The 56,914-nt window shown below is 62.6% G+C and carries 50 protein-coding genes, 2 tRNA genes and 1 pseudogene (2 of these 53 only partly in view); 21 read left to right on the top strand and 32 right to left on the bottom strand.

The features are described from left to right. The 3 genes in view from ntrC to dusB are tightly spaced (at most 9 nt apart) and all read right to left on the bottom strand, a layout consistent with a single transcriptional unit that may run on beyond the window. Positions 1-397, bottom strand: the 5' portion of a protein-coding gene (gene ntrC / locus V1286_RS15425; protein WP_212422545.1) for a nitrogen regulation protein NR(I). It extends 1,046 nt beyond the left edge of the window; 397 of the gene's 1,443 nt are visible here — the first part of the coding sequence; the start codon lies at positions 395-397; its stop codon lies off the left edge, out of view. 9 nt (positions 398-406) lie between these two features. Then, the gene (locus V1286_RS15420; protein WP_108519394.1) at positions 407-1,582 is read right to left on the bottom strand and encodes a two-component system sensor histidine kinase NtrB; all 1,176 of its coding nucleotides are present in this window, start codon (positions 1,580-1,582) and stop codon (positions 407-409) included. Continuing rightward, positions 1,579-2,580: a tRNA dihydrouridine synthase DusB gene (gene dusB, locus V1286_RS15415; protein WP_334489686.1), complete on the bottom strand. Its 1,002-nt coding sequence runs from the start codon at positions 2,578-2,580 to the stop codon at positions 1,579-1,581. The genes V1286_RS15420 and dusB overlap by 4 nt, the downstream gene beginning before the upstream one ends. A gap of 286 nt (positions 2,581-2,866) precedes the next feature. Here dusB and V1286_RS15410 point away from each other — a divergent pair, with 286 nt between their 5' ends. Together V1286_RS15410 and V1286_RS15405 are read left to right on the top strand one after the other, a co-directional pair. Next, the gene (locus V1286_RS15410) at positions 2,867-4,048 is read left to right on the top strand and encodes a bifunctional 2-C-methyl-D-erythritol 4-phosphate cytidylyltransferase/2-C-methyl-D-erythritol 2,4-cyclodiphosphate synthase (protein WP_334480735.1); all 1,182 of its coding nucleotides are present in this window, start codon (positions 2,867-2,869) and stop codon (positions 4,046-4,048) included. Between the two features lies 1 nt (position 4,049). Further along, positions 4,050-4,652, top strand: coding sequence for a CinA family protein (locus V1286_RS15405; protein ID WP_334480733.1), 603 nt, complete (start codon positions 4,050-4,052; stop codon positions 4,650-4,652). Positions 4,653-4,660: 8 nt separating this feature from the next. On the opposite strand, the gene V1286_RS15400 is transcribed toward V1286_RS15405, so the two are convergent. From V1286_RS15400 to lipA, 5 genes are all read right to left on the bottom strand, one after another. Beyond that, positions 4,661-6,334: a thiamine pyrophosphate-binding protein gene (locus tag V1286_RS15400; protein WP_334480732.1), complete on the bottom strand. Its 1,674-nt coding sequence runs from the start codon at positions 6,332-6,334 to the stop codon at positions 4,661-4,663. 102 nt (positions 6,335-6,436) lie between these two features. After that, entirely contained in the window at positions 6,437-7,360 is a 924-nt protein-coding gene (locus V1286_RS15395) for an NAD(P)-dependent oxidoreductase (RefSeq protein WP_334480731.1), read from the bottom strand. 64 nt (positions 7,361-7,424) lie between these two features. Beyond that, positions 7,425-7,907 (bottom strand): type II toxin-antitoxin system RatA family toxin, encoded by a 483-nt coding sequence (locus V1286_RS15390; RefSeq protein ID WP_334480730.1) that lies wholly within the window; start codon positions 7,905-7,907, stop codon positions 7,425-7,427. Next, a complete protein-coding gene (locus V1286_RS15385; protein ID WP_334480729.1) occupies positions 7,907-8,443 on the bottom strand; it encodes a P-loop NTPase family protein in 537 nt (178 codons plus the stop codon). The genes V1286_RS15390 and V1286_RS15385 overlap by 1 nt, the downstream gene beginning before the upstream one ends. A gap of 15 nt (positions 8,444-8,458) precedes the next feature. Continuing rightward, a complete protein-coding gene (gene lipA, locus V1286_RS15380; protein ID WP_334480726.1) occupies positions 8,459-9,418 on the bottom strand; it encodes a lipoyl synthase in 960 nt (319 codons plus the stop codon). 135 nt (positions 9,419-9,553) lie between these two features. On the opposite strand from lipA, the gene V1286_RS15375 reads away from it, so the two are divergent. The 3 genes from V1286_RS15375 to V1286_RS15365 all read left to right on the top strand — a co-directional run bounded on the left by V1286_RS15375 (position 9,554) and on the right by V1286_RS15365 (position 12,813). Further along, positions 9,554-10,159 (top strand): DNA-3-methyladenine glycosylase, encoded by a 606-nt coding sequence (locus V1286_RS15375; RefSeq protein ID WP_334480724.1) that lies wholly within the window; start codon positions 9,554-9,556, stop codon positions 10,157-10,159. Positions 10,160-11,290: 1,131 nt separating this feature from the next. Beyond that, positions 11,291-11,740, top strand: a complete 450-nt coding sequence (locus V1286_RS15370) for an ester cyclase (protein WP_334480723.1) — start codon at positions 11,291-11,293, stop codon at positions 11,738-11,740. 128 nt (positions 11,741-11,868) lie between these two features. After that, a complete protein-coding gene (locus V1286_RS15365) occupies positions 11,869-12,813 on the top strand; it encodes an alpha/beta hydrolase (protein ID WP_334480721.1) in 945 nt (314 codons plus the stop codon). Between the two features lie 452 nt (positions 12,814-13,265). On the opposite strand, the pseudogene V1286_RS15360 reads toward V1286_RS15365, so the two are convergent. Next, positions 13,266-13,433: pseudogene (locus tag V1286_RS15360) on the bottom strand (VOC family protein); the annotation flags it as partial. Positions 13,434-13,994: 561 nt separating this feature from the next. Here V1286_RS15360 and V1286_RS15355 point away from each other — a divergent pair. Next, positions 13,995-16,301 (top strand): glycoside hydrolase family 113, encoded by a 2,307-nt coding sequence (locus tag V1286_RS15355; RefSeq protein WP_334480720.1) that lies wholly within the window; start codon positions 13,995-13,997, stop codon positions 16,299-16,301. Positions 16,302-16,345: 44 nt separating this feature from the next. On the opposite strand, the gene V1286_RS15350 is transcribed toward V1286_RS15355, so the two are convergent. The 6 genes from V1286_RS15350 to V1286_RS15325 all read right to left on the bottom strand — a co-directional run bounded on the left by V1286_RS15350 (position 16,346) and on the right by V1286_RS15325 (position 23,730). Continuing rightward, positions 16,346-16,732 carry a VOC family protein gene (locus V1286_RS15350; RefSeq protein WP_334480719.1) on the bottom strand — a complete coding sequence of 129 codons (387 nt, stop codon included), beginning with the start codon at positions 16,730-16,732 and terminating at the stop codon, positions 16,346-16,348. 169 nt (positions 16,733-16,901) lie between these two features. Next, on the bottom strand, positions 16,902-19,766 hold the full coding sequence (locus V1286_RS15345) for a valine--tRNA ligase (protein WP_334480717.1): 2,865 nt from the start codon (positions 19,764-19,766) through the stop codon (positions 16,902-16,904). Positions 19,767-20,036: 270 nt separating this feature from the next. Continuing rightward, a complete protein-coding gene (locus tag V1286_RS15340; RefSeq protein ID WP_334480716.1) occupies positions 20,037-20,750 on the bottom strand; it encodes a PopZ family protein in 714 nt (237 codons plus the stop codon). A gap of 316 nt (positions 20,751-21,066) precedes the next feature. Further along, a complete protein-coding gene (locus V1286_RS15335) occupies positions 21,067-22,470 on the bottom strand; it encodes a TolC family outer membrane protein (protein ID WP_334480714.1) in 1,404 nt (467 codons plus the stop codon). A gap of 248 nt (positions 22,471-22,718) precedes the next feature. After that, positions 22,719-23,384: a protein-L-isoaspartate O-methyltransferase family protein gene (locus V1286_RS15330; protein WP_334480713.1), complete on the bottom strand. Its 666-nt coding sequence runs from the start codon at positions 23,382-23,384 to the stop codon at positions 22,719-22,721. A gap of 145 nt (positions 23,385-23,529) precedes the next feature. Next, positions 23,530-23,730 carry a hypothetical protein gene (locus V1286_RS15325; protein ID WP_334480712.1) on the bottom strand — a complete coding sequence of 67 codons (201 nt, stop codon included), beginning with the start codon at positions 23,728-23,730 and terminating at the stop codon, positions 23,530-23,532. 268 nt (positions 23,731-23,998) lie between these two features. On the opposite strand from V1286_RS15325, the gene V1286_RS15320 reads away from it, so the two are divergent. The 4 genes from V1286_RS15320 to V1286_RS15305 all read left to right on the top strand — a co-directional run bounded on the left by V1286_RS15320 (position 23,999) and on the right by V1286_RS15305 (position 25,298). Next, positions 23,999-24,073: transfer RNA gene (locus V1286_RS15320), tRNA-Asn, on the top strand. Between the two features lie 322 nt (positions 24,074-24,395). Then, on the top strand, positions 24,396-24,536 hold the full coding sequence (locus tag V1286_RS15315; protein WP_334480711.1) for a hypothetical protein: 141 nt from the start codon (positions 24,396-24,398) through the stop codon (positions 24,534-24,536). 391 nt (positions 24,537-24,927) lie between these two features. Continuing rightward, entirely contained in the window at positions 24,928-25,155 is a 228-nt protein-coding gene (locus tag V1286_RS15310; RefSeq protein WP_334480710.1) for a hypothetical protein, read from the top strand. Further along, complete coding sequence (locus tag V1286_RS15305) at positions 25,152-25,298, top strand: hypothetical protein (protein ID WP_334480709.1); 147 nt, start codon at positions 25,152-25,154, stop codon at positions 25,296-25,298. The genes V1286_RS15310 and V1286_RS15305 overlap by 4 nt, the downstream gene beginning before the upstream one ends. 81 nt (positions 25,299-25,379) lie before the next feature. On the opposite strand, the gene V1286_RS15300 is transcribed toward V1286_RS15305, so the two are convergent. Continuing rightward, entirely contained in the window at positions 25,380-25,595 is a 216-nt protein-coding gene (locus tag V1286_RS15300; protein ID WP_334480708.1) for a hypothetical protein, read from the bottom strand. 148 nt (positions 25,596-25,743) lie between these two features. After that, positions 25,744-26,001 carry a hypothetical protein gene (locus V1286_RS15295; RefSeq protein WP_334480707.1) on the bottom strand — a complete coding sequence of 86 codons (258 nt, stop codon included), beginning with the start codon at positions 25,999-26,001 and terminating at the stop codon, positions 25,744-25,746. A gap of 1,030 nt (positions 26,002-27,031) precedes the next feature. Between V1286_RS15295 and V1286_RS15290 the strand changes: the two genes are divergently transcribed. Next, positions 27,032-27,745 (top strand): choice-of-anchor K domain-containing protein, encoded by a 714-nt coding sequence (locus V1286_RS15290; protein WP_334480705.1) that lies wholly within the window; start codon positions 27,032-27,034, stop codon positions 27,743-27,745. Positions 27,746-27,822: 77 nt separating this feature from the next. Here the strand turns inward: V1286_RS15290 and V1286_RS15285 are convergent, their stop codons facing one another. After that, positions 27,823-28,308 (bottom strand): anthrone oxygenase family protein, encoded by a 486-nt coding sequence (locus tag V1286_RS15285; RefSeq protein ID WP_334480704.1) that lies wholly within the window; start codon positions 28,306-28,308, stop codon positions 27,823-27,825. A gap of 2 nt (positions 28,309-28,310) precedes the next feature. Continuing rightward, on the bottom strand, positions 28,311-29,132 hold the full coding sequence (locus V1286_RS15280) for an NmrA family NAD(P)-binding protein (RefSeq protein ID WP_334480702.1): 822 nt from the start codon (positions 29,130-29,132) through the stop codon (positions 28,311-28,313). A 101-nt stretch (positions 29,133-29,233) separates the two neighbouring features. Between V1286_RS15280 and V1286_RS15275 the strand changes: the two genes are divergently transcribed. Beyond that, complete coding sequence (locus tag V1286_RS15275; protein WP_334480700.1) at positions 29,234-29,887, top strand: TetR/AcrR family transcriptional regulator; 654 nt, start codon at positions 29,234-29,236, stop codon at positions 29,885-29,887. A gap of 15 nt (positions 29,888-29,902) precedes the next feature. On the opposite strand, the gene V1286_RS15270 is transcribed toward V1286_RS15275, so the two are convergent. Further along, positions 29,903-30,160 (bottom strand): hypothetical protein, encoded by a 258-nt coding sequence (locus V1286_RS15270; RefSeq protein ID WP_108519417.1) that lies wholly within the window; start codon positions 30,158-30,160, stop codon positions 29,903-29,905. A gap of 254 nt (positions 30,161-30,414) precedes the next feature. Here V1286_RS15270 and V1286_RS15265 point away from each other — a divergent pair, with 254 nt between their 5' ends. Then, positions 30,415-30,594, top strand: coding sequence for a hypothetical protein (locus V1286_RS15265; RefSeq protein WP_334480697.1), 180 nt, complete (start codon positions 30,415-30,417; stop codon positions 30,592-30,594). Positions 30,595-30,653: 59 nt separating this feature from the next. Here V1286_RS15265 and V1286_RS15260 read toward each other — a convergent pair. The 4 genes from V1286_RS15260 to V1286_RS15245 all read right to left on the bottom strand — a co-directional run bounded on the left by V1286_RS15260 (position 30,654) and on the right by V1286_RS15245 (position 33,197). Further along, a tRNA-Cys gene (locus tag V1286_RS15260) sits at positions 30,654-30,727 on the bottom strand. Positions 30,728-30,842: 115 nt separating this feature from the next. Beyond that, on the bottom strand, positions 30,843-31,523 hold the full coding sequence (locus tag V1286_RS15255) for a hypothetical protein (RefSeq protein ID WP_334480696.1): 681 nt from the start codon (positions 31,521-31,523) through the stop codon (positions 30,843-30,845). Positions 31,524-31,763: 240 nt separating this feature from the next. Next, a complete protein-coding gene (locus V1286_RS15250; RefSeq protein ID WP_334480695.1) occupies positions 31,764-32,243 on the bottom strand; it encodes a hypothetical protein in 480 nt (159 codons plus the stop codon). A 207-nt stretch (positions 32,244-32,450) separates the two neighbouring features. Further along, a complete protein-coding gene (locus V1286_RS15245; protein WP_334480693.1) occupies positions 32,451-33,197 on the bottom strand; it encodes a tRNA-uridine aminocarboxypropyltransferase in 747 nt (248 codons plus the stop codon). Between the two features lie 328 nt (positions 33,198-33,525). Between V1286_RS15245 and V1286_RS15240 the strand changes: the two genes are divergently transcribed. Next, positions 33,526-33,882, top strand: coding sequence for a hypothetical protein (locus V1286_RS15240; RefSeq protein ID WP_334480691.1), 357 nt, complete (start codon positions 33,526-33,528; stop codon positions 33,880-33,882). Positions 33,883-33,908: 26 nt separating this feature from the next. Here the strand turns inward: V1286_RS15240 and V1286_RS15235 are convergent, their stop codons facing one another. From V1286_RS15235 to V1286_RS15220, 4 genes are read right to left on the bottom strand one after another with little or no spacing between them, the layout of a single operon-like run. Next, positions 33,909-37,013: an efflux RND transporter permease subunit gene (locus tag V1286_RS15235; protein ID WP_334480690.1), complete on the bottom strand. Its 3,105-nt coding sequence runs from the start codon at positions 37,011-37,013 to the stop codon at positions 33,909-33,911. Continuing rightward, positions 37,014-40,163, bottom strand: coding sequence for an efflux RND transporter permease subunit (locus tag V1286_RS15230; RefSeq protein WP_334480689.1), 3,150 nt, complete (start codon positions 40,161-40,163; stop codon positions 37,014-37,016). It lies immediately after the preceding gene. Positions 40,164-40,208: 45 nt separating this feature from the next. Next, positions 40,209-41,603 carry an efflux RND transporter periplasmic adaptor subunit gene (locus V1286_RS15225; protein ID WP_334480687.1) on the bottom strand — a complete coding sequence of 465 codons (1,395 nt, stop codon included), beginning with the start codon at positions 41,601-41,603 and terminating at the stop codon, positions 40,209-40,211. Next, entirely contained in the window at positions 41,593-43,053 is a 1,461-nt protein-coding gene (locus tag V1286_RS15220) for an efflux transporter outer membrane subunit (RefSeq protein WP_334489684.1), read from the bottom strand. Before V1286_RS15220 ends, V1286_RS15225 begins: the two co-directional genes overlap by 11 nt. Before the next feature lie 432 nt (positions 43,054-43,485). Between V1286_RS15220 and V1286_RS15215 the strand changes: the two genes are divergently transcribed. From V1286_RS15215 to V1286_RS15200, 4 genes are all read left to right on the top strand, one after another. Continuing rightward, positions 43,486-44,811, top strand: a complete 1,326-nt coding sequence (locus tag V1286_RS15215; RefSeq protein WP_334480686.1) for an NAD(P)/FAD-dependent oxidoreductase — start codon at positions 43,486-43,488, stop codon at positions 44,809-44,811. Positions 44,812-44,813: 2 nt separating this feature from the next. Then, the gene (locus V1286_RS15210; RefSeq protein WP_334480685.1) at positions 44,814-45,671 is read left to right on the top strand and encodes a DUF1365 domain-containing protein; all 858 of its coding nucleotides are present in this window, start codon (positions 44,814-44,816) and stop codon (positions 45,669-45,671) included. 57 nt (positions 45,672-45,728) lie between these two features. After that, positions 45,729-46,958, top strand: coding sequence for a cyclopropane-fatty-acyl-phospholipid synthase family protein (locus V1286_RS15205; RefSeq protein ID WP_334480683.1), 1,230 nt, complete (start codon positions 45,729-45,731; stop codon positions 46,956-46,958). Between the two features lie 90 nt (positions 46,959-47,048). Continuing rightward, the gene (locus V1286_RS15200; protein WP_334480682.1) at positions 47,049-48,089 is read left to right on the top strand and encodes a cysteine synthase A; all 1,041 of its coding nucleotides are present in this window, start codon (positions 47,049-47,051) and stop codon (positions 48,087-48,089) included. Between the two features lie 105 nt (positions 48,090-48,194). On the opposite strand, the gene V1286_RS15195 is transcribed toward V1286_RS15200, so the two are convergent. From V1286_RS15195 to V1286_RS15180, 4 genes are read right to left on the bottom strand one after another with little or no spacing between them, the layout of a single operon-like run. Beyond that, positions 48,195-48,938: an amino acid ABC transporter ATP-binding protein gene (locus V1286_RS15195; RefSeq protein ID WP_334480680.1), complete on the bottom strand. Its 744-nt coding sequence runs from the start codon at positions 48,936-48,938 to the stop codon at positions 48,195-48,197. Positions 48,939-48,948: 10 nt separating this feature from the next. After that, the gene (locus V1286_RS15190) at positions 48,949-50,472 is read right to left on the bottom strand and encodes an amino acid ABC transporter permease (RefSeq protein ID WP_334480679.1); all 1,524 of its coding nucleotides are present in this window, start codon (positions 50,470-50,472) and stop codon (positions 48,949-48,951) included. Then, complete coding sequence (locus V1286_RS15185; RefSeq protein ID WP_334480677.1) at positions 50,472-51,674, bottom strand: amino acid ABC transporter permease; 1,203 nt, start codon at positions 51,672-51,674, stop codon at positions 50,472-50,474. The genes V1286_RS15190 and V1286_RS15185 overlap by 1 nt, the downstream gene beginning before the upstream one ends. Positions 51,675-51,697: 23 nt before the next feature. After that, positions 51,698-52,714, bottom strand: a complete 1,017-nt coding sequence (locus V1286_RS15180) for an amino acid ABC transporter substrate-binding protein (protein WP_334480676.1) — start codon at positions 52,712-52,714, stop codon at positions 51,698-51,700. A gap of 338 nt (positions 52,715-53,052) precedes the next feature. Here V1286_RS15180 and metC point away from each other — a divergent pair, with 338 nt between their 5' ends. From metC to V1286_RS15165, 3 genes are all read left to right on the top strand, one after another. Beyond that, positions 53,053-54,246: a cystathionine beta-lyase gene (metC, locus tag V1286_RS15175; protein ID WP_108519437.1), complete on the top strand. Its 1,194-nt coding sequence runs from the start codon at positions 53,053-53,055 to the stop codon at positions 54,244-54,246. Positions 54,247-54,680: 434 nt separating this feature from the next. Further along, on the top strand, positions 54,681-55,481 hold the full coding sequence (gene cpaB / locus V1286_RS15170) for a Flp pilus assembly protein CpaB (RefSeq protein WP_334480675.1): 801 nt from the start codon (positions 54,681-54,683) through the stop codon (positions 55,479-55,481). Positions 55,482-55,525: 44 nt separating this feature from the next. Further along, positions 55,526-56,914 carry the 5' portion of a type II and III secretion system protein family protein gene (locus V1286_RS15165; RefSeq protein WP_334480673.1) on the top strand. It continues 54 nt past the right edge of the window, so 1,389 of the gene's 1,443 nt are visible here — the first part of the coding sequence; the start codon lies at positions 55,526-55,528; its stop codon lies off the right edge, out of view.

Below are 56,914 nucleotides of genomic sequence, written 5' to 3'. Positions count from 1 at the left end.
AATCGTCCGCCGCGCTCGCCACCCGCTCCTTCGGCTCGGCCAGTGCACGGCCGACGATGGTGATGAGCTCCTTCAGGTCGAACGGTTTCGGCAGATATTCATAGGCGCCGCGTTCCGAGGCCCGGATCGCCGTCATGAAGGTATTTTGCGCGCTCATGACGATGACCGGCAAGTTCGGCCGCATCTTCTTGATACGTGGCAAGAGATCGAACGCGTTCTCGTCGGGCATCACCACATCGGTGATGACGAGATCGCCCTCGCCCTGGCTTACCCAGCGCCACAGCGTCGCGGCGTTCCCGGTCAAACGAACTTCATATCCGGCGCGCGAAAGCGCCTGGTTCAGAACCGTGCGGATGGCGGTGTCGTCATCGGCAACGAGAATGCTACCTGCGGGCATCGTTATTCCTCATCTTGCGTCCTGTGAGGCAGGCGGCAGCGTACCCGGAACGCCGTCGCGGTTGCTTTGGTCGAACTGTTTGGTGGGATTGAACATCGGCATCAGCACGCGGAACGTGGTCTTCCGCGGCTGCGATTCGCATTCGATGATGCCGCCGTGATCGCCGACGATCTTGGCAACCAGCGCCAGGCCGAGCCCGCTGCCGGTTTGCTTTGTCGTCACGAAGGGATCGAACAGGTTCGGCAGCAGGTCTTCCGGCACGCCGGAACCGTTGTCCTTAACGCAGAATTCGAGCGGCAGCGACACCCGCGATTTCTTGCCCGGCACCGACAGGCGGACGCCGGGACGGAACGCGGTGGTGAGCTGGATTTCTGCGTCCGAGCCGAGATCGGCCACCGCTTCAGCGGCGTTCTTCACGAGATTGAGGAACACCTGAATGAGCTGATCCTGATTGGCCAGCACCGGAGGCAGTGACGGATCGTAGTCCTCGATAAAGCGGATGTTGCGGGCGAAGCCGGACTGCGCCAGCCGCTTGACGTGGTCGAGCACCGAGTGGATGTTGACCGGCCCGCGCGCCACCGGACGGTCGTCGCCGAACACTTCCATGCGATCGACCAGGGTGACGATGCGGTCGGCCTCGTCGCAGATCAGCCGCGTCAGCATGCGGTCTTCGGATGAGGCCGCCTGCTCCAGCAATTGCGCCGCGCCGCGGATACCCGACAGCGGGTTCTTGATTTCATGCGCCAGCATCGCGGCCAGCGCGATCACCGAGCGCGCCGCGCTCCGGTGGGTCAACTGCCGGTCCATCTTGTCGGCGATGGTGCGCTCCTGCAGCATCACGACGATGTGGCCGGGCCGTTCGGTGAGCGGGGCGACGTGGAGGTCGACCTGGCGATCGCCGCCGATGCGGGGCGTACCGAGATCGACCTTGTATTCGTTGACGGGCGAGCCGCTCGAGCGCACCTGGTCGATCAACGCCAGCAGCGGACTGCCGAACGGCACCAACTCCTTCAGCGACTGTCGCCGCAAAAATTGCGTCGAAATCTCGAAGAAGGATTCGGCGGCGATATTGGCGTCGACGATGCGGCCGTCGGGCGCCACCAGCAGCACCGGGTTCGGCAGCGCGTTGAGGATGGCCTCACTGTCGGTGGGCACGGCGCGGCGGTGTTCTGCGACTGAACTCATGCAGCAGCACTCCATGCGAAATCGTCGAACGCGTCCTGCAACGATCGGTGCACCCGGTGCGGATCCTCGGACGTCAGAATCTTTTGCCGCCAGCCCTTCAGCGTCTCCGCGGGCGCGCGACTGCACTGCGCCGCGATCTCCAACGCCCAGCCGAGATGCTTGCGCGCGTGCTTGAGCCCGATGCGCAGCCCGTAATGGCTGCAGACCTCGTCGTAGAGCGCGCGCACATGCGCGAGTTGTTCGGCGAGCGATGGTGCGGTCTCCGCCTGTCCGGTTTCGAGCCGGCGGCCGATCTGCCCGGGCAGCCACGGCTGGCCCTGCGCGCCGCGCCCGATCATCACGGCGTCCGCCCCTGACACTTCCAGCGCCTGAACCGCCTTCTCGAATGAAGTGATGTCGCCGTTGACGACGAGCGGCACGGAGACCGCGTCCCTGACCGCGCGCACGGCGGCCCAATCGGCTGTGCCCTTGTAGAACTGACAACGCGTGCGCCCATGCACGGTAATCATCTGCACGCCGGCGCCTTCTGCACGGCGCGCCAGTTCGGACGCGTTGAGCGAGCGATCGTCCCAGCCGAGCCGCATCTTCAGCGTCACCGGAACTTTCACCGCCGCGATCGTGGCTTCGATCAGCGTGAGCGCATGATCGAGATCGCGCATTAGCGCCGAACCGGATTGACCACCGGTGACATGACGTGCCGGACAGCCCATATTGATATCGATGATGTCGGCGCCGGCCGCTTCCGCAATCCGTGCGCCCTCCGCCATCCAATGCGCCTCGCAACCCGCGAGCTGAACGACGTGCGCTCCGACGCCGGCTGTCTCGCAGCGCAGAAGCGACATCGGCCTGCCGTGCACGAGTTCGTCGCTGGCGGTCATCTCTGAGACGACCAGTCCGGCGCCGAGGGTGGCGGCAAGGCGTCGAAAGGGAGCATCAGTGACGCCGGACATCGGCGCCAGGAGAACCCGGTTGGCGATAGCAATCTCGCCTATTTTCAACGGCTTAGTACGTGAACTTTCCGGGCCGGTCACGGCGTTCTCATGGTTGGGGCGGCGGCGTCATTGCAACCGTCGGCGCATATTGTGAGCACAAATCTTGGGCAGTCAAGCTTCTTGCCTACACTTTAGACAGATCTATCATTTGTGCAAGTGCACTGCAACAAAAACCGCTTTTCCCACAGGTGATGCGAATCACTCTGTTTTCCGTATTCGGCATGGTAAGGGCTGTGCGCCAGCGCGGCCTGAAGCCCCTCCTCAACCCTGAATCGTTCGTATTTGAGTCCAGATGCCCAGACCTGAGCGTACCGCAGCCATCCTCGTTGCCGCCGGACGCGGGCTTCGCGCCGGCGCCGGGGGACCGAAGCAATATCGCGAGATCGGCGGACAGACGGTGATCTTCCGCGCGATGGAGGCGTTCTGCCGGCATCCGGACGTCTTTGCCGTACAGCCGGTGGTGAATCCCGATGACGCCGCGATCTTCAACGCGGCCGTCGCGGGACTACGCCACCAGCCGCCCACCAATGGTGGCGCGACACGTCAAGCCTCGGTGCATGCTGGGCTCGAGGCGCTCGCGGCCGAGAGGCCCGATATCATCCTGATCCACGATGCCGCACGGCCCTTCGTAACGCCTGCCGTGATTTCGCGCGCGATCGATGCCGCCGGCCGCACCGGCGCGGCGGTCCCTGCGATCCCGGTCACAGACACGATCAAGCAAGTCAGCGATACCGGCAATGTCGAGGCCACGCCCGAACGTGCACGGCTGCGAATCGCGCAGACACCACAGGCGTTTCGCTTCGATGTGATTCTCGATGCGCATCGCCGCGCGGCGCGCGACGGCCGCAGCGATTTCACCGACGATGCGGCGCTCGCCGAATGGGCGGGATTGACGGTAGCAACCTTTGAAGGCGATCCTGCGAACATGAAACTGACGACGCCTGAAGATTTCATCCGCGAGGAAGCCCGCCTCGCCGCCCAGCTCGGCGACATCAGGACCGGTACCGGCTACGACGTACACGCCTTTGGCGATGGGGATCATCTCATGCTTTGCGGTGTCCGCGTGCCGCACACCCGCGGTTTCCTCGCCCATTCCGACGGCGATGTCGGCCTGCACGCCCTGGTTGACGCCATCCTCGGCGCGCTGGCGGACGGCGATATCGGTTCGCACTTTCCGCCCACCGATCCGCAGTGGAAGGGTGCCGCGTCCGACAAATTCCTCAAATATGCCGTCGACCGCGTCACCGCGCGCGGCGGCCGGATCGCCAATCTCGAAGTCACGATAATTTGTGAACGCCCGAAGATCGGGCCGCTGCGCGATACCATGCGCGCCCGCATCGCCGAGATCACAGGTCTGAACATCTCACGCGTTGCGGTGAAGGCAACGACCAGCGAACGGCTCGGCTTTACCGGCCGCGAGGAAGGCATCGCCGCCACCGCGAGCGCCACCATCCGTCTGCCCTGGGGCGAGTAGCATGAGCGGCAGCGACGCGCGCGCCCTCTCCCGCTCGCTGCTCGATCTGTGCCGGATGCGCAAGCTGACGATTGCGACGGCGGAATCCTGTACCGGTGGCCTGGTCGCCGGCGCGCTCACCGACATTCCCGGCTCGTCAGATGTGATCGACCGCGGTTTCGTCACCTATTCCAACGACGCCAAGCGCGCGATGCTCGGCGTCAAGGCCACGACGCTTGCGACCTTCGGCGCCGTCAGCAAGGAAACCGCAACCGCGATGGCGATCGGCGCCCTGGAAAAAGCCGGCGTCGATCTCGCGGTATCCATTACCGGTATTGCCGGCCCCGGCGGCGCCACGCCGGGCAAGCCGGTCGGCCTGGTCCATTTCGCGGTCGCCTCGCGCGATGGAAAAATACTCCACCGCGAATTCCGTTTTGGAGCCATTGGCCGCAGTACCGTGCGCCAGCGCTCCGTGGTGGAAGCGCTGCGCATGTTGATGGAGCTGGCGCGCGGCCCGCAGCCGCCGGTCAAGCCGCGACGCGAAACGATGAGCCGGCTGCGCCCACGGGTGGCGCGTACGCCGCGGCGCAGCGCCGTCAAGCGACGCCGGCCGGCGCGGACCTAAGGCCAGTATCAGCGCTGCGCAGCCAACGCCTTGGCGCGCGTTTCGCTCAGCGAGCTTGCCGGCGTCAATGCTTCCGGGCTGATCGAAAGCTCGATGATGGCCGGAAGTCCGCTTGCCACGGCTTCGTCGAAAGCCCGTGCGAAGTCTTCGGTGCGCTCGACCTGCGCACCGAAGCCACCGCACGCGCGCGCCAGCGCCGCGAAGTCGGGGTTGGCGAGATCGGTGCCGGAGACACGGCCGGGATAGGTCCGCTCCTGATGCATCCGGATGGTGCCGTACATGCCGTTGTTGCAGACGATCACAATCAGCGGCAGCCGGTTTTCGACCGCCGTCATGAACTCCATCCCCGTCATCTGGAAGCAGCCGTCGCCGGCAAACGCGATCACCGTGCGCTCCGGATGCAACTGCTTGGCGGCGACGGCCGCAGGCAGGCCGTAGCCCATCGAACCCGAGGTCGGCGCGAGCTCGGTACGATATTGCCGATAGCGCCAGAACCGGTGCACCCAGACGGCATAATTGCCGGCGCCGTTGCAGATGATGGTGTCATGGGGCAAGCGATCGCTCAAACCGCGCACGATCCGCGAGAGCTGGACATCGCCCGGCGAGCGCGTCGGCTCGGCAAAGGCGAGATAGTCGGCATGCGCTGTCTTGACATAGTCGGCGCGCGATCGATGCTTCGGCTCCAGCCGCTTGACCGCCGCCGCGAAGGCCGCGCTGCTCGCGACCACGCCGAGCGTCGGCGAATAGACACGGCCGATCTCTTCGGGATCGGGATAGACGTGAACCAGCGGCTGCCTTGGCTTCGGAATATCGAACAGCGTGTAGCCGGATGTGGTGGCCTCCCCCAGCCTCGCGCCAAGCGCAATCACCAGATCGCTGTTGCGGATCCGGTCGGCAATCTTTGCGTCGAGGCCGATGCCGACATGGCCGCCATAGCAGGGATGCAAATTATCGAAATAGTCCTGGCAGCGGAACGAAACGCCGACAGGCACTTCATGCGCCGACGCAAACGCCTCGAGATCGCGGCGCGCCTGTTCGCTCCATCCGCCGCCACCGACGATCACGAACGGCTTCTTCGCCTCCGAAAGCAGCGCATGGAACTGCCGCAGGGTGCCGTCGTCAGGCGCGATCGGAAGCGGCGTATAGGGCGGCGCATCCGGCACTTCGGCGGTATCGGTGAGCATATCCTCAGGCAGCGCCAGCACGACCGGGCCGGGACGGCCCGAGGTCGCGGTGAAGAAGGCGCGCGAGATGAACTCCGGTATCCGCCGCGCATCATCGATCTGGGCCACCCATTTCGACATCGGCCCGAACATCTGGCGATAGTCGATTTCCTGAAACGCCTCGCGCTCCATCATGTCGCGCCCGACCTGACCCAGCAAAAGGATCATGGGCGTTGAATCCTGAAATGCGACATGAACGCCGGCCGACGCATTGGTCGCGCCGGGCCCCCGGGTGGCGAACGCGATACCCGGGCGGCCCGTCAGCTTGCCATAGGCCTCCGCCATCATGGCGGCGCCGCCTTCGTGCCGGGCGTTGATGAAGCGCACGCGCTGGCTCTGGTACATGCCATCGAGGGCGTCCAGGAAGCTCTCGCCGGGCACCCCGAACACGGTGTCGGCGCCGTGCAAGGCCAGTTGCTCGATCAGAATATGGCCACCGGTTCGAAGATTTGCGTCCATTCGCCTTATCCTTCGGTTACGGAATTACGGATTTGGGACCGGCTTAAAGAATGGCGTCGGCACCAGCAACCGGTTTTCCTGCAAGATCAGATATGCCGCCGGTCATTTTCCTTGTTGCTGGTCTTTCGGCCCTACCCGCGCCTCCACGCCGGTCACGGTCTCATAGGCCTTGATGACGGCGGTGCAGGACTCGCCGTCATGCCCGAGCAACGCCGCCTGCCGGTAGGTCTGGTGCACCGCTTCCGCCATGAACCCGGGCAGGCCCGCCTCCTCCAGCCAGCGCGCGTAATATCGGACGTCCTTGCGGGCGTTCGCCAGCGACATCAGCGGGGTGAAGTCGCCATCGAGGGTTGCCTGGCCATAGAGATCGAGCATGCCGCTCCTGGCGCCCGCGGCCGAGATGATGTCGATCACTTGCGAGAGATCGAGCCCGTCCTTGGCGGCAAGCGCAAACCCCTCGCACCATGCCGCCACATTGGCGAAGGCGATATAATTGTGAATGAGTTTTATGCGGATGGCGTGCCCGAGCGGGCCGATATGGAAGATGTTTTCGGCATAGAGCTCGAAATAGGGCGTGAGGTCGTCGAGCAGGTCGCGCTCGCCGCCAAACAGTACGTTGACCTTGCCGATGTCGGCGTGCTTCGGGGTCCGCGTCATCGGCGCCTCGGCGTAGCGTCCGCCGGCCGCGCGCACCATGCGGTCGAGCTTCGCGACCATCTGCGGGCTGCCGGTGGTGTGATCCACGATGATGAACCCTGATGCCGGACCGGCCAGCAATCCGTCGCCGGAGATCAACAACGCCTCGACATCCTCGGCTTCGTTGACGCAAATCATGATGATACGGCAGCTATCGCGAATCTCCTGGAGATTGCCGGCCGCCGTCGCACCAAATGATCTGGCAACCGCTACCGCCGCAGGATTGAGGTCGTAGGCAGTGACCGCCACGCCCTTGGCGACGAGGTTCTTGACCAGGCCGCGCCCCATCCCGCCGAGGCCGATAAAGCCGACGCGTTCGAATGTCGTCATCTCAGGTCTTTCATTGCTCGAGGATTTGTTTAACTGGGGAGGCTCGGCCGGCCTCGCGGGACGTCTAGCCGGCTTTCGTCGGCCCTGCCGCCCCACCTTTCCCGTAAACCGCATCCGCCCGCTTTTCGAACGCGGCGGCAAAGCGCTGGAACGCGGCGTCGAACATCGTGCCCATCAGCATTGCAAGCATCCGGCTTCTGAATTCATAGGACAGGAAGAACCCGACATCGCAGTCGGTTTCGGACTTTGGCTCGAACGTCCAGCGGTTTTCGAGGTTGCTGAACGGGCCCTTCAGATATTCGACCATGATCTTCAGGTTCGGCCGATCCAGCGTCACCCGGCTGGTAAAGGTTTCCCGCACCAGTTTGAACGATACGGTCATGTCGGCGACGATGATTTCGGTGCCGTCCCCCCTCAGCGTGTGCTGACGTATCCTCAGCGACTGGCACAACGGCACGAATTCCGGATAGCGCTCGACATCGGCAACCAGATCGAACATCTGCGACGCGGTGTGATGAACCCGGCGCTTGCTGGAAAAGCGCGGCATCAGTGGATACTCGCCTGGCTCTGCCTGAGCGCGATTTCGTTCAGATAGTCGTTCGCCTGCATCCGGTCGGTGAAGCAGACCAGCGATTGATCGGCGCGCAGACCCCCAAAATAGTCCAGGAGTTTCGGCCGCTGTTGTCGGCGATAGGTCCAGACATAGCGAAGGAATTCGAAGTCGATTTTCTCAGGGCACCCCTCGCCCATCTCCGGCCTGACGCGGCCGTAGCTCCGCGCGATCCGCGTCACGATGCCGAGCATGCAGGTCCTGCGCGGCAGATCGAACCAGATCACGGTGTCGCAAGCGTCGCGGCGCAGTTCGACCAGATGCGAGGGGAAATTCCCGTCCATGATCCAGCGCGGCTGGAGTGCCACCTCGGTCAAGCGCTCGCGAAACTCGGTCTTGTCGGAGGCGACCCAGCCGGGTTTCCAGTACAGCGCATCCAGCGAAACGAAGGGAATGTCTGTCATCTTCGACAGCCGTCGAGCAAATGTCGACTTGCCGGACCCCGACGATCCCATGACAAGAACACGTTGCATTGGTCCGATCCGAGGCTAGCGGGCTCGCGCGAGGCGCGCCGCCTGCAGCTTGGCGAAATCCTCGCCCGCATGGTGCGAGGAACGGGTCAGCGGGCTCGCCGACACCATCAGAAACCCCTTGGTGTAGGCGACCTTCTCATAGCCCGCGAACTCTTCCGGGGTCACGTAGCGCATGACGGCGTGATGCTTGCGGGTCGGCTGCAGATATTGCCCGATGGTCAGGAAATCGACCTCGGCCGAGCGCAGATCGTCCATCACCTGCAGCACTTCGTGTCGCTCCTCGCCGAGGCCGACCATGATGCCTGATTTGGTGAAGATCGTGGGATCGATTTCCTTGACCCGCTGCAGCAGCCGGATCGAATGGAAATAACGCGCGCCGGGGCGCACCGTGAGATAGCGCGCCGGGACGGTTTCCAGATTGTGGTTGAACACGTCGGGCTTGGCCGCCGCGACCACTTCGAGCGCGCCTTCCTTGCGCAGGAAGTCGGGCGTCAGGATCTCGATGGTCGTGGTCGGGCAACGCGCGCGGATCGCGCGGATGGTCTGCGCGAAATGCTCGGCGCCACCGTCGGCCAGATCGTCGCGATCGACCGAGGTGATGACGATATGGGCGAGCCCGAGCTTGAAAGTGGCCTCCGCGACGTGTTCCGGCTCCGCGGCGTCAAGCGCGCCGGGCATCCCGGTCTTGACGTTGCAGAACGCGCAGGCTCGCGTGCAGGTATCCCCCATGATCATGAAGGTGGCGTGCTTCTTGTCCCAGCACTCGCCGATGTTCGGGCAGCCGGCCTCTTCGCACACCGTGACGAGGCCGTTCTCCTTGACGATCTTCCTAGTGTCCGCATAGCCGCGGGTGTTCGGCGCGCGCACCCTGATCCAGTCAGGTTTGGGCGGCGACAGCGCATCCGGCCGGTTCACCTTTTCGGGGTGACGCGGGCGCACCTGATTGACGGAAACGGTATCGACGAGGACGACCATGTTAAGTCCGAAAATTGCGAGAAACCCTAGCTAATCCGTGTCGCCGCCAGCTGCAACCCAGCCCTCGCCGAACCTAGCAGAAACGTGCAAGATATCAGCGCTTTTCACCCGTTCCGCCGTGATTCCCACCTGAAAATGTCTCAAAATCCGAAGCCGGCCGATGCCGCCGCCCCTCGCCTCGGCAAGCTGCTGAAGCGCTCGTTTTTTAACCGCAGCGTGCATGAGGTGGCGCCCGACCTGATCGGGGCGACGCTTCTGGTCGACGGCGTCGGCGGCATGATCACCGAGGTTGAGGCCTATCACCATCTGGACCCGGCCGCGCATTCGTTCCGCGGGCCGACACCACGCAACCGGATCATGTTCGGCCCGCCGGGCTTTGCCTATGTCTACCGCTCCTACGGCATCCACTGGTGCGCGAATTTCGTGTGCGAGGCGGAAGGCTCGGCCAGCGCCGTGCTGATCCGCGCGCTGCAGCCGACCCACGGGGTAGCTGCGATGCGCCGCCGCCGGGGCTTGCAGGAGGAACGCGCGCTGTGTTCGGGGCCTGGCAAACTCTGCGAGGCGCTGGGCATCACGATCAAGCACAGCGAATTGCCGCTCGATCAGCCGCCGTTCGCGCTGCATGCGCGGCTCGGCAAACCCGAGATCGCCGCCGGGGTGCGGATTGGAATTACAAAAGCGGTCGACCTGCCGTGGCGCTACGGACTGAAGGGATCGAGGTTTTTGAGCAAGCCGTTCTGACAATTGGAGCATGAGCCTATGCTACCGGGAGGTGTCATAACCGACGCAAACGCGGGGTATCCAGTACGCCGCGCCCTCTCCACGTCATTGCTGTCGAAGCGAAGCAATCCATTCTTACTTCCTTTGCGGCACGATGGATTGCTTCGCTTCGCTCGCAATGACAGCTGACACAGTTTCGCGTTCTCGCGGCACGATGCACCCGAGGCTTGCTTGAAGTTTACCCCCGAAAGTGAGAGGGCACAGGGAATGCCGGGTGCCGGCTAGCACCCGCGATCTCGTGTGCAAGATGCACTCAAGAATGCGCACACGAGCATACAGGTACAGCCGGAGCAGCCCGGCATTCCCTGCGCAATGGTCTTACGGCTTATGCCGCGCTCTCCCTGGAGACGAATTCCTCTTGCCTCCATCGCCGACGAATTGACGGTTCGCATCGCCCGGTTGAGCTTTACAAACCTTCGCCGACTTGACACCAGCCACGGGCGTCAGGACCACACGGTTTTGCCGTACGCAGCTTCCTCCGCCAAACCATCCAGCCAGCCAGTGCCGCCGGCCAAACTTCTGACGAAAGCGCTTAAGCGCCGTTCGTCTGCGCGTCGTGCTCGCTCACGGATAACCGCCCTGCGAACCTGTTTCGCGCCTGACGCTGCCGCGTCCACCGCAACCCGTCCCAACGTTCGTGACGATGGCCAACGCCCCTCTTCTCGGGACGGGATGGCGGGGGTTGTAGGGGTGATTTGGGTCTAGCGCGAAGCGGAATATTTTTGCGGCCGAGGCTGGACAGGGCAAATCAGCTTGAAGTTGCAGGAGAAAATCGCGCATTGGCGCAGCGGCGCGGACCTATGATTTCGACTGCCTGTAGCAAGTAAGCAGCCCGCATGAGCATAGAGACATCGAGCGCAAGAGGCAGCGCCTTCTCAAGCCTGCCTGTAATTTCAGCGGACTGCTTCTCCCGAAAGATAGCGAAAATTCTTCCGCGTCGGAAAACGGGTGGTTGGAACATCAGTCGTGCACTAGGTGAGAAGACGATGCCACGCGGCAAGAATTTGAACGCGGATCTGAGTTTACCGCTGAAGGCCGCGGCGCACGTTTCGCTTACGAAGCGCGGCGCACACAATGGAGAAGGAGTTGCGAATGTCGAAGGAAGAGGAAAACAAAGCTATCGTGGGCCGCTGGTTCAAGGAGTTCTGGGGCAATCCTTGGAACCCCGATATCGTCGACGAGCTGGCTGCGCCTGGCATGCTGTTGCAGTATTCACTGCATGAACCGCGCCGTGGTCGCAAGGATGTGAAGGAATTCATGATTGGATTCCGCAATGCGTTTCCCGATCTGAACTTCTGGGGCGCCGCGGAGTTGATCGCGGAAGGCGATTACGTCGTCGGTCGCTGGGAAGGCGGCGGCACACACACTGGCTCCGCTTTCGATGACTTCATCATCGGATCATTGCCGGCAGCTTCCGGTCGGAAAATGCGCTTCACCGGAATTACCGTGCTCCGCGTCGAGAACGGCAAAATCGCGGAAGAGGTCGGCCTGGACGACGGCGCGACCGCCCTGCAGCAGCTCAACATCTTGCGTGCGGCCTGATCAATCGTGATGGTCGTTTCTGACGAGGTCGGAGACACCCATCCAGAAACGAGTCGGACCGGGGTTATTCCCGGTTCGATTCGCCGCCTGGCCGCAAGCCGTTACTAAAATCAAGGAGGACAAGTTCAATGAGTATGACTCGCAAGGACTTAACGTTCGCCTCCGGCCAGGATGCATGCGCTGCGTGGTTTTACCCGACCGCGGCTGACCAGGGTGCGAGACCTATCATCGTCATGGCCCATGGATTGACCGGCACACGCCGAGACCGTCTTGGCGCGTTCGCCGAACGGTTTGCGGCCGCCGGCATCGCGGCGCTCGTTTTCGACTATCGAGGTTTTGGCGACAGCACGGGCGAGCCGGACCTGTACGAACCTTCTCGTCAGTTGGATGACTGGCGCGCCGCCATCGCATTTGCGCGCTCTCTGCCCGATATCGATGGCGAACGGGTGGCGACGTTCGGCTCCTCGTCGGGCGGGGGCCACGCGCTTACCGCTGCAGCGGCGGATCCTAAGGTGGCCGCGGCGATCAGCCAGGTTCCGATGCTCGACAGGAACACCCAGTCCTACAGCAGACCTCCGCACGTCGTGAAGGAAATGAAGGCGGCGGCGGCCGATGGTCGCTATTTGCCTGCGGTTGGTCAGCCCGATCAGGCAGCGCTCATCAGCGCGCCCGGAGCCGAGGTCGGTTGGCGTCGTGTCGTTGCAATCGGCGAGGAATCCCGATGGCGGAATCGAGTCTCGGCGTCTTGGCTGCTAGGTCCTCCATATAGTCCAATCCAACATGCCGCCTCGCTGCATTGTCCCTGGCTGGTTTGCGTCGGTGCGGACGATCAGGTTGCCAAGCCGGGGCCAGCAATTGAGGCCGCGCGCCAAGCCCCGAAAGGTGAACTCCGCCTCTATCCAGGCGTCGATCATTTCGACATCTACGACGGGCCGCCCCACGAGGCAGTGGTCGCGGACGAGATCGAGTTTCTTTACCGCCACCTTCTGGGCCGAAGCCTCTGCGGAACAACTAAAGCAGCGTCGGAGTTGCCGCGAGTTCATTTACCCGCGTTGACCTCGGAAAACCCATGAGATGGATAAAAAAAGCATCCTGGGAATGGCGACTCTTGGTCACCTAACGGCCAATGAACCGGCGGCCGCTGACGTCGGCTACAGGGGATAATGCGGACATGCGACTGGCGTTGTTCATGCCCATAGCATCATTGACGGGATTGACATCCCATCGACGGGAATTTAACGGCCGCCGGCGAGAGACCAATTATTCTCGCAAGAAGATGCCAACGAGCTCTCTCTGCGAATGCGTACCTCGGCTTTGCAGGCGTTGGCTTCATGACTTATCATCGGAAGTCCAAGTCTGCATTGATGACCGCCTGATATCATCAAGTCTGAATCGAAGAGCCGCCTTTGACCGGGTTCAAATAAGAACCTCGGACTGGTCAGGATCTAATTAGCCATACAAAACTGATGGGGATTAAAATGACAGCACGAAAGAGTCTCGCTGTGGGGGCGACGTGTTGCGCTTGCTACACCGCCTGGTGGCAGACCGCCTCGACCTTGTTGCCATCGGGATCCCTGAGGAATGCGCCGTGGTAGGCGGCATGATAGTGGCGCAGGCCGGGTGGGCCGTCATCGGTGCCGCCGGCAGCGATACCCGCGTGCCAGAACGCGTCGACCTCGCTTCGTGACTTCGCCTTGAGGCACCAATGCCGGCTGGTGGCTTCGTTCGGCCCCGCGCTCTTGTAGATGGCGATGTAGACGCGATCCGGATGGAAGTTGCGGTGACGGTGCACTCAATTGATCTCCTCGACACCGTCGCCACTCGGCAAGCGGAGAAATGGATTGCTTCGCTCCGCTCGCAATGACGGAGCTGGGCGACTATGACGCCATCTTCAGCAAGCGGCTCGCATGGCGAAGCGACTTGCGGGGCTAATCAGACCCGGATGTCGCTTCGCTCATCCGAGCTGCGCTTGCTACGCTCGAACTTCCCTTGCAAGCGTTTTCGGTTTGAGCAGAATCTGTAACGATGCGCTAACAACGAGCATCGCTTTTTCAACAGTCGCAACATCGACTCAATCCCGTCACGACACGCCCACGTTGAACACGTAAGTGTGGTCTGCTGTTTCGCTTTGCGCGAGTGAAGTGCTCACAAATTGTGCTGCGTCGAACGTGCGGAACATGCAGAGTGGTGAATTTGCGCAGACGAAGGAGCCACCAAACAGCAACAATAACTTCAAAAGAAGAGGAGCTGTACGATGGCGGGTGTATTTCCTGTTCAAGGATTTGGATTCCTTTCCAACTACAATGGTGCATTCGTCACCAGTTCCGCGTCCGCCGCCATGCAGGCGATCGCGAGTACCAATGCAAACTCGATCGAGCTCGCGCCGCGGCTCTTTATGGAGACCAGGACGTCGAATGATGTCTTCGCGGATCCCGGCAAGACCGAGAGCGACGCCAATATTCTTCAGGCTGCGGCAAATGGGGAGGCGCTCGGGCTCTCGGTTACGTTGAAGCCCATGGTCTCAGCCCTCGATGGTACGCTCGCATACGCACTTGTTCCGAGCGATCCCGCCGCCTTCTTTGCTTCCTACAAGAGCGAAATGATCCACATGGCAGAACTCGCCGAGCAGGCCGGCGTAACCATGCTCTCGATCGGCAATGAACTCGGCAAGCTCTCCGGACCCCAGTATCGAAGCTACTGGGTCGACCTCATCGATTCCATACGCGCCGTGTTCCATGGCGAGATCACCTATGCAGCCGCAACCGACGAAGCCATCAATGTCAGCTTTTGGGACAAGGTCGATGTCATCGGAATCAACGCCTATCCGCCGCTAACGACGACAACCGAGCCGACCGTCGAGGAGATGGTCGATGCGTGGAACAGCATGTCCACGGACGACTACTGGGCGAAGGCGATGAATCACATGTCGCCGGTCGATTTCTTCCATTCCCTCGCCTTGCAGTACGACAAGCAGGTGTTCTTCACTGAAACCGGCTATCGAAGCGTCGACGGAACCAATATCAGGCCGGGCGGCTGGGCCGAAGGCACGACGCAGGACCTCCAGGAGCAATATGACGCCTTCAACGCCTTCTTTCAGGTGTGGGGATCGGAAGGCGGAAGCTGGTTCAGGGGCGCGTCGATCTGGAACTGGGATACGAACAACAAATACTCGCCGATCGGCTACTCGCCCCAAGACAAGCCTGCGCAGCAGTTGATTACCGAATGGTACGGAGGTCAGCACCAGCCGCCCGGCCAGAATCTGACGGGGTCTCCGTCTGCCGATTTGATGGATGTCGGCGGCGGCAATGACGTGCTGTCAGGCGGGGTGGGCAACGACACGATCAAGGCAGACGGCGGCGACGACACCATTACCGGCGGCCCGGACACCATTCCGAAACTCACGGAGACCACTGTCACGGTGACGGGCTACAGCTCCGTCGTCGACGGCGTCGGCGCCAAAATGCAGCTCCTGATTAACGGGCAGCAGGTCGGCAACACCGTCGAGTTCCACGGCGCCACCGACGCATCGGGCTTCCAGACCTTCACATTCACCTTCGCCAACCCGGCGACAGTGTCGAGTCTTGATCTCGCCTTCATCAACGATGTTGCCAACGCCAATGGCGACCGCAATCTCTACATCAAGGACATTACGGTCAACGGCGAGCATCTTGCCGTCTCCGACGGCGTCAATCCAAGTTCGCCTGGAACCTGGAACCTCTATCAGAACAAGTCCATCCACTATGACATGACTGCTCACCAGGACCTGTTCTTCGGCTCGTCGACGGATGATGACATTCTTGACGGAGGTGCAGGCAAGGACGTGATCAGCGGCGGCGCTGGGAAGGACACGATCCAGGGCGGCGCGGGCAACGACACCACCACCGGCGGCCCCGGCGCGGACGTGATCCACGGCGGGGCAGACGACGACACCATCAACAGCGGCGCCGGCATCGCCACGGCGACGGACCAACTCTATGGCGACGACGGCAACGATATTATCAAGGCCAGCACCGGCGACACCGGTGCCCTGCTCGACGGCGGCGCCGGCAAGGACCAGCTTTACGGCAGCGGAGCGGCGAACGCCATGAGTGGCGGAGACGGCAACGACTATCTCTCCGGTGGCGGCGGACTGGATATCATGCACGGCAACGCCGGCGACGACCAACTGAAAGGCGGCACGGCGGCAACGCAAATGTTCGGCGACGAGGGCAACGATAGCTTGCAGGGTGGCACGGGCAACGAGTTCCTGTATGGCGGCAGCGGCAACGATCGGCTGATCGGTGGCGGCGGAAACGATTATCTGGCCGGGGGATCCGGCAATGATACATTCGTTTTCGCTGCGGGCTTCGGCAAGGACACGGTTGCCGACTTCCAGAACACCGATGGTGTGCAGGACATCCTTCAGTTCGACAAGACGGTGTTTGCCGACTTCAGCGCGCTGCAATCGCACATGGCCGAGGTTGGCACGAGCGTCGTGATTACAGTCGACGCCAATAATACGATCGAGATTCGGAACATGACGTTGAGCGAGCTCCGCGCCGGCGATTTTCTGTTCGTCTGAGGCTAGCCGAGGGTAAACGCCTGATCCCGACAACCATCGCGCGGCTAGCCCGCCCGATGGCACGCCGCCTCGACCTTGTTGCCGTCGGGATCGCGGAGGAAGGCGCCATAGTAGGCGGCGTGATAGTGGCGCAGGCCGGGTGGCCCATCGTCGGTGCCGCCGGCAGAGATGCCGGCGTGCCAGAACGCGTCGACCTCGCTTCGCGATTTCGCCTTGAAGCACCAATGCCGGCTGGTGGCCTCGTCCGGCTTCGCACCCTTGTAGATGGCGATGTAGACGCGATCCGGATGCTCCGCGTCAGCCCGTTCGCCATAGCCGAGCCAGCGGTCGCTTCTTCCGACCTTGACGACGTCGAGTGCTTTCATGACCGCGTCGTAGAAGCGCTCGGCAGCGGCGAAATCTGAGACTGTGATGGAGACGTGGTCCAGCATCGATCGGTCCTCGATGGTGACTGATGCTACCTCAGCCGTCATTGCCTGCGACAAACGCGAAGCGTTTGCGCAAGGGAGCGAAGCGACGAAGCAATCCATCTATCCGTTATGCCGCGCCATGGATTGCTTCGCTTCGCTCGCAATGACGGGGATGGTTCAGCGCCTTGAGTCAGGACGCCATCTTCAAGCGTTCCAACGCTTCCTGCAATTTCGCCTTTCGCGCCACCGCCGCCTCGCGTTTTTCCTTTTCCTCTTCGACGATCTCCTCCGGCGCGTTCGCCACGAATCTCTCGTTGCCGAGCTTGGCGTCGACGCGCTTGATGTCGGCGTCGGCCTTGACGATTTCCTTGTCGAGCCGCGTCTTTTCCGCGGAAAGATCGATCACGCCTTTCAGCGGCAGCGCCACCACCTCGCTGCGCACCAGCAACTGCACCGCGCCTTCCGGCGGGCGATCGGCAAAGGAAATATCCGCCAGACGCGCCAGGCGTTTCACGGTGTCGTTCCAGCGCTGCGCGCGCCCTTGGGTCTCCGTGGACGCACCCGAGAGCACCAGCGGGATCAAGGTGGCCGGCGGAATGTTCATTTCCGAGCGCACCGAACGGATGGCGGTGACGAGATCGACCACCCAGCCGATTTCAGCCTCGGCCGCGGGATCGCTGAAATCGCCGGCGTCGAGCGCGGCCATGACGGGCGCGATCAGCGGGTCGCCAGGTCCTGCCAGCGCCATCGAAGCGATCTGTTCCTCGGTCACCGCGCTCGCCTTGCGCGGCCATTCGGCCAGCACCAGGAGGCCGTCGCGCTTTGCCGTCACCGCCCAGAGCTCCTCGGTGATGAAGGGCATGAACGGATGCAGCAGCTTGAGGATCTCGTCCCGTGCCCAGGCGGTCATGGCGCGGGTCTCGGCCTTCGCGGCCCCCTCCTCGCCCATCAGCACAGGCTTTGCGAGTTCGACATACCAGTCGCAATAGACGTTCCAGACGAAGCGGTAGATCGCATTGGCTGCATCGTTGAAGCGATAGCCCTCGATCGCCTCGGTCACCTCGCGTGTGGCGCGCGAGGTCTCATGCGCGATCCAGCGGTTCAGCGTCTCCTTTGCCGCTCTCGGATCGAAGCCTGCGGGCTGCTCACAGCCGTTCATTTCGGCGAAGCGGCAGGCATTCCACAGCTTGGTCGCGAAATTGCGATTGGTTTCGACGAGTTGCGGCGACAGCTTGATGTCGTGGTTGTGGGCCGCGCCGCGCGCCAGCGCAAAGCGCAGCGCGTCCGCGCCAAAGTCGTCGATGACGCCGAGCGGATCGATGACGTTGCCTTTCGACTTCGACATCTTCGCGCCCTTCTCGTCGCGAACCAGGCGGTGGATGTAGACGGTCGAGAACGGCGCCTCCTTCATGAAGTGCAGGCCCATCATCATCATCCGGGCGACCCAGAAGAAGATGATGTCCCAGCCGGTGACGAGGACGTTGGTCGGGTAATAGCGCTTCACCTCCGGCGTTTCATCCGGCCAACCGAGCGTTGAGAACGGCCACAGGCCTGACGAGAACCAGGTATCGAGCACGTCTTCATCTCTGACGATGAATCCCTCGCGCTTGGCAGGGTCCAGCGCCATCTCGCGCCCCTGCTCTTCCGTGATGACTTCCTGCTCGACGTAGTAACCGAGCGCGTTGCCGACGGCTTCCTCTTCGGTCTCGGCAACGAACACCTTGCCGTCGGGCCCGTACCACGCGGGAATCTGATGGCCCCACCAGAGCTGGCGCGAGATGCACCAGGGTTGGATGTTTTCCATCCATTCGAAATAGGTCTTTTCCCAGTTCTTCGGCACGAAGCTGGTCGCGCCCGAGCGGACAGCCGCGATCGCCGGCTGCGCCATGGTCCTGGCGTCGACATACCACTGGTCGGTCAGATAAGGCTCGATGACCACGTTGGAGCGGTCGCCATGCGGCACCGCATGCGTGTTCGGCTCGACCTTCTCCAGGAAGCCGAAATCTTCCAGCCGCGCCACGATCTGCTTGCGCGCGGCGAAGCGCTCGACGCTCTGTAATTCTTCTGCAAACTGGTCCGCGCCCTCGGGCAATCCGCGCAGATAATCCTCATTGCCAACGAGGGCCATGCAGCCCTCGCGATCGAACACGTTGATCTGCGGCAGGCCGTGCCGCTGGCCGACCTCGAAGTCGTTGAAGTCGTGCGCCGGCGTGATCTTGACCGCGCCGGATCCCTTCTCCGGGTCGGCATAGTCGTCGCCGATGATCGGGATGCGGCGGCCGACCAGCGGCAGGATGACGTGCTGGCCGATCAGATGGCCGATCCGCTCGTTGTCCGGATGAATCGCAACGGCGGTATCGCCGAGCATCGTCTCGGGCCGCGTCGTCGCCACGACGACATAAGTCGAGGGATCGTCGGGGCTGAACGTCTTGCCCTCGATCGGATAGCGCAGGTACCAGAGACTGCCCTTGACCTCGACCTGCAGCACCTCGAGATCGGAGATCGCGGTCACCAGCTTCGGATCCCAGTTGACCAGCCGTTTGTCCTTGTAGATCAGGCCTTCGCGGTGCAGCTGGACGAACACCTTCACGACGGCCCGCGACAGGCCTTCGTCCATCGTAAAGCGCTCGCGCGACCAGTCGCAGGAGGCGCCCAGCCGCTTCAACTGGTTGACGATGGTGCCGCCGCTCTCGGCCTTCCACTGCCAGACACGTTCGAGGAATTTGGCGCGGCCCATGTCGCGCCGGTGCTCCTGCCGTTCCATCAATTGCCGTTCGACCACCATCTGGGTCGCGATGCCGGCGTGATCAGTGCCGGGCTGCCACAGCACGTCGCGGCCGCGCATGCGCTCGAAGCGGCAGAGAATGTCCTGCAGCGTATTGTTCAGTGCGTGGCCCATATGAAGCGAGCCCGTCACGTTCGGCGGCGGGATCACGATGGTGAACGGCGCGGCGTCCTTTCGTTCCGGGCGGCCGGCCTTGAACGCACCGCTCTCCTCCCAGATCCGGGACGTGCGGCTCTCGATATCGGCGGGCTGGTAGTTTTTCTCGATCATGGCACTGCAATTGGAGATGGTGGGGGCGCCCTTGAGCAAAACCGTCGCCGGTCCTCTCAAAGAATGTAAATTAAATCAACGTGGTAGCGTCCGGTTTGGATGCGATCGGCGCCGGGCCGCGCCCCTAGAAAGCCGCCGCAGCGCCTCAAGTCAACCTGACAACGCGGGTTCAGGGCAGCGGGGACCCGAGGTAACGCCGGTTTGAAGGATGGGGTTGGCGATCGACGCCCGCCGGGGCGGCCTTGATGCAGCCTCAACGCAGCTTTGGGACTAGCGCCCGCCGCGCGAAACCCGTTCGATTTCGGCCTTGACGATCCGCTCCACCAGTCCCGGCAGATTGTCATCCAGCCAGGATTTCAGCATTGGCCGCAGCATTTCCTTGACCAGATCTTCCAGCGTCCGCGCGTTGTTGCTCAGCACGGTATTGGCCAGCGAGTTGAAGGCGGATTCCACGGCGGAGACGGTTGAATGCGATAAAATCGGTCGCGCTGGCGCGCTCTCGAACGGCGGCTCATAGGCCGGCTGGCGACGTGACGCCTTGGCTTCGGTGAATTCGATGTCGTCCTGCGGATCGACCTTGCTGAATGTTGTCGCGGCGGGGGCTGGTGCAGGCTCGGGCAATGCCATCTCGTCGGTGAGTTCGAAAACATCGGCCTCGGGCGCCGCCGGCCTGATATCCGCCTCGGGCGTCGCCGCATCGAGGCTCGCCAGCATCGCGTCGATGTCGTCCTGGTTGTTGCTGGCGGCCGGTTCGGGCGCAGGCGGTGGTGGCGGCGGGGCTGGTTTCGGCGCGGCAACCGGCTTCGGCGCCGGAGCGATCGCCGACGGCGGGATATCCTTCATCACGGCCGGCTTCGCGGCGGCCGGCGCGCTCGCCGGCTTTTCGGCAGCCGCAGGCTTAGCCTCGTCGTCGGCAATGATGCGACGGATCGACGCCAGAATCTCCTCCATCGAGGGCTCTTGGACCTTTGCAGGTTGCGTCATCTCCGACTCCACATCGAAACCATTTTACACCAAAGCCACGAAGGAATTGCCGGTTCCGGATATGCAGGCCGGGATTTTCATCGCACAAGCCCGACTTGTCCCCAGATCAAGCCCGCCCGCGGCATCGCGCGCAGGTCCTGCTCCCCTCAAAACGATTCCGACACGCGTCCGTGAGATGCAAAGACGCGGGCCACGAATCGCTCAGCTCGCCCCGGAAACGGTACGTCATGGCCACAATTGATTGCAAGCAAAGCGCCCGGCGCTTCAGGCGCCGGGCGACGATTTCATCCCGCCTGTGCGGAAATCGACTCGGAGATCAGCGGCCGTCGGGTGTGCGAACGCCGGCCCAGCTATCGCGCACCTGATGATAGTGCACGCTCGGGTCATAGACCGTGGTGGGCAGGTTCATCACGGTCGGCGACAGCCGGCCGACCGTGTTCAGCACGGAGTATGACGCAACCACCCGATCATGCTGCGCGGTAACGAGCGCAACGCGCGCGTTGACCAGCGCCTGCTGTGCGTTCAGCACGTCGAGCGTGGTGCGCTGTCCGGCCTTGGCTTCCTCGCGCACGCCGTTCAACGCGATTTCCGACGCCGTCACCTGCGCTTGCGCCGATTGCACCTGCGCCTTGCCGGCGACGAGCTGTCCCCATGCCGTGACCACGTTGGCGCGGGTCTGGTCGCGGGTCTGGTCGAGAACGAGGCGCTGCTGCGCCACCGTTTCCTTGGACTGGCGGATCAGCGAATATTCGGCGCCGCCCTGATAGATCGGCACCGAAAGCTGTGTGATCGCAGACGCGCCGAACGCGCGGTACTGGATCAGGCTCTGCTCATAGGACTGCTGAACCGATGCCTGCAACGTGACGGTCGGCAACAGCGCGCCTTCGGCCACCTTGACCTGGAGGTAGCTGACGTCGATGCCGAACATCGCCGCGGTGACGTTCGGATTTTGCGTCAGGCCGAGCTCGACGGCGGCCGGCAGCGTCGATGGCAGGAAGCGATCGACCGGCGAGCCCGGCGCAAGGTTTTGGGGTTCGTTGCCGATGATGCGGCGGAAGTTCGATCGCGTCGTCGTCAGATTGGCTTCCGCGGTCAGGAGCTGCGTCTTGCCGGCGGCAAGCTGGGCTTCCGACTGCGCGACGTCGGTACGGGTGACTTCGCCGACGTTGAAGCGGTCGCGCGTCTGCTTGAGCGTCTGCTCTAGCACGCGAACGTTGCTCTTCTGCACCTCGACGATCGCGGAATCGCGCAGATAGTCCATGTAGCTTGTCGCGGCACTGAGCAAGACGGTCTGTTCGAGTGCGCGCAAGGCTTCGCGCGCGCCGGAAACCTGCCCCTCGGCCGCCCTGGTCCTGTTCGCGGTCTGCTGGCCGTTGAAGAGCGTCTGCGTGATGGTGGCACCGACGCTGCGCGGCGCGTTGGTGCCGTTAATCGGGGGGACCCTCCCGACATTGAGGTCGCCGGTCTGGGTCAGGCTGTCGGTGTATTGGACGCCGGCGCTCGCGGTGACCGCGACTCTCGGCCGGTAGCCCGACAGCGCCTGCGGCACGTTCTCGTCGGTGAAGCGCACCTGCGCGCGCTGCGCGTTGAGCTGCGGATTGTTCTGATACGCGCGCACCAGGGCCGCCTCAATCGTGTCGGCCAAGACGGGCGTCGAGCCCATGCATACTAATAGAAGGGCCGAAGCCGCAGCTCCGGCAAATTCCTTCACCCCACGCATCCCAAGCAATCCAATCTTTTTTGGTCGCCCGGCCCATGATCATGGTTGCACATGATCCTTAACCGAACGTCGCTTCACTCGAAGTGAGTCCCGGCTCACCTTAGTCCGCACGTAGGCTGGACGGAACTACTCCGCAAGCAAACGCCGTCGAAACTCTTCACGTGGGGCAATCGTGCCACACTTCTGATTTCGAAGGGGATTTAGCCGGCCGCGAAGGGCGAATATTGGGCGTGGAAACGGCTGAAACGCTAGAAAACGAAGGCCGGAACAAGTTCCATGCCGGGCAGCACCGGGGCGGCGGCATCGAACAGCGTCCGGCGACCGAAATCGCCATGCGAAGCGGTCACAATGGTAGCCCGTGCCGGCCGTGACATCGCAAAGACGCCCACCAATCGGCCGCCGCTGCGCAATTGCCGGTAGAGCTGCTCCGGCACGACCTCGGTCGCGCCGTTCAGCACGATGACATCATAAGGCGCGCCTGCCGCGTCGCCATCGGCTGGCGCCGCGGGGCGGACCGTCACGTTTCCACAGCCATTGCGGGCCAGGCTAGCCTGCGCCTTCGCTGCCAGCGCCGAATCGCTCTCGGTCGCGGTCACCTGGGGAGCGAATCGGGCGATCACGGCGGCGGCGTATCCGGTGGCGCAGCCGACCACCATGACGCGGTCGCTCTCCTTGATGTCAGCCGCCTGCAGCATCTTCGCCAGCACCACCGGCTTGATCAGGAACCGTTTGGCCGCGCCGCCTTCGCTGACATCGAGATCGAGATCGAGATAGGCCAGCGCCTGCTTGTTTTCGGGAACGAAGGCCTCGCGCGGCACCGCCAGCATGGCATCGAGAATTCGGATATCGGTCACGTCGCTCGGACGTACCTGACCATCGACCATTTTCTGGCGCGCGGTCGCAAAACCGGACATAGGCTAAGATCCTGAGAGCATGCGGCATGGCCGCCGAAAGAGCTGAAACCGCGTCATCTTTGGTACAAGCTCCGGCAAAACGCAACATGCGGGCGGCTGCTGCCGAGCCGCCGCCGGTGGCGCGGGCAAGCCGCCTGAAAGTCGCCTACTCGATCGCCACGGCGAGCCGGGCGATCAGCCGCGCGACTTCATCCAGGTGCTCGGTATCATGATCCAGGTGCTCGGTATCATGCGCTTCAATGGCTTGCGCGAGCCGAAACAGGCATTCGTCGTCACTCATGGCGGGAATGTCGCTTGGGACGATCGAAGGAACCGCGCGTATCAGGTCGGTCGCATTGGCTGGCATCGAATCAGCTCCCATGAAACCCGGACCGATCGAACCTTTTGGGCGATTGCGTCGAATTGGCGGCCCGATCGATCACACCTGTGTATGACGGATTTGCGCCTGCCTGGTTCCAGCCACCGCCTATCCGGGGCAAAAACAACGACAAATGGTTGTAGCACAGGAGCTTTCCCGCCCCGCTTCAAGCAAGCGCGCAGCCTGTGAATTGGTCCTTTGCAAGCCCGAAAGGCTTTGTTATACGCTGCCCGCTCGCGAACCTTGTTTCGCCTGTTCCTCGGTAGCTCAGCGGTAGAGCATTCGACTGTTAATCGAATGGTCGCTGGTTCGAATCCAGCCCGGGGAGCCAAATCAAATCAATCACTTAGATCGGGCTTCATCTGCTCCCCTTCAGCGCACGCTTTAGGGCGTGCACACTCTTTGCACACGCCAGGTGAGCCGTGATTACGCTCATGGCAGCCGGCGGCGGTGCTGGTGCTGGTCGCTACGTTCGCCGCCGTTGTTTCGATCTCAGCCAAGGTCAATAAGTTCGGCAGCAGCATTGACTGAAGCGGCCCTGACCATTGCGAACATGGGGAACGACTCCGGCCCGGGGCCGGGCGCAAATGCCCCACCTTCACCATGATTCTTGCATACATCCGTCCAACGCCTGCTGGGGCAGGACAGCGCCAATGGCTGCTAGTTTCCATGACACAACGGATGAGGAGTTCGAGGTGCAGATTCGCAACCTCGTGCGCATCGTGTCGGTCTGCACCTTGGGGCTTTGGTCCTTTTCTGCGGGCCTGCTGATCGGGACCTTCTATCTGTTTTGAAAGTATTGCGGACGGGCGACTTCCGTTTTAGGTCGGCCGTTACGTCAGCCATCGCCCTTACCCAACCCCGTACGGCTTGTTGAGCCGGTCCCGCTCGGCGCAAAGGTCTTCGATCTTCGCCAGCATCCTGACTAGCAACAGCTCAGCCGACGCAGTCGAGATGCCGGCGCGCTGAAGCTGGCAGGATCTCCTTACCATGCCTTCCGACCTGGAGGCACATATGCTCGATTTCGGAACGGACGTGATCTAGGTCCATAGCGCTCCTTCATCGTTCGAATGAGCCCCTCTGCACGGCGCCCGAGCAAGATCATTGCCCGAGTAGATTTTATTGCCCTGGTCCACCTCGTTTGAGGATCCAATACCGCTTCCAGATGGCCGGTGGCTCCTCACCTTGAGGGATGCCGCCAGCTACATCACGAAGTTGCCCAAGGCCGAGCACTCCGCCCCCGAATGGCAGGCCGCTATGGAGGCGCTAATCCTTGTTGCGGGGAGCGGCGGCCCGACGATGATGGCGCGGATCGGAGTCATGAAGGCGCTGAACCGTCATGTCGAGCGGGTGTTCAATCCCGATCGGAAAGATACCCACTTGGGCAAACGGAAGCTCAAGAGGGACCAATGACCGTCTTTGTCTACGTCAACACCAGCAAGCAGGTCGGCGATCCCGAGCACGTCAAGGTGCTCGCCAACGTGGATGCTGCAGAAAAATGGTTCGAGGAGAACGATCCTGAGGGCGTGGCCTTTGAGTACGAGGTTCTGGAATGAAAGAGGCCGCCAACTGAGGCGGCCTTACTTTCTTAAGGCCCATCCAGCGCGCGCAAGCGCGCGCTGGAGCAGCTTGTCCCTCTACTTCTTCTTCATGCCGGAGTCGCGTTGATTTTTCTCATATAGCTCGCGGTCAGCGGCACTAACCTGGCCCAACATGGGCGGAGCTGCGCCACCCGTGTTCGTGGTCGTGGCGGCGGCGGCAGGTGCCTTCGGCTTCGTCGTTTTCTTGGCTGCCAAAGCGCCAGAAGTGGAGACAGCGAAGATCGCAAGACCGACAAGAATTATTTTCTTCATGCACAGCTCTCCCTTAACTTGGAAAAAGGACGCGCCGGCAGTCGAGCATAAAGCTCGCATCACGGCAAGCTAGAGTGCTACGCTCTAGGCATGACACGTCCCCTTTCGAAAGGCCCGCCAGCGTGAACCGGCGGGCCCGGAAACAACATTAGGACAATGCCCTCGCCGCGATGTGCTGAATGTCGGCGAAGATCGACACCGCCATCGCTTCCTCGCAGCCGCCAGGAATGCTGTCGACTTTCTCACCGTGCCTCCAAAGTTCGGCACATCGCACTTTTGCCCGCATCCCTTCGATTGTGTCTGCAGGCGTTTCGGCGATGTCGTTTTCGAGCCGGAAAACGTTTCTCTCAGCTCGTTTGCTCCAAAGCAATTGTTGACGCGTTGGGCATTCGGCATCAAGTCGCAATGAACCGCATCGATCTCAACTCAGATTATACTTCTGAATGCGGGTCGTGTAGCTAGTATAGCTCGCATAAGTGCCGACGACATAAGTCAGCGCATTTGAGCCCGCCAGCTTTGTTGGCCGGAATTTCTTTTCGCTGCTAATCTGATGATAGCAGATTCACTGGATCGGCACCCGCAGCTTGCAGCGACATGCCGTTAGGCGTGACGGTGGCTTGAAGCTCTCGGAAAATTGCCAGCGCCGTCTTGTTATCCAGACGCGGAACTGCATGATGTTAGCCATCTCTGTTTCCCCTACCCGGCGGCATGTTGGGCGAAGCAGAACTAAATTTCCAGTTCAGCCACTTTTCACCACTGGCGAGTTCATCAAAAATGCTGCGCGGGTGCGAGTTCCGGGTGGATCGCCGCTATTAAAAGCAACGTCGGCGTGAAGACGAGCGGGCTGGAACGCCCGCTAGCACCGACCATTCGATTGCTCGCCGATTTTTGCGTTCGCTTCGGCGACCATTCGAACTTTTGGCGGACGTGACCTGAGAGCGGTTCGGACTTCAATGTCTCCCGTAAGCTACTGATTTCGTTACAGGTCCGGACATGTCTGGCCATGTCATGCAACACCCACAGGTAGTATGCGACTGTTAATCGAATGGTCGCTGGTTCGAATCCAGCCCCGGGGAGCCAGTTACGGCTTTATGTCCTCCGACACGACAGATTAAATCCCGGCCAGCGCGGGATATACGCCCGCTGGGGCCGAGAAGCCTCGCCGCGTTTTGCCGGATATCTTTTCCGCAATTCGCCAGCTGTCGCGCGCGCGCCACGAAACGGCTGCGCCGGCCGGTGTTCTGGCCCGAAGCCATCGGACTTTGAAAAGCCGCCCGCTCAGCCCGGCCAGCACTTCCTTTCAGGCGAACATGATTCACCCTACAACCGGGGGAATGACATTTAATTCTGAAAATTAAATCTACTCCCTTGACTAGCTATATAATAACTGAGAGGGTCGCATTATAATAAATCGTTAAAAATTGGGGTGTCCCGACATGGGCAAGGTATTTAAAATTCTGACCGCAGGTTTGCTCGCCGCTGCAGTGCATTCACCGGCCAATGCAGCACTCGTGAGCTTCACCGGCGACGGCAATTTTTCCAACGTCACGAATTGCGGCGGCGGCCCCAGTTGTTCCATTACCAACAACGGCAATGTGCTCAAAATGTCGGGCGCATCCAATTATCAGAACAAGCCGAGCACGCTGACCATCACGGACATCGTCGGCACCAACGTCCCGACCGATAAGAACGATTACGTTATCGGCAAGATCACCTGGGTGAACCTGGCCACCTACAACACCGACCAGAACTTCAACGTCAACTACACGTTCTCGCTGAACTTCACCTCGCCGAGCAATGCGTTTGATTCTCAGCTGTTCAACCTGAATATCCAGCAGACGACCAACCCGTCGCCTGACAACGTGTTCAACATCACCCAGGCAACGCTCAACAACCTTGGTCCATTCGTCCTCAACGGCGTCAAGGTTTCCGACATTCACTTCGTTGAATATGGCGATGGATGGTACGACGGCACCAAATGGGTGAATCCCGAGGGCGGAACGTCGACGCTCAAGATCGTGGCAGACTTCACCGCCGTAGCTGCGGTCCCGGAACCGTCGACCTGGGCGATGATGATCCTCGGCTTCGCCGGCGTCGGCTTCATGGCCTATCGCCGCAAGCGGAATGGAAGCGCTCTCACGGCTGCCTGATCTCACGCGCTGAAAACAATTCGAAAGCCGCCCCCTGATCCGGGGCGGCTTTTGTTTGTCGGCATCTCCGGCGCGCCCTACCTTGCCGCAATCGCCGCAATAAACAGCGCGCAAGCTGCCGTGGATGCGACCGTCCGCACGTGGTTCCACAACGTCCAGTCCGTCAGATAGCGCGCCCACAGCGAGGCGGCCTCGGGGCTTGCGGGGTCGGCCGCGGCAAGCGCGTTGTTCAAGGGCACGTTGAAGATCATCGTGACGACGAACATGCCGAGCACATAGAGCACGCCGCCGGCCACCATGGCCATCGCGCCGGGCTCGCCCCAGCGAAACAGCGCGATCACCGCCAGGGCTCCGCTCGCGGCCGTCGTCGTCAGGAAGATCGGCAGGAACAGCGATTGGACGATCGCTATGTTGATCGCATTCATCGCCGCGATGCCTGCCGCCTGCCCGATGCGGCCAAGCGCCGTCATGATGAAGGCCGAAAACGCGAAATAAAGACCGGCGAGCAGGCCGCAGCCAACAGCGGAAAACCACAGCAGGCCGACCATCAACATGTGCAGCATGATCATGCCCTCCAGACACCGGTCGCCGCGGTTCGGCGGGCGTAATCCGCAAAGTCGCGCGCGGGGCGGCCGAGCGCCTGTTCGACGCCGTGCGCGACATCAGAATTGCGCCCGTCGAGCACGACGGTGAACAACTCGAGCAGAAGCGCGATGTATTCCTCGGGGACATGGGGCCGCATGCCGTCGGCAAATTCTTCCGAACCGATTTGCCGATAGTGCACCGGCCGCCCCGCGGACCGGGCGATCTCGGCCACGGCTTGCGCAAACGTCAGCGCGCGCGGCCCCGTCACCTCATAGACCTTGCCGGCATGACGCCGATCCGTCAGCGCGGCGACGACGACCTCGGCGATGTCATCGGCGTCGATGAACGGTTCGGGCACGGCACCCGCCGGCAAGGCGATCTCGCCGGCCAGCACGCCGTCGAGCAGATAGCCTTCGGAAAAATTCTGGTCGAACCAGCTTGCGCGCACGATGGTCCAGGGAACTCCGGATTGCTGCAACGCCGCCTCCGCCCGTTGCGCCCCCGGCTCGCCGCGGCCCGACAGCAATACGACGCGCTCCAGTCCGTTCGCGCGCGCCAGCCGGCTGACCTCCGCGATCGCCTCGGCGGCGCCCTCGACGGCAAGATCCGGCTGGAAGGTGACATAGGCCATCGAGACGCCGGCAAGCGCGGCCGGCCATGTCTCGGGCCGGGTCCAGTCGAACGGAATGGGCGTCGAACGCGACACCGGCCGCGTCGGGACGCCGCTCGCCCTCAGCAGCGCATTGACGCGCGCCCCGGTCTTGCCGGCGCCGCCGATGATCAGGATCGGAAGTTCTGACATGGATCATCCTTTCGGAACGTAATACGAGAATACCTCGTATTTGCTAAACCCGATAAACTCTCGTATTAGTAACGTCAAGTCGCTTTTATGTGAGAGGACCGATGCCGAGGGGAAAAGCCGGACAGAAAGCCGCCGAAGCAGGCGCTGGGGGATTGGCGCGCCTCGTCCCGACCCAGCAGCGCAGCCGCGAGCGGTTCGAGAAAATCCTCGCATGCGCGGCAGCGCTGATGGCTGAAAAGGGCAGCGAAGCCTTCCGCATGAGCGACGTCGTCGAGCGCAGCGGCGTACCGTTCGGCTCGCTCTATCAATACTTTCCGGACAAGACCGCGATCATCGGCACGCTGGCGGAACGCTACAATGCGGTTGGCCGCGACTGCGTCCGGCGCGACCTCGCCGTGGTCAGGAACGCAAGGGATCTGCATCCGGCTTTGTGCCGTATTACCGACAGCTACTATCAGATGTTCATGGACGTGCCGGTCATGCGCGATATCTGGCAAGCGACGCAGGCCGACCGTGCCCTGCAAAAACTCGACGAGGAGGACGGCGTCTATCTCGCCGGGCTGCTCGGCGATGCGCTGCGGCGGATCGCACCCGGCGCGCCCGCAACCGCCCTCGCCTCGTTTTCCCAACTGATCATGACGCTGATCGCCGCCACAGTCCGCCACGCCATTACGCAGGACGCGAAGGAAGCTGCCCGCATTCTCACTTTGTTCAAGCGGATGCTGCCGAAGAATCTGGCCGCGCTGGAGATGTAAGGAAGCGGTTGGTGCTCACTGCTCGAACACCGCAGCACAAGCCGGGCTCAAGCTCGACTTCTGCCGGCGCAGGCATGCGGTAATCGCCCGGGCGTTCGGGATCTCGCCGGCGCAGAGGCGGTAGACGTCGGGCGTACAGGCCCGGCGTTGTTCGGGGGTGCCTTGCTGGGCAGCGGCCGAGCCGCTCGCCATCAGCGTGAGCAGGAAGCCGAGCGTCGAAGCCCGGCGCGAACGAAAGAGCCCTGCCGCACTTCGCGCAAACCGTGCCTTCATGACCGCGTCTCCCTGGATCGTGCCCGCCTTGACAAGGCCGGCGTCATCCAGGCGAATACGCGAACTAAATTTTGCAAAAAGTGATTTTTCTCACACTCGACCCCGCCTGCGCGGGGTTAGCGTTTAAGCGGGGAACTCAACACTTCAGTAACCAGCTTTGCCGCGGTCGCCGAATCGTTAAAATTCGAACGATCCGCTCAATATGGAAACAAAATAGTTTTGCGACCATCGCCTCTGGAACCCCGGAGAGCGCGATGAGCGAAGTTGAATACGACTTGCTGCTGGAAGCCGTTCAAACGGCTGTTGCGCCAGCCCCGGAGGATGATTTCGTGGTCCAGACCCAGCGCTCTTATCCGTCGCCGCGCGCCGCCAACGACAACCGGGGCCCGTGGCCGCTGGTTCCGTTTCCCGAGGGCTGGCACGCCGTCTGCTGAAGCGCGGCTGGTCTCCTATGGCCTCTCCTATAATCGGCCTAAGCCATTGATTATATGGATGGAGGCCACGACCAGAATTGAACTGGTGTACACGGTTTTGCAGACCGTTGCGTAACCACTCCGCCACGTGGCCCCATCGGGCGCACTCATATACGCCCTGCCCCGGATAGGCAACCAAGCAGCGCCGGCCCTGCGCAGCACTGGTTAGCAAACTGAAACAGTCCGGATCGTGCCGCCCGGCCGGCGCCTCAGTTGGCGGACCTATCGCCGATACGGTTGTTCCGAAGACCAAGCTTTGCAGTCCTGGCGCGGATACCCGCGACCGTCCGCTTCATTTCCAGCGCGATAGCCCTCGGCGGCTCGCCGTTACGAATCAACGATCGCAACAGCGCATCGTCTTCCGCCGTCCATTCAGCGCCGCTCAGTTGAAAGCGCTCTTCGCGGCTTGCTTCCGCGACTGGCGACGCAAACCTCGCCCAGCCCAGCGTCTCATGGAAAATGACAACGAAGGCGATCCAGAGCACGATGGCGCGTCCTTCCGACAAGGCGGCGGATTTGAGATGTTCCGCGCTGAACGCAGCCGGGCGCAAGGCGTCCAGAGCCGGCCAGATGTCGACGGCGATCGCATTGATGACATACACGTAGAGCGACACGAAGGGGCCGGCGGCGATGGCACCGATGGCCGCAATCAGCCAAAGCGGCAGTCTTCGCCCGGCGCTTTTGCTCACCAATTGGGTGACAAGGCCGGTCAGGCACCAAGGCACAATGGCGAGCGAGAGGATGTAGACGGTCGCGCCGGTGCCTCCCATGATGGCCGTGTACGGTCCGAGAACGGCCGAAGTTATCGCCAGCACGATCGGAACGCCGCAGAAGAAGACGAGATCAATCGAAGCCTGTCTCAACAGGCGCAAATGCGCGACCAATTCCATCCCGTTGCTCCGCTTGCATCCGACGCGTCCGTCATAGTGCGGGGGAAAGAATGGAGCAACCTTCAGGCGCCGCGCGTCACGAGACGTGACCGAGTCTCAGGTCGGAACGGACATCCGACCTGCCATCTGGCGCGTGCCGTCATCGACATCTCGGTGACGGCCGTGCGACCTAGAATACCCAGCTTATGGCCGCGACGACGAACGGCGCGGCCGCCACCAGGACCGGCCACAGCCGGAACATCAGGCGGCGAGATTACTACCTGCGGCAATTTTCTTTTTGAGCGTCTCGCAGACGGTCCGGACTTCGGATGTCATCAGGGAACAATCCTCGATCTGCAGGAAGTAGCGCTTGCCTTCCTCACGATAATTCGCCGCCAACTCCTTGATCTCGCTCACCGTGGCGTGAACGCCTGCGACCATCGCCTCACATTTCCTGGCGGCCTCGGTCAGTTCGGCACCGAGGGCTTCAATCTCTTTCACTGCCGCGTCGTATTCGCGGACCACGGCTTCGGCCGAGAGCTTGCCGACCTGATTGACCCCTTCCCTGTGCTCGACGTAGTCGGGCATCGGGCCTTTCGGCAACGGATGATCGTGGCTTTCGGACACTTCTCGGAGGACCGGCCCTCGCCGGGTTCTGCTGATTATGTTGCCGATTTCTCCTTCCAGTCCATCAGCGTCGAGTAATGGAGAACGCGTCAGAATTTCTGTGCTTAAAGTCATCGACTAAGCTCCAAATTGTTACGCGGAGGGTAAGGAATTTATCACCGTCAAGAGCCGTGTCACCATTGTCCACAGCCGTTTCCGGGGCAAAACAGGATTACCTATGTCGTGAGGCCGACATTGGAACCAGGCGGGTAACGGTGCAACACTGGACACCCAGCGAGACATACGCACCTCGTCGACAGCCTTTGGTTGAAAGGTCGGAAGTCAGCCCCGCTTGCGCCGCCGATAGTCCTTCTTCTTCGGCTTGGGCGCGAGCTTGGGCATTTCGGCCTGCACTTCCCGATACCGCGCCAGCATTCGGTCAAAGCTGGCGTTGAGCGCCTCGGCGATCTCAGGCCGCTTTTCGAGCCCCGCCAGCAGCAGGCCTGCGGCCTCGATCGTGGAAAGGCCGTCGCCGCGCGGCTCCTTGCGGAGCTTGCCGTAACGTGACGGGCGTTTCGGGCCCAGAATGACCCGCTGGCATTTCAGCATCCACGCATTGCGCCACCACAGCGCCTTGGCCTGGCTCCAGGTTCCGTCGAGCAGCACGATGCCTTCGATGTCGGAGAGGATGGCGCGCTGGTGCGGCTCGACCTCGCCCTTGCGATTGATTGCGACGATTTCGGCATCGGTATCGAGATCGGCGACCTTGGCTGAACCGAGATAAAGCACCGCCCAGCGCGAGGGATCATCGACCTTCCGTCCCAGCGCCTTGGAGAGGCTTGGCCAGGACAGGCCGATCTTGACGACCGCATCCTTGAAATGCATCGCGGTCAGCCGCGCGGTGCCGAGCGCCCTGTCCTGCTCCTGCGGGTGCTGCAGGATCAACAGCGAGATGCGGCTCTTGATCGGCGTAACGCTGTCGCAGATACAGAGCGGCAGCGGCTTGCCGCAATGCGGACAGTCCGGGACCACCTCTTCGGCGGCGCCGGACTTGGGGACGCCAAACTTGGGATTGGCTTGTTCTGACATTCGCCCGCTATACGCTTCGTGGCGGGTAATTCAACCGTTCGGCAGGCACCGTGACCGCCGGCGCCGCACTTGCAAGGCCGGCTGAGGCCGAAAAAACCGCGGCCTTGTCCCTTTCACGAGAAGTTTCGCCGAATACGCTCCGCAGCCGAACCGGGAGACGAAGAAGATGCTCTTGCATCGAATTTGGCGTTGGTGATGAGATGGTCCGAAACTGATATCGAGACGCTCCGCCTCACGGGTTCAGGCCGCTGATCGTCAAGGCTGTGGAGATTGTGCGATTGTTGGTCATGGTGATAAACGACCCAAACTGCAACTGGAGAGCACTGGAATGTCAGCAAGTGAAATGGACAAGACGGCATTGAAACCATCATTTGCCCCTTCGCCGTTGACGACTTTTTTTATAAAGCTTGCCGCTGTCACTTGTGCGGTGCTCGTGTTTTTTTATGTGGCCTTCACTCTTATTACGGGCTTCATCGAAGAGCGGGCGAGTGAACTGGCGATACTAAAAGGTGGCCCGGCATTTTGGGGAACGATGGAAGAAAAACTGTACAAACTTGCCAGCGGCCCGGATTTGCCGCCTGAGAAGAAAGAAAAAATCGTCAGTTCTCTGCGAACCCTTTCCATTCGCTACAAGCCATACGTCGATGCCATTGCGGGCGATGTGAAAAGCCAACAGCAACGCTGAGGCCCTGCAAAAGCCCCTCGAAGCTTCTATTCGGCCGGCGCCGGGATCGCTGCCGGCCGGGATCGCTGCCGCAACCGGTCGATCAGCAGGTAGATCACCGGCGTCGTATAAAGCGTCAGGATCTGCGACACGAACAATCCGCCGATGATGGTGATGCCGAGCGGCCGGCGCAGCTCGGTGCCGGGGCCGGTGGCAATGACCAGCGGAATGCCGGCAAACAAGGCGGCCATTGTCGTCATCAGGATCGGCCGGAAGCGGGCGCGGCACGCCTCGAAAATCGCGTCCGCCGACGACAGCCCGCGGTGGCGCTCGGCGTCGAGCGCAAAATCGACCATCATGATGCCGTTCTTCTTGACGATGCCGATCAACAGGATGATGCCGACGAAGGCGATCACGGTCAGCGGCGTATTGGTCACCTGCAGCGCGAGCAGCGCGCCGAGCCCTGCGGATGGCAGCGTCGAAATGATCGTGATCGGATGCGCGAGGCTCTCATAGAGCACGCCGAGCACGATATACATCGCCACCAGCGCGCCCAGGATCAGCAGCGGCTGCCGGCCGCTGGTCTTGTTGAAATCGCCGGCATTGCCGTCGAAACTGCCACGGATGCCTTCCGGCATGTGCAGTTCCTCGACGGCGCGCTGGATGTTTGTAGTCGCGACCTCCAGCGGCACGTCGGGCAGCAGATTGAACGACACCGTCGTCGAGGGGAACGATTGCGAGTGATACACCGCGAGCGGCGACAGGCCGCGCTGGTAGCGCACCACGGCCGATAGCGGCACCTGGGCGTCGTTGGCGCCGGCCACGAAGATACGCTCGAGGTTGGAGGGATCGCTCTGGAATTTCGGATCGATTTCCAGCACCACCATGTACTGGTTCCGCTGGGTATAGATGATCGAGATCTGCCGTTGCGCGAACGCGTTGTTCAGGGCGTTGTCGATATCCTGGACGCGCACGCCGAGGCTTGACGCCGTCTTGCGGTCGATCACCAGCGACAATTGCAGCCCGCCGGGGTCGCGGTCGCTCGAAACGTCGGTGATGCCCTCCACCGTCTCCATGCGCTTGGCGACCAGCGGTGCCCATTTCTGCAACAGATCGAGATTGGTGCTCGACAGCGTATACTGATAGTCGGAATCGCTCTGCCGACCGCCGGTGCGGATGTCCTGCGCGGCGAACATGAACAGGCGGATCCCGGCGACCCGGTAGAGATTCCGCCGCAGGCGATCGATCACCTGCGCGGTCGACATACCTGCCCGCTCCTCCGGCGGCTTCAGGCTGATGAACATGGTGCCGCGGTTGGAGCCGCCACCGCCAGGACCGGCGGTGCCGCCGAGCGAAGAGCCGACGCCGGCGACCGCCGGGTCGGCCATGACGATGTCGGCCAGTTGCTGCTGCAGCCCGAGCATCGCCTGGAACGATGTGTCGGGGGATGCGCGCGTCGCGCCGATCACGAACCCGCTGTCGTCAGTGGGGAAATAGCCCTTCGGCGTCTTGATATAGAGCACCACCGTCAGCGCGATGGTGGCAAAGAACACGAGCAGGGTCAGGAACGGAAAGCCCAGCACCGCCCGCAGCGTCCAGGTATAGAAAGAAACGATGCGCGACAGCGTGCCCTCGACCAGGCGATCGAACCAGGTCGCGCGATCCGACGTCGCCTCCTTGATGTAATGCGCACAGATCATCGGCGTGATCGTGAGCGAGACCACAGTCGACACCACGATCGCAAAGGTCAGCGTCAGCGAGAATTCGCGCAACAGCCGGCCGACGATCCCGTCCATGAAGATCAGCGGCGTAAACGCCGCGATCAGGGACAGGCTGATCGACAGCACGGTAAAGCCGATTTGCTTGGCGCCCTCCAGCGCTGCCGGGTAAGGCGCCATGCCGTGTTCGAGGTTGCGGTACATGTTCTCGATCATGACGATGGCGTCGTCGACCACGAAGCCGACCGAGATCGCGAGCGCCATCAGCGACAGATTGTCGATCGAGAAGCCGGCGAGCCACATGCCGGCGCAGGTGCCGGCCAGCGCCAGCGGCACCGAGACGCCGGCCGCGATGGTCGGCGTCAGCCGCCGCAGGAACGCGAACACGACAACCATCACCAGGAACGCCGTCGCCAGCAGCGTGTACTGCATATCGAGCACGCTGGCGCGGATGGTGCCGGTACGGTCGACCAGGGTCGAAATCTCTACCCCGCCTGGGAGCCACTGCTTCAGATCCGGCAATAGCGCCCTCACCCGGTCGACCGTGTCGATCACGTTGGCGTCGCCCTGCTTGGTGATCTGGATCAACACCGCGGGCTGTTTGTTGAACCAGGCGATCGAGCGGCTGTTGCGGACGGAATCCTCGACCTCGGCGACGTCGGCGAGGCGGACGAAATTGCCGGCCGAGCTCTTGATGATGATGTCGCGGAATTCGGCCGCGGTTCGCATCTGCTTGTTGGTCGAGATCGTCTCGCTCTGGCGGCCGCCGTTGAAGATGCCGACCGGACCCAGCGGATTGGCGTTGATAATGGCAAGCCGCACGTCGTCGGTGGCGATTCCCGCATTCGACAGCGCCACCGGGTTGAGCGCGATACGCACCGCGGGCTGGTCGGCGCCGGTGACGTTGACTTCGCCCACGCCCGGCACCTGCGAGATGCGTTGCGCGATCACGGTATCGGCGACGTCGTACATCGCACTGGTCGTCAGCGTCTTCGACGTCAGCGCCAGCACGAATACCGGTGCGGCTGAAGGGTTGGCCTTGCGGAAGCGCGGCAGCGACGGCAGGTCGCTCGGCAGGTCCGCCAGCGAGGCATTGATCGCAGCCTGCACATCGCGCGCCGCGCGATCGATGTCGCGGCCGATCGAGAATTGCAACTGGATGCTGGTGGTGCCGAGCGAACTGGTCGAAGTGATCTGGTCGAGGCCCGCGATCTGGCCGAGCCGGCGTTCGAGCGGCGCGGCAACGGTTGAGGCCATCACGGAAGGATCGGCGCCGGGCCGCGTGGCCGACACCCGGATCATCGGGAAGTCGACATTGGGCACGGCCGAGACCGGCAGAAAGACATAGGCGACGATGCCGACCAGAAAGAGCCCAATCGCCAGCAGCGTGGTGCCAACCGGCCTGCGGATGAAGGGCTCCGAGATCGATGCCATCTATTGCATCCCCTCGGTCGCGCCGGCAACCGTTGGCCCCGGAGGCCCGGGGTCCGGCACGGCCTTCTCGATTTTGCGATTGAGCCGGTCAAGCGCCAGATAGATCACCGGCGTCGTATAGAGCGTCAGCAACTGGCTCAGCAGCAAGCCGCCGATGATGGAAATGCCGAGGGGAAACCGCAATTCAGCGCCGGTGCCGCTTTCGATCGCCAGCGGCAGCGCGCCGAACAGCGCGGCCAGCGTCGTCATCATGATCGGACGGAAGCGCAACAGGCAGGCCTGCACGATGGCTTCATTAGGCGACATGCCCTGATGCCGCTCCGCCTCCAATGCGAAGTCGATCATCATGATCGCGTTCTTCTTGACGATGCCCATCAATAGAATGATGCCGATCAGGCCGATCACCGACAGATCCTGCCCGAACAGCATCAACGCCAGAATGGCGCCGACGCCTGCGGACGGCAGCGTCGAGAGAATGGTGATTGGGTGGATGTAGCTCTCGTAGAGCACGCCGAGCACGATGTAGATGGTGACGATCGCCGCCAGAATGAGCCATGGCTGGCCGGCCAGCGATTTCGAGAACTCGGCCGCATCGCCGGCATAGACGCCGACGATGCTGCCGGGCATGCCGATATTGGTCTCGATCTTCTTGACCGCGTCGACGGCATCGCCCAGCGCCTCGCCGGGCGCGAGGTTGAAACTGAGCGAGACGGCTGGAAACTGCGCAAGATGCGAAATCGCCAGTGGCGCGGTGGTGCGGGTGAGCGTCGCCACCGCCGACAGCGGCACCTGGGCGCCGGGCGCGCCTGCGGTCGTACTCGCGGCCCCCGGTAGATAGAGCTTCGAGAGGATCGACGGATCGCGCTGGTACATCGGCATCGCCTCCAGCACCACGCGATACTGGTTGGCCTGGCCGTAGATCGTCGAAATCTGCCGCTGTGCGAAGGCGTCGTTGAGGGTGTCGTTGACCGCCTGGATGCTGACGCCGAGTTGACCGGCGCGCTGCCGGTTAATGTCGAGCGCAGCGCGCAAGCCGCCTTCCTGCGCTTCCGACGAGACGTCGCGGAACAGCGGATCGCGGCGCATTTCGGCAATCAGCTTCTGCGACCACAGCGAGACCTGCGCCGCATCGGTGCCGGTCAGCGTATACTGGTACTGCGAGCGGCTCGACTGGGTCGAGATCTGCACGTCCTGCACCGGCTGGAAATAGATGGTCATGCCGGGGATCGACGCGGTGCGTTGCTTCAGCCTATCGACCACGACGGAAATGTCGTCGTGCCGCTCGCCGCGTGGCCTAAGCGTCATCACCAGGCGTCCGACATTGGTGGTCGGGTTGACCGAGCCCGCCCCGATCACGGAGACCACGCCGACGACGTCAGGATCGGCCTGGATCGCAGCCGCTGCCGCCGCCTGCCGGCTTTGCATCTCGGCAAAGGAAACGTCGGGCCCGGCCTCAGTCACTGCGGTGATCGACGCGGTGTCCTGCAGCGGCAAAAAGCCCTTCGGCGCGATCACGTACATCACGAGGGTCGCCGCGATGGTGGCGAACGTTACAATCAAAGTCGCGCGCTGGCGCTGCAGCACCCACAGCAGCGTGCGATGGTAGAAGGCGACCATGTGGTCGATACCACGGCTGACGGCGGCGAGCCCCGGGACCGTCATCTCCTCGCCGACATGCTTGAGCAGCCGCGAGCACATCATCGGCGTCAGCGTCAGCGACACGATCGCCGACGTCACCACCGCGATCGTCAGCGTGAGCGCGAATTCGCGGAACATGCGCCCGACCAGCCCGGACATGAACAATAGCGGGATGAACACCGCGATCAGCGACACCGTCAGCGAAATCACGGTGAAGCCGATTTCGCTGGCGCCCTTGAGCGACGCCTCCATGACGGATTCGCCGTTCTCCATGTGGCGGACGATGTTCTCGATCATCACGATGGCGTCATCGACCACGAACCCCGTGCCGATTGTCAGCGCCATCAGCGACAGATTGTCGAGGCTGAAGCCCGAAAAATACATGATGCCGAAGCTGGTGATCAGCGACAGCGGCAGCGCCACGCCCGCAATCAGGGTCGCGCGCAGCGACCGCAGGAACAGCAGCACCACCAGCGTCACCAGCACCACGGAAAGGATCAGCGTGAACTGGACGTCGTGCACCGAGGCGCGAATGGTGACGGTGCGGTCGGAGACGATGGTCAGATTGACGCCGGCCGGGATCGCGCGCTGCACCTTGGGAATTTCCGCGCGGATCTGCCGGACCACCTCGATCACGTTGGCGCCGGGTTGCCGCTGGATGTCGATGATCACGGCCGGCGTGCCCTGATACCAGCCGCCGGTCCGGTCGTTCTCCAGCCCGTCGATGATGATGGCGACGTCGCCGATCGTGACCGGCGAACCGTTGCGATAGGCGATGATGATCGGCTTGTAAGCTTCCGCCGCCGCGATCTGGTCGTTGGCGGCGATGGTGTAGGCCTGCTGCGCGCCGTCGAGCGATCCCTTTGGCCCCGACACGTTGGCGCCCGCGATGGCGTTGCGCAGATCCTCCATCGAGATGCCGTAGGCGGCGAGCCGCGCCAGATCGGCCTGCACCCGCACCGCAGGCTTGAGCCCGCCGAGGATTGCAACGCGCCCGACGCCGGAAATCTGGCTGAGCCGCTGGCCCAGGATGGTGTCGGCGATATCGCTCATCGCGCGCAGCGAAATCGTCTCCGACGTCAGCGCCAGTGTCAGGACCGGCGCATCCGCCGGGTTCACCTTGGCGTAGGTCGGCGGATAAGGCAGGTTTTTCGGCAGTATCCCGGCGGCGGCATTGATCGCGGCCTGGACGTCCTGGGTGGCGCCATCGATGTCGCGGTTGAGGTCGAACTGTAGCGAGATCTGGCTGACGCCGAACGAAGAGGTCGACTGCATCGACGACAGCGACGGAATCTGTCCGAGCTGGCGCTCCAGCGGCGCCGTGATCAGGGATGCGATCACGTCGGGGCTCGCGCCCGGCAGTTGCGTCGTCACCTGCACGGTCGGAAAATCGACCTGCGGCAGCGCCGATACCGGCAGCGCCCAGTAGCCGAGCGCACCGCCGATCATCAGCGCGATCCCCAACAACGAGGTCGCGATCGGCCGGCGGATGAACGGTTCGGAGACGCTCATGGTTGCGTCCTCACTTGCGAATTCATTTCAGGCGTGCGGCGTCGATCATGGCTGCGACTTCGCAGCGCCGCCCGACGGCTCGGCTGGTGCCGGGCCGGTTTGTCCCTTCTGATCGCCTTCGCCGCGCTCGCGCTTGCCGCGGTGCTCGCCATCCTTGCCCTGAGCACCCTTGGGCTCTCCCTTGGCATCTCCCTTGGCATCGGGGCTGCGGCTGCGCTTGCGCGGCGCGAGGTCCGCGGTCGGCGCCCGGTCGTCGGTGCCGATCAGAACCTTGGCGCCGTCGGACAGATTGGCAAAGCCCGTGGTCACGACGCGGTCGGAGATCGAAAGGCCGCTCGCGATCACGGCGTCGTTTTCGTTCTGCTGCGTCACCACGACCGGCTTGGCGGTCGCGACATTGTCGGGGCCGATCACATAGCTGAACGTCCCGACAGGGCCGCGCTGTACGGCTGACGCCGGCACGACGATCGCCTTCTCCAGCGTTTCGACCTTCAGCCGCACATTGACGAACTGTCCGGGCCAGAGCTGGAACTTGGCGTTCGGAAATTCGGCCTTCAGCTTCAGCGTGCCCGTGGTTGGATCGACCTGGTTGTCGATGCCCTTGAGCGTACCTGTATCGACGACGGTGACGCCGTCATTGCCGAACACGTCCACCGCCAGCACGCCCTTGGCGGCGGCGGCGTTGACCCGCACGATCTGCTGCTGCGGCAGGCTGAACTGCACCGCGATCGGCTGCAACTGCGTCAGGATGACGAGGCCGGTCGCATCAGCGGCGCGGATAATGTTGCCCTGGTCGACCTGGCGCAGGCCGGCGCGTCCCGTCAGCGGCGCGATGACCTTCGTATAGCCGAGCATCGCCCGCGCATTGTCGATCGCGGCCTGGTCGGCCTGCACCAGCGCTTCCTGCTGGGCGACCACCGCGCGCTGCGTATCGGCCTGCTGCTTGGAGCCGGCATTCGACGCGGCGAGTTGCTGATAGCGCGCCAGATCGAGCTTCTGGTTGGCGAGCAGCGCCTCGTCCTGCGCCTTCTTGGCCACCGCCTGATCGTACTGGGCCTGGTAGATCACGGGATCGATCTCGGCGAGCACGTCGCCCTGCTTGACGTCCTGGCCCTCGACGAAATTCACCTTGATCAGCTTGCCGTCGACCTGAGCGCGCACGATAACGTTGTTCAACGCGCGAACCGAGCCCACAGCATCGAGGTACACAGGCACATCCTGCGTCCGCGGCACAGCCGCCAGCACCGGCACCGGCAGGTCGGGGCGCGCACCGGGCCCGCCACGGCCATTCTGTTTCTGCTGAAAGGCGTACCAGCCGAGATAGCCGAGCCCGCCGAGGATCAATAGCGTGATCGTCAGCGACACCATCCGCCGGCCAATGCCGCGCGCGACGCGCTTGCCAGCCGTCTTCGGTTTGTCATCTTCCGGCTTAAAGAGCATCGACCGGCCTTTCCATCCTGGGCTCCCAGCCGCCCCCCAGCGCCTGATAGAGGCTGACGATCGCCTGCAGCCGGGCCAGTTGGGCCTGCCACAGCAAATCCTCCGCCTGGAATAACGTCGTCTGCGTATTTAGCACAGTTACGATATCGGCGGTTCCAGCCCGCAACTGCTGCTCGGCAAGCTGGAAGGCCCGCCGCGATGCCGCCACCACTTCGCGCTGCAGCCGCAGCCTCTCCGTGGTCTGGCGGATCGAGTACAGGGCATTGTCGACATCGGCAAAGGCCTGCACCACGGTCTTGCGATAGATCTGCAGCAACTCGTCCTGCCGCGCCTTGGTGAACTCGAAATTGCCGAGGATCCTGCCGCCGTCGAAGATCGGCTGGGTCAGGCTGCCGACCATGCTGAAGAAGGCGGCGTGCGGCTGAAACAGCGAGGACAGCGCCGAGCTTTGATAGCCACCCTGCCCGGTCAATTGGATACTTGGAAAGAACTGCGCGCGGGCATTGCCGACATTGGCGGTCGCCGAGGCAAGCTGCGCTTCCTGTCGGCGGATGTCAGGGCGCTGCGTCAGCAACTCCGACGGCAGGCCGGGCGTGACCCGCGGCGAACCGATCTGGTTGAGTGACCCGCCCTTGACGCGAACGGATTCCGGCGGCCGCGACACCAGGGTTGCCAGCGCGTTGATGTTCTGGTCGAGCGTCTGTTTCAGCGGTGGCACTTGCGCGCGCTGGTTGGCGACCACACTCTCCTGCTGCGCGACGTCGAGGTCGGTGCCGGTCCCGGCTTTGAAGCGGTCGCGGATGGCGTTGAGGATGCGCTCGGCGCTGGCGATGTTCTGCTGTGCGGTCCGAAGCCGGTCCTGCGCGGTTAGCACCTGGAAATAGGCATTCGCAACCGTCGTCAGCGTGGTCAGCGCGACGACATCGCGGTCGAAGCGGTTGGCGATTGCGGTCTCCTCCGCGGCCTGCGCGGCGTCGCGGTTCTTGCCCCAGAAGTCCAGCTCGTAACTGGCGCTCAGCGAGGCCGAATAATTGACCACCTCACGGCCGCCAATGCTCAAGCCGCTGGCGCTCGATCCGGAGGTCCGGGAATAGCTCTCCGAGCCGCTGCCGCTGAGAGTAGGCAGCAGCGCCGCGCCGGCGATTCGCGCCTGCGCATCGGCCTGCTTGAACCGCGCGGTGGCCGCCGCAATGTCCAGATTGACGGTCTGCGCCTCTTCCATCAGGCCCGTCAGCTCGCGCGAGCGAAAGCCGCGCCACCAGTCGAGCGTCGGCAGCGCGTCGGCGGCCTTCGAAAGCCGCGCCGCCTTGTAGCCTTCGGGGACGTCGAGCGCGGGATCGGGAAGATCCTTGGTCAGGATGCAACCGGAGGACGCGGCGACGAGGCCAAGCACCGCAAGCGATCGCGCCAGCCGCTTGCCGCCGGGGACAAGAGCGGGCCAGCCTTCCATCGCAGCAGTTGCAATTCGCTGGGTCACACCCGTTCTCCACCGGGCAAATCCCGGCCCGGCGCACGGCGAGCGCTTCTCCTGATGGCCTGCGATACGTTCACGGGGTGATGCTTCCGTTGGAACCTCGGGAATCATACTAGCCTTGGGACTGGGGCGCGGACAGCCCCGCGCGGCCCTGCGCCGACCGTCCGTTCGGGTGAGAAAAACAGGCAGTAAATTGCTCGCTTCCCCTTATTTATAGGGCTTGGAGCGATGTCGGGACGCGGCAGGACCGCCGAAATCTTACGAAGATTTCATGGGGTTTTCCTTCGGTTTTTCCCTGTTCTGACGTCCCGCATCAGCCTGTCCTGCAAGCTGATCCGCGCCCTGTGGCCGATTTGAAACTCCGGGAACAGCCCTCCGTATCTCGCAGCGTGCCATGGAGGGCCAAAAATGCGGGTCGCGGTGGTCGGGACGGGAATCAGTGGCAATGCCGCGGCCTGGACCTTATCGAAACATTATCCGGTCACCGTGTACGACCGCGAACTCAGGCCCGGCGGCCACAGCCACACCGTCAGCATCGACCATGACGGCACGCGGCTTGCGGTCGACATCGGCTTCATCGTCTACAATGAACTGAACTATCCGGACCTGACGGCACTGTTCGCCCATCTCGGCGTCGAGACCGTCGAAAGCTGCATGAGCTTTGCGGTGACGGCGGACACCGGCCGCTTCGAGTGGAAAGGCGGCGGCAACAACTGGTTCGAGACCGCGCGCGGATTGTTCGCACAAGCCAGCAACCTGCTGTCGCCCTCCTATCTCTGGATGCTGCGCGACATCATCACCTTCAACCAGCAGAGCATCGAGGATTACGCGGCCGGAAAACTGGCCGGGCTGACGCTCGGCGAATATTTCCGCACGCGCCATTTTGCGCCGCGGCTGTTGACCGATTATCTGGCGCCGATGGGCGCTGCGATCTGGTCGGCGCCATCGAGCGAGATGCTGGACTTCCCGGCCGAAAATTTCGTCGCCTTCTTCGCCAACCATCGCCTGCTGCAATATGACCGCCCGGTCTGGCGCACCGTGAAAGGCGGCAGCCAGCACTATGTCGAAAAGCTGACCGCTTCATTCCGCGACCGGATCAGGCTTGGCTGCGCCGTCACGGCAATCGAGCGTACCGCGCATGGCGTCGTCGTCCACGACAGCCACGGCAAGACCGACAGCTACGATCATGTCGTGATCGCCTCCCACAGCGACCAGGCACTGGCGATGCTGTCGGATGCCGACGACCGCGAGCGCGCTATCCTGGGCGCGATCGGCTATTCCCCCAACACGATCTATCTGCACCGCGATCCCGCGCTGATGCCGAAGCGCCGGCGCGCCTGGGCTTCGTGGAATTTCCTGCGCTGGCCGCGCCAAGGGGGCCTCGATCACAGCGTGGATAACAACGTCTCCGTGACCTACTGGATGAACGAGCTGCAGGCTATCGATCACGACAGACCGTTATTCGTCAGCCTCAACCCGCCGGTCGCGCCCGACCCCGCACTGACCTTCGGCAAGTACCTGTGCGAGCATCCGCAATATAACGCCACAGCCTTTGCTGCCCAGAAGCGCCTGCCCGAAATCCAGGGCCGGCGACATACCTGGTTCTGCGGCGCGTGGACCGGATACGGATTCCACGAGGACGGCTTGCGATCCGGCCTTTCAGTCGCCGAAGCACTCGGCGCGGTGGCGCCATGGCGCCAAGTGCTGCCCGGACTGGCGGAAGCCGCGGAGTAGTTATGCGCGCAACACCGGCTGGACCCAAACAACCTTGCTCCGATGCGGCCGCGCTTTACGTCGGTGAGGTCATGCATGCACGGCTGAAGCCGATCGGGCATCGCTTCAGCTATCGCGTGATGAGCCTGCTAATCGATCTCGACCGGCTGGCGGACGCAGACCGGCAATCGCCGCTGTTCGGCGTCAACCGCGCGGCGCTTTACAGTTTCCACGAGGCCGACCATGGCAAGCGGGACGGAACATCCGTGCGCGCCTACGTGCAACGTTGCGCGGCCGAGCGTAACATCGACCTGAAAGGCGGACGGGTGCTGCTGCTCTGCTATCCCCGCCTGCTCGGCTACACCTTCAATCCGCTTTCGGTCTATTTCTGCTATCGCGCTGATGGCGAGCTGGCGCTGTTGATCTATGAAGTACGCAACACCTTTGGCGACATCCATCCTTACGTCCTGCCGCTGACACCGGGCGAAATCAGCGACGCCGGCGTGCGGCAGCAGCAGGACAAGCTGTTCTACGTCTCGCCCTTCATCGGGATGGCGATGCGCTACCATTTTCGCGTGCTGCCGCCGGGCGAGCGCGTGCAATTGCGAATTCTGGAAACCGACCGCGAAGGCCCCCTGCTCGCTGCAACTTTCAATGGCAGCCACCGCGCCCTCGACACCAAGGAGTTGCTGCGCGCGTTTGTCGCCCTCCCGCTGGTCACAATGAAGATCATGGCGGCGATCCACTGGGAGGCGCTGCGGCTCTGGCTTAAGGGCGCCAGGCTGGTCCCGCGGCACACCGCGGCCTTCAATACCAGCTTGGCGACCGGCAAAGGCACCGATTATACTTCGCGGGCGTTGTCCACCCGTGCCAAGGATTGAAGCAGGGTCGATCGGCCATGCGAAGCACGGGGTAAACCGCCATTCGATGGATCGCACATGCCAGAGTTGATTTCGGTCACATCGGAAACCGTACACGCGACGTTTCCGGAATTGCCCCGCCTGGTCCGGCTGGCGCTGGGCTTTGGTTCAAAGCTGCAACACGGCACGCTCGATGTGACCCTCGCCGACGGCCGCGTTGTGCGGCTGGGCGGCAATACGCCAGGCCCCGCCGCAGCCATGACAATCTATGATTACGGCTTCGCCTCACGGCTGCTGCGCGGCGGCGACATCGGTATCGCCGAAGCCTATCTGCGCGGTGAATGGGACACGCCCGACCTCACGCAATTCCTCTATCTGTTCTGCGTCAATCAGAACTGGATGCAGACCATGCTGGTCGGCAACCCGCTGACGCGCACCTTCCAGTCCGTCAGACATTGGCTCAACCGCAATACGAAGCGGCAGGCACGCCGCAACATCTATGCGCATTACGACATCGGCAACGCGTTCTATTCAGCCTGGCTCGATCCCAGCATGACCTATTCGTCCGCGCTGTTCGAGGACGACACGGCAGACCTGACCGCAGCCCAACACAACAAGTACCGCCGGCTTGCCGAGGCTATCGATCTGCGGCCCGGCCAGAAGCTTCTGGAGATTGGCTGCGGATGGGGCGGCTTTGCCGAATATGCCGCCAAGACGTTCGGCGCCAAAGTCGTCGGCCTCACCATCAGCAAGGAGCAGCGCGATTTTGCCCAGGCGCGCATTCATAACGCGGGCCTCAGCGACAAGGTCGAGATCAAGCTGCAGGATTATCGCGACGAGCGCGACCGCTACGACCGGATCGCCTCGATCGAGATGATCGAGGCGGTCGGCGAGCAATTCTGGCCGAAATATTTTTCACAGTTGCGCGACCGCCTGCTGCCCGGAGGGCTGGCCGGCATCCAGGCCATCACCATCCAGGACAGCCTGTTCCAGACTTATCGCCGCGAAGTCGATTTCATCCAGCGCTACGTGTTTCCGGGCGGCATGCTACCCTCGCCGCAGATCCTGAAAACGCTCGGCGAACGCTTCGGCGTTCCCGTCATCCGCGAACGCATTTTCGGGCAAGATTATGCCAGGACGCTTGCGATCTGGCGAAGCAATTTCCGCGCGGCCTGGCCCAACCTGACGCCATCGGGCTTCGACGACCGCTTCCGGCGGCTGTGGGAGTATTATCTCGCCTACTGCGAGGCGGGGTTCCTGTCCGGAAATATCGACGTGCGTCAGGTGGTGTTTGCGAAATCGGCCTGACAGCCCTGTTTCAGCGCCGGCTTGTGCGCCTAACGGCGGTCCTTTAGGGTCGCCTAACGATTAGGCAAGCAAACCGGCAATTTGAAAAACATGGCCTTCAACAAAGACGTCATCGAAGCGATCGGCAACACGCCGCTCATCAAGCTCAAGCGCGCATCAGAGCTGACCGGCTGCACCATTCTCGGCAAAGCCGAATTCATGAATCCGGGCCAGTCGGTGAAGGATCGCGCGGGCAAGTGGATGATCCTCGAAGCCGAGAAGCGCGGCGACCTCAAGCCGGGTGGGCTCGTGGTGGAATCGACCGCCGGCAATACCGGCATCGGTCTCGCCGTCGTCGCCAGCGCGCGCGGTTACCGGACCTTGATCCTGATCCCGGAAACACAGAGCCAGGAAAAGAAGGACATGCTGCGGCTGTGCGGCGCCGAACTCGTCGAGGTGCCGCAGCTGCCCTATTCCAACCCGAACAACTATCAGCATGTCGGGCGGCGGCTGGCCGCCCAGCTTCGCAAGACCGAGCCCAACGGCGTGTTGTTCGCCGACCAGTGGAACAATCTCGACAACGCCAAGGCGCATTACGAATCCACCGGACCGGAGATCTGGGAGCAGACCGGCGGCAAGATCGACGGCTTCATCTGCTCGGTCGGCACCGGCGGCACGCTGGCCGGCGCCAGCCGCTACCTGAAGGAAAAAAGTAGCGGCGTCGTTACCGCGTGCGCTGATCCGCATGGCTTCGCGATGTACGAGCTGTTCAAGCACGGCACCGCCAAATCGACGCCCGGCGACTCGATCACAGAAGGCATCGGCCTCGGCCGCGTCACGCCGGTCATCGAGACCGCGAAGGTTGATGACGCTTTCCTGATTTCGGACGAGGAAGCCGTGAAGGTGATCTATGACCTGCTCGAGCACGAGGGCCTGTGCCTCGGCGGCTCGACCGGCGTCAATGTCGCCGGCGCGATCCAGCTCGCCAAGCAGCTCGGACCGGGCAAGACCATCGTCACGATCCTCGCGGACTCGGGCAACCGCTATCAGTCAAAACTGTTCAATCCGGAATTCATGCGCTCGAAAAACCTGCCGGTGCCGGAATGGCTGGAAAAGCGTACTGAGATCGACGTGCCCTTCGAGAAGGTGTGAGCGGAATTCCGTAGCCCGGATGGAGCGCAGCGTAATCCGGGAATCCCGAGCGCGGCACCAGCTCCCCGGATTGCGCTGCGCTCCATCCGGGCTACGTCACCTGCGTTAATGCCGTAGGATCTGGCTCAGGAACAGCTTCGTCCGCGCGTGCTGCGGGTTGGCGAAGAATTCCTGCGGCGTGTTCGACTCGATCACCTGCCCCGCGTCCATGAAGACGACGCGGTTGGCGACTTCGCGGGCAAATCCCATTTCGTGGGTGACGACCAGCATGGTCATGCCTTCCCTGGCGAGGTCGACCATGGTGTCGAGCACTTCCTTGACCATTTCGGGATCGAGCGCCGAGGTCGGCTCGTCGAACAGCATCACCTTCGGATTCATGGTCAGTGCGCGGGCGATGGCGACGCGTTGCTGCTGACCGCCCGACATCTGGCCCGGATATTTGTTGGCCTGATGCGGGATCTTGACCCGCTCCAGGAATTTCATCGCGGTCGCTTCGGCATCCTTTTTCGGGATGTTGCGCACCCAGATCGGCGCCAGCGTGCAGTTCTCCAGCACGGTCAGATGCGGAAACAGATTAAAACTCTGGAACACCATGCCGACTTCGCGCCGGACTTCGTCCACCCGTCGCAGGTTCGGCCCAAGCTCGATGCCCTCGACGACGATCTGACCTTCCTGGAATTCCTCCAGCGCGTTGATACAGCGGATCAGCGTCGACTTGCCGGAGCCCGAGGGACCGCAGATCACGATGCGCTCACCCTTGGAAACATCGAGGTTGATGTCGCGCAGGACGTGGAACTCGCCATACCATTTATTGAGGCCCTGGATGCCAACGATCGAGTCTGTGCTCATGGTCCCACACTCAGTTGCGGCGATGCGCGTTCAGCCTGTTCTCGACGAACATGGAATAACGCGACATGCCAAAACAGAAGACGAAATAGATGATCCCGGTGAACGCAAAGCCGGTGAACAACGTGGTCGGCGTCGACCAGTTTGGATCGGAAAACGACGCCCGCAACGATCCCAACAGATCGAACAGCGCGACGATCGAAACCAGCGAGGTGTCCTTGAACAGGCTGATGAAGCTGTTGACGAGGTTGGGGATGACGTGGCGCAACGCCTGCGGCATCACGACCAGCGCCGTGGTCTTGCTCCAGGACAGGCCGAGTGCGCTCGCCGCCTCACCCTGCCCGCGCGGGATCGCTTGCAGGCCGCCGCGGATGTTTTCGGCCTGGTAGGCGCCGGTAAACAGCGCGATCCCGATCAGGGCGCGCACCAATCCGTCGATGGTGAAACCGGTCGGAACGAACAGCGGCAACATATAGGTTGCGAAGAACAGTACCGTGATCAGCGGAACTCCGCGCCAGAACTCGATGAAGGAGATCGAGAAAATCCGGATCAGCGGTATAGATGAACGCCGGCCGAGCGCGAGCGCAATGCCGACCGGCATCGACGCTACGATGCCGGTAACCGACACCACGAGCGTTACCAGCAGGCCGCCCCACAGCCGCGTGTCGACGACAGGCAATCCGCCACGGTCGAGCCCCAACACCGCGATGACGATGCCGATACCGGCGAAGATCGCAAGACAATTGACCAGGGGACGCAAACCGTCGCGCTTGCCGGCGCCCAACCAGAACACCAAAGCGCAAGCGATGATGGCGGTAAGCGCAAGATCCGCCCACACCGGACGGCCAAAAGCCTGGATCTGGTCGCGCAGCCAGGTCAGCGGCAGCAGTACCCATCCAATCAGCGTGCTCACCAGCACGATCAGTTGTCCGAGCAGCCACAGCAACGGCCCGATCACGGCCGTCGTCTCGCCCGCGGCCGCGAGCTTTCGCCCGCCGTCGCCAATACTGTCGTTGAAGCCCGACAGAAGTCCGGCCGTCCAGCTCACGCCAAGCCCGTCCAGTCCACCGCCATGCAGCAGGAAGAAGGCTATGACCGGCAATGCGCCAAAGAAAAGCCCGGCATTGAGGCCCTTGGCCGGCAACCGCGGAATCAGCAGCGGCAGCAGCAGGACCGCGGCCAGGATAAAGGTCAAATCGACCCGCCAGCGCTCCGGCTCCGGATAGAATCCATAGATGAACTGGCTGAATTTCGCCTGGATGAACGGCCAGCAGGCGCCGACCACATGCCCGGCATTTTCAGCGAGACAGGCGGTGCGATCCTTGCCGGTCCAGACCGCATCGACCAGCAGGAATCTCAGCGAGGGCACAAGGATGAACCACAGCAGCAGCGCGCTGACGATCGTGATCAGGATGTTGGTCGGCGAATTGAACAGGCGCGTGCGCAGGAAACCGACAAAGCCCGTGGTCTTCACCGGTGCGGGGCGTTCGGCGACGAGGTCCTGGCGGACAAAGCCGGATGGTGTGGTGTCGCTCATCAACCCATACTCCGGCTGATACGCCAACTGTAGAAACTCATGATCGCGCTCGTCACCAGCGAAATCAGCAGATAGACGCCCATGGTAATGCCGATGATCTCGATCGCCTGCCCGGTCTGGCTCAGCGTCGTGCCTGCAAACACCGACACCAGATCGGGATAACCGATCCCAACCGCCAGCGAAGAGTTTTTGGTCAAATTGAGATACTGGTTGGTCAGCGGCGGCAGGATCACGCGCAGCGCCTGCGGGATCACGATCAGCCGCAGCACCGAGCCGCGTTGCAGGCCGAGCGAGGAACCTGCTTCCATCTGCCCCTTGTGCACGGAGAGAATGCCCGCCCGCACGATCTCGGCGATAAAGGCCGCCGTGTAGGTGGATAGCGCCAGCGTCAGCGCGACGAACTCGGGAATGACCCGCGAGCCGCCGGCGAAGTTGAAGCCTTTGAGCACCGGCACTTCAAACGTGACGGGTAGACCAAAGATCAGCGCGCTGACCAACGGCAGGCCGATGATCATGCCGAGTGCAAAGGGCCAGACCTTGATCACCTTGCCGCTCTGGAACAGTAGCCGGCGGGAGTAACGCCACAACGCAATCGCCGCCACGATCGCCACCAGCAGCGCAACCACAAACGGCTCGAACCCGGGCGTGCCGATCGGCTTCGGAATCACCAGACCGCGATTGCTCAGGAAGAAACTGTCCAAAACGGAGATGCTCTGCCGCGGATTGGGCAATGCGGCGAGCACGGCGAGATACCAGAACAGGATCTGGAACAAGAGCGGCAGGTTGCGGATCAGTTCGACATAGCCGCCCGAAATCCGCGACAGCAGCCAATTCGGCGACAGCCGGCCGAGGGCCACGAGGAATCCGATCAGCGTCGCAAAGAAGATGCCGATCACCGAGACCAGCAGCGTATTGAGCAGGCCAACCAAAAAGACGCGGGTGTAGGGATCGGATCCCGAATACGGGATCAGGCTCTGGCTGACGTCAAAGCCGGCATTGTTGGCAAGAAAGCCGAAGCCCGCGGTGATCCGCTGCGCCTGCAGATTGGCGCGGGCATTGGCGACGATCTCGTAGGCAATCCAGGACAGCGCCGCGACGAACAGGATCTGGACGACAAAGCCGCTCCAGCCTGCACTTCCACCGAGCATTCGCTGCAGTTTGGCAACGAACTGCGTCGGTGGTTTTCGGGGTTCGATGGCCATCGCCGCAGCCCTCGTGCCGGCGATCAGCGGATCGGCGGCGCGTACTGGATACCACCCTTGTTCCAGAGCGCGTTGAGACCACGGGCAATTCCGAGCTTGGAGCCGGCGCCGACGTTGCGATCGAAGGCCTCGCCGTAATTGCCGACGGCCTTCACGATCCGCGACACCCAATCCTTGGTCAGGCCGAGCTGTTCACCGAGATTGCCGTCGGTCCCGAACACCCGTTTCATCTCCGGCTTGTCCGATTTGGCCATCTCATCGACGTTCTTCTGGGTGATGCCCAGTTCTTCCGCGGTGACCATCGCGAACAACGTCCACTTCACGATGTCGAACCACTGATCGTCGCCATGGCGCACCATCGGGCCCAGCGGCTCCTTCGAAATCACTTCCGGAAGCACGACATGATCAGCCGGGTTGGCAAGCTTCAAACGGTCGGCATAGAGGCCGGACACGTCGGTGGTGAAGACGTCGCAGCGGCCGGACTCGTAAGCCTTGACGGCTTCGTCGTTGGTGCCGAACGCGATCACCTCGTACTTCATGTTGTTGCCCTTGAAGTAGTCGGCGAGGTTCTGCTCGGTCGTGGTGCCGGTCTGCACGCAAACGGACGCGCTGTTCAGTTCCAGCGCGGAATTCACCTTCAGCGCCTTCTTCACCATGAAGCCCTGGCCGTCATAATAGGTCACGCCAGTAAAATTGGCGCCAAGCGAGGTATCGCGCGACAGCGTCCAGGTGGTGTTGCGGGACAGCACGTCGATTTCGCCCGACTGCAGCGCGGTGAAGCGGTCCTTGGCCGACAGCGGCACGAACTTGATCTTGGTTGCGTCATTGAAGACCGCGGCCGCAATCGCCCTGCAGACGTCGACGTCGAGCCCGGTCCAGTTACCCTTGTCGTCGGGTGACGAGAACCCCGGAAGACCCTGGCCGACGCCGCAGGATAGCATGCCCCGGTCCTTGACCGTCTTGAGGGTTTGCGCCGAGGCGGCCTGGGCCGAGAGACCGGCGGCTAGGGCAAGGGTAACAACCAGAGATACGCGTTTCATGGGCTGGGCCTTTCAAGGAGATCGTGCGGAGATCGTTTTTTAGGCAACGCCTGACGTTGTGGGGCCAACCCGCTGATCCCTTGCTGAAAAGCGTCATCCTGACCATGCATTTGACATGCCATCCCGGTCAGACGGTGGATCCGGTATCGCGGCAGGCCCCTCAACTTGCAGCGACTGTTAGTTGGCATGCATCTCAGAACGACTGGCGTGCCGGGTCAAGGGGTTGACTGCCGTCTTCTGTGTCTTGTTATTACCTCACCCGCCCCGACCCGCCGCCCGGCGGTGTTTTTCGCGATCAAGTTGTGGCTGCGGCATAACGTCTTGGATGATGCAAACGCATGAGCTCTTCGAACGACGGTCCGTCCAACCCGCAAAAACCCGAAACCAGACTGGTCACCGCGGGCCGTGACACCAAGGGGCAAAGGGGGTTCGTCAACCCTGCCGTGTACCACGGTTCGACCGTGCTCTATCCGACCGCCGAGGACCTGCACGCCCACCGCGCCGAGTTCTCCTACGGGCGTCACGGCTCTCCGACCACGCGGGCGCTGCAGGACGTGCTGATGTCGCTGGAGGGCCCGCAATGTGCCGGCGTTGGCCTTGCGCCGTCGGGACTGGCCGCGATCACCACCACCCTGCTCTCGGTGCTCAGCGCCGGCGATCATGTGCTGGTGACCGACAACGTCTACCGGCCCTCGCGCAACTTCTGCAACGGCATGCTCGCCCGCTACGGCGTCGAGGTCAGCTATTTCGATCCACTGATCGGCGCCGGCATCGAAGCCCTGTTCAAGCCCAACACCAAGGCGGTGCTGGTCGAGGCGCCCGGCTCGCAGTCGTTCGAGATGAGCGACATCCCCGCCATCGCCGAAGTCGCCCATGCGAGAGGCGCGCTGGTCATCGACGACAACACCTGGGCGACGCCCTTGTTTCACCGCTCGCTCGACCAGGGCGTCGACATCAGCATGCAGGCCGCCACCAAATATATCGGCGGCCATTCGGACATCATGTTCGGCACGATTTCGGCGAACGCGAAGGCGTGGCCGCTGCTCGCCGAAGGCATCCGGCTGCTCGGCGTCTGCGCCGGGCCGGACGACGTCTTCCTGGCGCTGCGCGGCACCCGCACGCTTTCGGTGCGGCTCGCGCAGCATTATCGCTCGGGCCTTGAAATGGCGCGCTGGCTCGCTACCCGCCCCGAAGTCTTGTCGGTCCTGCATCCGGCGCTCGAAAGCCATCCCGGCCACGCGATCTGGAAGCGCGACTTCACCGGCGCGTCGGGCCTGTTCAGTATTGTTCTAAAGCCGGTGCCGCAAAAGGCGGTCGACGCCCTGCTCGATGCGGTCAAATTGTTCGGCATGGGCTTTTCGTGGGGCGGCTTCGAAAGCCTCATCATCCCGTTCGACTGCGATCCCTACCGCACCGCCACCAAATGGTCCCCCGGCGGGCCGACACTGCGGCTCCACATCGGCCTGGAGAATGTCGACGACCTCAAAGCCGATCTCGAGCGCGGCTTTGCGGCGTTGAAGGCGGCCGCCTAGAGCGGGATGACGTTTCTTCGAATCGCCATCCCACTCCATCTCTTTGATTTGAGCATGATCTCCGCGCAAACGCGTTCCGCGTTTGTCGCGAGGGAAAACCGGTGTCCACTTTTTCGGATCATGCTCTAGGGTTGCGATTCCCTGTCGATTTTTGAGCGGCCTTCGCGGCGGCCGATGCAGCGGAGCGCCTTCGCTTGCATCCTGCCGGCCAGATCAACCGCGTGTTGCGGTCACCGGCCGCACCTCCGGATTTTTGCGGACGATTTTCTTCAAACGATAACCGCTCGTTCACCATGACGGTGAATCCCGCCGTCCGATCACCCAAAAACTTCACGCCTCAAGTTCCCTTATACCTTTGATGCCTAGTCATACCTCCGGGATGGCTGTCGTTGCGGTGTAGTTGGGGCGTCCCTGCGTAAGAGTAAGTAAAGCGTATGAATATCGCACGTGTCGTCGTTCTGATCATCGCCTTGGGTGCCGGCGGGGTCGCCGCCTATCTCGCCCGTGGCACGGAAGAAACATCGCGCCCGACGGCCGAACCGGTCGCGCAATTGCCGACGGCGGAGATTCTGGTCGCGAAGTCCGACATCGGGCTCGGCCAACTGGTCAAGCCAGAAGATCTGCAATGGCAGACCTGGCCGGCTTCAGCCGCGGGCAGCAATCTGGTCAACCGCGCCAGCAGGGCCGAAGCCATCAAGGAAATCGCCGGTTCGATCGCACGCTCTCCCTTCATCGCGGGCGAGCCGATCCGTGAGCAGAAGCTGGTCAAGGCCAACGGTTCCGGCTTCATGGCGGCCATCCTGCCGACCGGCATGCGGGCGATCTCGACCGAGATCTCGCCGGAAACCGGCGCCGGCGGCTTCATCCTGCCCAATGACCGCGTCGACGTCATCCTCTCCAAGCGCGAAAAAAATCCGGATGGCAAGGGCGCCGACGTCATGCAGTCCGAAATCATTCTCTCCAATATCCGCGTGCTGGCGATCGATCAGGCGCCGAAGGAAAAAGAGGGCATCAACACCCTCGTCGGCCGCACCGTCACGCTCGAACTGAAGCCCGAGCAGGCCGAGTTGCTGGCGCGCTCGCGCCAAAGCGGCACGCTGTCGCTCGCGCTGCGCAGCATCACCGATATCAACGCGACGGCCGAAGGCCAGTCCGAGGATCAAATTAAAAAGCGAAGCGAGACCGTCAACGTGGTTCGCTACGGGGTCGCCAATCAAACGACGGCACAGAAGTGACCGAAAGGACGCCCGAGATGAAGTTTTGGGAAAATCAGTCAGCGATGCGAACCGTAGCGGCGCGCACCCTGTTGTTGTCGGCCGTCGCTGCGCTGACGCTCGCTCCGCTGCTGCCCGTCGTCGCAGCCGAACCCGAGAAGGATCCGGTAACGACCTCCGCCATCGGTCCGGTCAAGATGCGCTTCCTGTCGCTCGGCATCGGCAAATCCGTGGTCGTCGACCTGCCGCGCGACGTGAAGGACGTGCTGGTCGCCGACCCGAAGATCGCCAACGCCGTCGTTCGTTCCTCGCAACGCGCCTATATCATCGGCGGCGCGGTCGGCCAGACCAACGTCGTGTTTTTCGACGCCGACGGCCAGCAGGTCGCCTCCTACGACATCGCGGTCAAGCGTGACCTCAATGGCGTGCGCGCCGCGCTGAAGCAGTCGATGCCGGGGATTCAGATCGAGGGCGTCGGCGACAGCGTGTTGCTGACCGGCTCGGTATCGAGCCCGGTCGAAGCCCAGCAGGCCGGCGAAGTCGCCGCGCGGCTGGTCGGCGGCGCTGAAAAGGTCGTCAACTCGATCGTCGTTCGCGGTCGCGACCAGGTGATGCTCAAGGTCACCGTCGCGGAAGTGCGGCGGGACATCGTCAAGCAATTGGGCGTCGATCTCAGTGCCAGCATGAATTACGGCACCGCGGCAGTCGTTTTCAAGAACAACAATCCGTTCACCGCCAACAGTGCTCCGCTCGTGCCCGAGAACGGCTTGGTCGGGGCGGCTTTGAACAAAGCTGGTCTGCCATCGGTCACCGCTACCCTGCGCGCAATGGAAAGCGCCGGTGTCGTGAAGACGCTCGCCGAACCCAATCTGACAGCGATATCAGGCGAATCCGCAACGTTTATCTCAGGCGGCGAATTTCCCATTCCGGCCGGCGTGAGCTGCCAAACGTCGGCGTCGGGCGTTATCGGAGGATGCGTCCAAACGGTCACCTACAAGAAATTTGGCATCTCGCTCAACTTCACGCCGGTCGTACTGGCTGAGGGACGGATCAGCCTGCGGGTGATGACCGAAGTGTCGGAAGTCTCGACCGAAAACGCTTTGACTGGCGGTCCCGGTGGAACAACCATTCCCTCGATCAAGACCCGCCGTGCCGAGACGACGCTGGAAATACCCTCCGGCGGCTCGGTGGCGATGGCCGGCCTGATCCAGGAGCAGACCAAGCAGGCCGTCAACGGGCTGCCGGGGCTCGATCAATTGCCGGTTTTGGGCGCGCTGTTCCGCAGCCAGGACTTCGTCAACAACCAAACCGAACTGATGGTTCTCGTGACACCCTACGTCGTCCGCGCGGTCGCGCAAAAAGAACTATCGCGGCCCGATGACGGCTTCGCGCCGGCGTCCGATTCGCAGTCCGCGTTGCTCGGGCGCATCAACCGGATTTACGGCGTTGCCGGC

The sequence above is a fragment of the Bradyrhizobium algeriense genome (assembly GCF_036924595.1).
GTDB lineage: Bacteria > Pseudomonadota > Alphaproteobacteria > Rhizobiales > Xanthobacteraceae > Bradyrhizobium > Bradyrhizobium algeriense.
This window is presented reverse-complemented; position numbering and strand designations above follow the sequence as displayed.

What these genes read in the sequence shown, in the direction of transcription:
- V1286_RS15275 (WP_334480700.1), top strand. Translation starts at nt 29,234, where the DNA reads ATGCCGAGGGGAAAAGCCGGACAGAAAGCCGCCGAAGCAGGCGCTGGG.
- V1286_RS15405 (WP_334480733.1), top strand. Translation starts at nt 4,050, where the DNA reads ATGAGCGGCAGCGACGCGCGCGCCCTCTCCCGCTCGCTGCTCGATCTG.
- V1286_RS15300 (WP_334480708.1), bottom strand. Translation starts at nt 25,595, where the DNA reads ATGAAGAAAATAATTCTTGTCGGTCTTGCGATCTTCGCTGTCTCCACT.
- V1286_RS15190 (WP_334480679.1), bottom strand. Translation starts at nt 50,472, where the DNA reads ATGAGCGACACCACACCATCCGGCTTTGTCCGCCAGGACCTCGTCGCC.
- V1286_RS15205 (WP_334480683.1), top strand. Translation starts at nt 45,729, where the DNA reads ATGCCAGAGTTGATTTCGGTCACATCGGAAACCGTACACGCGACGTTT.
- V1286_RS15220 (WP_334489684.1), bottom strand. Translation starts at nt 43,053, where the DNA reads ATGGAAGGCTGGCCCGCTCTTGTCCCCGGCGGCAAGCGGCTGGCGCGA.
- V1286_RS15185 (WP_334480677.1), bottom strand. Translation starts at nt 51,674, where the DNA reads ATGGCCATCGAACCCCGAAAACCACCGACGCAGTTCGTTGCCAAACTG.
- V1286_RS15270 (WP_108519417.1), bottom strand. Translation starts at nt 30,160, where the DNA reads ATGAAGGCACGGTTTGCGCGAAGTGCGGCAGGGCTCTTTCGTTCGCGC.
- V1286_RS15280 (WP_334480702.1), bottom strand. Translation starts at nt 29,132, where the DNA reads ATGTCAGAACTTCCGATCCTGATCATCGGCGGCGCCGGCAAGACCGGG.
- V1286_RS15365 (WP_334480721.1), top strand. Translation starts at nt 11,869, where the DNA reads ATGAGTATGACTCGCAAGGACTTAACGTTCGCCTCCGGCCAGGATGCA.
- metC (WP_108519437.1), top strand. Translation starts at nt 53,053, where the DNA reads ATGAGCTCTTCGAACGACGGTCCGTCCAACCCGCAAAAACCCGAAACC.
- V1286_RS15315 (WP_334480711.1), top strand. Translation starts at nt 24,396, where the DNA reads ATGGCTGCTAGTTTCCATGACACAACGGATGAGGAGTTCGAGGTGCAG.
- V1286_RS15195 (WP_334480680.1), bottom strand. Translation starts at nt 48,938, where the DNA reads ATGAGCACAGACTCGATCGTTGGCATCCAGGGCCTCAATAAATGGTAT.
- cpaB (WP_334480675.1), top strand. Translation starts at nt 54,681, where the DNA reads ATGAATATCGCACGTGTCGTCGTTCTGATCATCGCCTTGGGTGCCGGC.
- V1286_RS15265 (WP_334480697.1), top strand. Translation starts at nt 30,415, where the DNA reads ATGAGCGAAGTTGAATACGACTTGCTGCTGGAAGCCGTTCAAACGGCT.
- V1286_RS15200 (WP_334480682.1), top strand. Translation starts at nt 47,049, where the DNA reads ATGGCCTTCAACAAAGACGTCATCGAAGCGATCGGCAACACGCCGCTC.
- V1286_RS15330 (WP_334480713.1), bottom strand. Translation starts at nt 23,384, where the DNA reads ATGTCCGGTTTTGCGACCGCGCGCCAGAAAATGGTCGATGGTCAGGTA.
- V1286_RS15350 (WP_334480719.1), bottom strand. Translation starts at nt 16,732, where the DNA reads ATGCTGGACCACGTCTCCATCACAGTCTCAGATTTCGCCGCTGCCGAG.
- V1286_RS15325 (WP_334480712.1), bottom strand. Translation starts at nt 23,730, where the DNA reads ATGCCAGCCAATGCGACCGACCTGATACGCGCGGTTCCTTCGATCGTC.
- V1286_RS15235 (WP_334480690.1), bottom strand. Translation starts at nt 37,013, where the DNA reads ATGGCATCGATCTCGGAGCCCTTCATCCGCAGGCCGGTTGGCACCACG.
- V1286_RS15375 (WP_334480724.1), top strand. Translation starts at nt 9,554, where the DNA reads ATGTCTCAAAATCCGAAGCCGGCCGATGCCGCCGCCCCTCGCCTCGGC.
- V1286_RS15210 (WP_334480685.1), top strand. Translation starts at nt 44,814, where the DNA reads ATGCGCGCAACACCGGCTGGACCCAAACAACCTTGCTCCGATGCGGCC.
- V1286_RS15230 (WP_334480689.1), bottom strand. Translation starts at nt 40,163, where the DNA reads ATGAGCGTCTCCGAACCGTTCATCCGCCGGCCGATCGCGACCTCGTTG.
- V1286_RS15335 (WP_334480714.1), bottom strand. Translation starts at nt 22,470, where the DNA reads ATGCGTGGGGTGAAGGAATTTGCCGGAGCTGCGGCTTCGGCCCTTCTA.
- V1286_RS15400 (WP_334480732.1), bottom strand. Translation starts at nt 6,334, where the DNA reads ATGGACGCAAATCTTCGAACCGGTGGCCATATTCTGATCGAGCAACTG.
- V1286_RS15290 (WP_334480705.1), top strand. Translation starts at nt 27,032, where the DNA reads ATGGGCAAGGTATTTAAAATTCTGACCGCAGGTTTGCTCGCCGCTGCA.
- lipA (WP_334480726.1), bottom strand. Translation starts at nt 9,418, where the DNA reads ATGGTCGTCCTCGTCGATACCGTTTCCGTCAATCAGGTGCGCCCGCGT.
- V1286_RS15245 (WP_334480693.1), bottom strand. Translation starts at nt 33,197, where the DNA reads ATGTCAGAACAAGCCAATCCCAAGTTTGGCGTCCCCAAGTCCGGCGCC.
- V1286_RS15215 (WP_334480686.1), top strand. Translation starts at nt 43,486, where the DNA reads ATGCGGGTCGCGGTGGTCGGGACGGGAATCAGTGGCAATGCCGCGGCC.
- V1286_RS15420 (WP_108519394.1), bottom strand. Translation starts at nt 1,582, where the DNA reads ATGAGTTCAGTCGCAGAACACCGCCGCGCCGTGCCCACCGACAGTGAG.
- V1286_RS15255 (WP_334480696.1), bottom strand. Translation starts at nt 31,523, where the DNA reads ATGGAATTGGTCGCGCATTTGCGCCTGTTGAGACAGGCTTCGATTGAT.
- V1286_RS15305 (WP_334480709.1), top strand. Translation starts at nt 25,152, where the DNA reads ATGACCGTCTTTGTCTACGTCAACACCAGCAAGCAGGTCGGCGATCCC.
- V1286_RS15345 (WP_334480717.1), bottom strand. Translation starts at nt 19,766, where the DNA reads ATGATCGAGAAAAACTACCAGCCCGCCGATATCGAGAGCCGCACGTCC.
- V1286_RS15355 (WP_334480720.1), top strand. Translation starts at nt 13,995, where the DNA reads ATGGCGGGTGTATTTCCTGTTCAAGGATTTGGATTCCTTTCCAACTAC.
- V1286_RS15390 (WP_334480730.1), bottom strand. Translation starts at nt 7,907, where the DNA reads ATGCCGCGCTTTTCCAGCAAGCGCCGGGTTCATCACACCGCGTCGCAG.
- V1286_RS15250 (WP_334480695.1), bottom strand. Translation starts at nt 32,243, where the DNA reads ATGACTTTAAGCACAGAAATTCTGACGCGTTCTCCATTACTCGACGCT.
- V1286_RS15180 (WP_334480676.1), bottom strand. Translation starts at nt 52,714, where the DNA reads ATGAAACGCGTATCTCTGGTTGTTACCCTTGCCCTAGCCGCCGGTCTC.
- V1286_RS15370 (WP_334480723.1), top strand. Translation starts at nt 11,291, where the DNA reads ATGTCGAAGGAAGAGGAAAACAAAGCTATCGTGGGCCGCTGGTTCAAG.
- V1286_RS15340 (WP_334480716.1), bottom strand. Translation starts at nt 20,750, where the DNA reads ATGACGCAACCTGCAAAGGTCCAAGAGCCCTCGATGGAGGAGATTCTG.
- V1286_RS15240 (WP_334480691.1), top strand. Translation starts at nt 33,526, where the DNA reads ATGTCAGCAAGTGAAATGGACAAGACGGCATTGAAACCATCATTTGCC.
- V1286_RS15385 (WP_334480729.1), bottom strand. Translation starts at nt 8,443, where the DNA reads ATGCAACGTGTTCTTGTCATGGGATCGTCGGGGTCCGGCAAGTCGACA.
- V1286_RS15285 (WP_334480704.1), bottom strand. Translation starts at nt 28,308, where the DNA reads ATGCTGCACATGTTGATGGTCGGCCTGCTGTGGTTTTCCGCTGTTGGC.
- V1286_RS15225 (WP_334480687.1), bottom strand. Translation starts at nt 41,603, where the DNA reads ATGCTCTTTAAGCCGGAAGATGACAAACCGAAGACGGCTGGCAAGCGC.
- V1286_RS15410 (WP_334480735.1), top strand. Translation starts at nt 2,867, where the DNA reads ATGCCCAGACCTGAGCGTACCGCAGCCATCCTCGTTGCCGCCGGACGC.
- V1286_RS15395 (WP_334480731.1), bottom strand. Translation starts at nt 7,360, where the DNA reads ATGACGACATTCGAACGCGTCGGCTTTATCGGCCTCGGCGGGATGGGG.